Source organism: Enorma sp. (assembly GCF_982429025.1).
This window is the reverse complement of record NZ_CEWCAA010000011.1, coordinates 1-54,377: the sequence shown is the minus strand read 5'-3', so window position 1 is coordinate 54,377 and position 54,377 is coordinate 1. Positions and strand designations below refer to the sequence as shown.

43 protein-coding genes, 2 tRNA genes and 1 pseudogene are annotated in these 54,377 nt (G+C 62.1%); 14 read left to right on the top strand and 32 right to left on the bottom strand.

Annotation, left to right across the window (positions count from 1 at the left end):
• The 7 genes from AC1VS5_RS03450 to AC1VS5_RS03420 form a co-directional block, all read left to right on the top strand.
• Positions 1 to 690 (top strand): hypothetical protein (locus AC1VS5_RS03450; protein ID WP_481217702.1); only part of this gene is annotated, 690 nt, incomplete at its 5' end.
• Positions 687 to 1,799 carry an FhaA domain-containing protein gene (locus AC1VS5_RS03445; protein ID WP_481217701.1) on the top strand — a complete coding sequence of 371 codons (1,113 nt, stop codon included), beginning with the start codon at positions 687 to 689 and terminating at the stop codon, positions 1,797 to 1,799. The genes AC1VS5_RS03450 and AC1VS5_RS03445, both read left to right, overlap by 4 nt.
• Positions 1,800 to 1,804: 5 nt before the next feature.
• Entirely contained in the window at positions 1,805 to 2,218 is a 414-nt protein-coding gene (locus tag AC1VS5_RS03440; RefSeq protein ID WP_019128731.1) for an FHA domain-containing protein, read from the top strand.
• A complete protein-coding gene (locus tag AC1VS5_RS03435; protein WP_481217700.1) occupies positions 2,215 to 3,978 on the top strand; it encodes a Stp1/IreP family PP2C-type Ser/Thr phosphatase in 1,764 nt (587 codons plus the stop codon). The genes AC1VS5_RS03440 and AC1VS5_RS03435 overlap by 4 nt, the downstream gene beginning before the upstream one ends.
• On the top strand, positions 3,978 to 6,893 hold the full coding sequence (locus AC1VS5_RS03430; protein ID WP_481217699.1) for an FtsW/RodA/SpoVE family cell cycle protein: 2,916 nt from the start codon (positions 3,978 to 3,980) through the stop codon (positions 6,891 to 6,893). Before AC1VS5_RS03435 ends, AC1VS5_RS03430 begins: the two co-directional genes overlap by 1 nt.
• Positions 6,894 to 7,070: 177 nt before the next feature.
• Complete coding sequence (pknB, locus tag AC1VS5_RS03425) at positions 7,071 to 8,879, top strand: Stk1 family PASTA domain-containing Ser/Thr kinase (RefSeq protein ID WP_481217698.1); 1,809 nt, start codon at positions 7,071 to 7,073, stop codon at positions 8,877 to 8,879.
• Positions 8,880 to 9,216: 337 nt separating this feature from the next.
• Positions 9,217 to 10,215, top strand: coding sequence for a YitT family protein (locus AC1VS5_RS03420; protein WP_481217697.1), 999 nt, complete (start codon positions 9,217 to 9,219; stop codon positions 10,213 to 10,215).
• A gap of 427 nt (positions 10,216 to 10,642) precedes the next feature.
• Here the strand turns inward: AC1VS5_RS03420 and mfd are convergent, their stop codons facing one another.
• Positions 10,643 to 14,338, bottom strand: coding sequence for a transcription-repair coupling factor (gene mfd / locus AC1VS5_RS03415; RefSeq protein ID WP_481217696.1), 3,696 nt, complete (start codon positions 14,336 to 14,338; stop codon positions 10,643 to 10,645).
• Positions 14,339 to 14,956: 618 nt separating this feature from the next.
• On the opposite strand from mfd, the gene AC1VS5_RS03410 reads away from it, so the two are divergent.
• Entirely contained in the window at positions 14,957 to 16,435 is a 1,479-nt protein-coding gene (locus AC1VS5_RS03410; RefSeq protein WP_481217695.1) for a DNA recombination protein RmuC, read from the top strand.
• A 39-nt stretch (positions 16,436 to 16,474) separates the two neighbouring features.
• Here the strand turns inward: AC1VS5_RS03410 and AC1VS5_RS03405 are convergent, their stop codons facing one another.
• Positions 16,475 to 16,753, bottom strand: a complete 279-nt coding sequence (locus AC1VS5_RS03405) for a hypothetical protein (RefSeq protein WP_204666238.1) — start codon at positions 16,751 to 16,753, stop codon at positions 16,475 to 16,477.
• 454 nt (positions 16,754 to 17,207) lie between these two features.
• Between AC1VS5_RS03405 and nth the strand changes: the two genes are divergently transcribed.
• The gene (nth, locus tag AC1VS5_RS03400) at positions 17,208 to 17,867 is read left to right on the top strand and encodes an endonuclease III (protein ID WP_276766930.1); all 660 of its coding nucleotides are present in this window, start codon (positions 17,208 to 17,210) and stop codon (positions 17,865 to 17,867) included.
• A 64-nt stretch (positions 17,868 to 17,931) separates the two neighbouring features.
• Here nth and AC1VS5_RS03395 read toward each other — a convergent pair whose 3' ends face one another.
• From AC1VS5_RS03395 to AC1VS5_RS03340, 12 genes are all read right to left on the bottom strand, one after another.
• A complete protein-coding gene (locus AC1VS5_RS03395; protein WP_481217694.1) occupies positions 17,932 to 18,492 on the bottom strand; it encodes a hypothetical protein in 561 nt (186 codons plus the stop codon).
• Between the two features lie 375 nt (positions 18,493 to 18,867).
• On the bottom strand, positions 18,868 to 19,407 hold the full coding sequence (rbr, locus tag AC1VS5_RS03390; RefSeq protein WP_019128718.1) for a rubrerythrin: 540 nt from the start codon (positions 19,405 to 19,407) through the stop codon (positions 18,868 to 18,870).
• A gap of 465 nt (positions 19,408 to 19,872) precedes the next feature.
• Positions 19,873 to 20,808 (bottom strand): HhH-GPD family protein, encoded by a 936-nt coding sequence (locus AC1VS5_RS03385; RefSeq protein ID WP_481217693.1) that lies wholly within the window; start codon positions 20,806 to 20,808, stop codon positions 19,873 to 19,875.
• Between the two features lie 8 nt (positions 20,809 to 20,816).
• Positions 20,817 to 21,308, bottom strand: coding sequence for an RrF2 family transcriptional regulator (locus AC1VS5_RS03380; RefSeq protein ID WP_019128716.1), 492 nt, complete (start codon positions 21,306 to 21,308; stop codon positions 20,817 to 20,819).
• 160 nt (positions 21,309 to 21,468) lie between these two features.
• Positions 21,469 to 21,546 (bottom strand) — tRNA-Asp (locus AC1VS5_RS03375).
• 224 nt (positions 21,547 to 21,770) lie between these two features.
• Positions 21,771 to 22,274, bottom strand: a complete 504-nt coding sequence (locus AC1VS5_RS03370) for a metallophosphoesterase family protein (protein WP_481217692.1) — start codon at positions 22,272 to 22,274, stop codon at positions 21,771 to 21,773.
• 9 nt (positions 22,275 to 22,283) lie between these two features.
• Entirely contained in the window at positions 22,284 to 23,000 is a 717-nt protein-coding gene (locus tag AC1VS5_RS03365; protein WP_022349294.1) for a LytR/AlgR family response regulator transcription factor, read from the bottom strand.
• A gap of 74 nt (positions 23,001 to 23,074) precedes the next feature.
• Positions 23,075 to 24,424 carry a histidine kinase gene (locus AC1VS5_RS03360; RefSeq protein ID WP_481217691.1) on the bottom strand — a complete coding sequence of 450 codons (1,350 nt, stop codon included), beginning with the start codon at positions 24,422 to 24,424 and terminating at the stop codon, positions 23,075 to 23,077.
• Entirely contained in the window at positions 24,424 to 25,608 is a 1,185-nt protein-coding gene (locus AC1VS5_RS03355; RefSeq protein ID WP_481217704.1) for a glycosyltransferase, read from the bottom strand. The genes AC1VS5_RS03360 and AC1VS5_RS03355 overlap by 1 nt, the downstream gene beginning before the upstream one ends.
• Before the next feature lie 134 nt (positions 25,609 to 25,742).
• Positions 25,743 to 26,336, bottom strand: coding sequence for a QueT transporter family protein (locus AC1VS5_RS03350; RefSeq protein WP_019128711.1), 594 nt, complete (start codon positions 26,334 to 26,336; stop codon positions 25,743 to 25,745).
• Between the two features lie 197 nt (positions 26,337 to 26,533).
• Positions 26,534 to 27,784: an MFS transporter gene (locus tag AC1VS5_RS03345; protein WP_481217690.1), complete on the bottom strand. Its 1,251-nt coding sequence runs from the start codon at positions 27,782 to 27,784 to the stop codon at positions 26,534 to 26,536.
• 194 nt (positions 27,785 to 27,978) lie between these two features.
• Positions 27,979 to 28,923: a zinc dependent phospholipase C family protein gene (locus AC1VS5_RS03340; RefSeq protein WP_303214764.1), complete on the bottom strand. Its 945-nt coding sequence runs from the start codon at positions 28,921 to 28,923 to the stop codon at positions 27,979 to 27,981.
• A gap of 1,122 nt (positions 28,924 to 30,045) precedes the next feature.
• Here AC1VS5_RS03340 and AC1VS5_RS03335 point away from each other — a divergent pair.
• A complete protein-coding gene (locus AC1VS5_RS03335; RefSeq protein WP_481217689.1) occupies positions 30,046 to 30,669 on the top strand; it encodes a C39 family peptidase in 624 nt (207 codons plus the stop codon).
• 146 nt (positions 30,670 to 30,815) lie between these two features.
• Here the strand turns inward: AC1VS5_RS03335 and AC1VS5_RS03330 are convergent, their stop codons facing one another.
• The 4 genes and pseudogenes from AC1VS5_RS03330 to AC1VS5_RS03315 all read right to left on the bottom strand — a co-directional run bounded on the left by AC1VS5_RS03330 (position 30,816) and on the right by AC1VS5_RS03315 (position 34,203).
• The gene (locus AC1VS5_RS03330; RefSeq protein ID WP_481217703.1) at positions 30,816 to 31,421 is read right to left on the bottom strand and encodes a hypothetical protein; all 606 of its coding nucleotides are present in this window, start codon (positions 31,419 to 31,421) and stop codon (positions 30,816 to 30,818) included.
• Positions 31,422 to 31,622: 201 nt separating this feature from the next.
• Positions 31,623 to 31,688 (bottom strand): annotated as a pseudogene (locus AC1VS5_RS03325) (zinc-ribbon domain-containing protein); the annotation flags it as partial.
• A 184-nt stretch (positions 31,689 to 31,872) separates the two neighbouring features.
• Positions 31,873 to 33,354, bottom strand: a complete 1,482-nt coding sequence (locus AC1VS5_RS03320; protein ID WP_481217688.1) for a basic amino acid/polyamine antiporter — start codon at positions 33,352 to 33,354, stop codon at positions 31,873 to 31,875.
• A gap of 72 nt (positions 33,355 to 33,426) precedes the next feature.
• Positions 33,427 to 34,203 carry a dimethylarginine dimethylaminohydrolase family protein gene (locus AC1VS5_RS03315; RefSeq protein ID WP_019128704.1) on the bottom strand — a complete coding sequence of 259 codons (777 nt, stop codon included), beginning with the start codon at positions 34,201 to 34,203 and terminating at the stop codon, positions 33,427 to 33,429.
• Positions 34,204 to 34,494: 291 nt separating this feature from the next.
• Between AC1VS5_RS03315 and AC1VS5_RS03310 the strand changes: the two genes are divergently transcribed.
• Positions 34,495 to 35,145, top strand: a complete 651-nt coding sequence (locus AC1VS5_RS03310) for a GntR family transcriptional regulator (RefSeq protein ID WP_481217687.1) — start codon at positions 34,495 to 34,497, stop codon at positions 35,143 to 35,145.
• 215 nt (positions 35,146 to 35,360) lie between these two features.
• Here AC1VS5_RS03310 and arcC read toward each other — a convergent pair whose 3' ends face one another.
• From arcC to AC1VS5_RS03290, 4 genes are all read right to left on the bottom strand, one after another.
• Complete coding sequence (arcC, locus tag AC1VS5_RS03305; protein WP_019128702.1) at positions 35,361 to 36,323, bottom strand: carbamate kinase; 963 nt, start codon at positions 36,321 to 36,323, stop codon at positions 35,361 to 35,363.
• A gap of 695 nt (positions 36,324 to 37,018) precedes the next feature.
• Entirely contained in the window at positions 37,019 to 38,026 is a 1,008-nt protein-coding gene (gene argF / locus AC1VS5_RS03300) for an ornithine carbamoyltransferase (RefSeq protein ID WP_481217686.1), read from the bottom strand.
• A gap of 48 nt (positions 38,027 to 38,074) precedes the next feature.
• Positions 38,075 to 39,316: an arginine deiminase gene (locus AC1VS5_RS03295; protein WP_481217685.1), complete on the bottom strand. Its 1,242-nt coding sequence runs from the start codon at positions 39,314 to 39,316 to the stop codon at positions 38,075 to 38,077.
• 44 nt (positions 39,317 to 39,360) lie between these two features.
• Positions 39,361 to 40,800 carry a YfcC family protein gene (locus AC1VS5_RS03290; protein ID WP_276868919.1) on the bottom strand — a complete coding sequence of 480 codons (1,440 nt, stop codon included), beginning with the start codon at positions 40,798 to 40,800 and terminating at the stop codon, positions 39,361 to 39,363.
• Positions 40,801 to 41,043: 243 nt separating this feature from the next.
• Between AC1VS5_RS03290 and AC1VS5_RS03285 the strand changes: the two genes are divergently transcribed.
• Together AC1VS5_RS03285 and AC1VS5_RS03280 are read left to right on the top strand one after the other, a co-directional pair.
• Positions 41,044 to 42,300: an arginine deiminase gene (locus AC1VS5_RS03285; protein WP_481217684.1), complete on the top strand. Its 1,257-nt coding sequence runs from the start codon at positions 41,044 to 41,046 to the stop codon at positions 42,298 to 42,300.
• Positions 42,300 to 42,962, top strand: coding sequence for a helix-turn-helix domain-containing protein (locus AC1VS5_RS03280; protein ID WP_481217683.1), 663 nt, complete (start codon positions 42,300 to 42,302; stop codon positions 42,960 to 42,962). The genes AC1VS5_RS03285 and AC1VS5_RS03280 overlap by 1 nt, the downstream gene beginning before the upstream one ends.
• Before the next feature lie 681 nt (positions 42,963 to 43,643).
• Here the strand turns inward: AC1VS5_RS03280 and purD are convergent.
• From purD to AC1VS5_RS03230, 10 genes are all read right to left on the bottom strand, one after another.
• Positions 43,644 to 44,948 carry a phosphoribosylamine--glycine ligase gene (gene purD, locus AC1VS5_RS03275; RefSeq protein WP_481217682.1) on the bottom strand — a complete coding sequence of 435 codons (1,305 nt, stop codon included), beginning with the start codon at positions 44,946 to 44,948 and terminating at the stop codon, positions 43,644 to 43,646.
• A gap of 99 nt (positions 44,949 to 45,047) precedes the next feature.
• Positions 45,048 to 45,965 (bottom strand): DegV family protein, encoded by a 918-nt coding sequence (locus AC1VS5_RS03270; RefSeq protein WP_204627511.1) that lies wholly within the window; start codon positions 45,963 to 45,965, stop codon positions 45,048 to 45,050.
• Positions 45,966 to 46,020: 55 nt separating this feature from the next.
• A complete protein-coding gene (locus tag AC1VS5_RS03265; protein ID WP_019128691.1) occupies positions 46,021 to 47,307 on the bottom strand; it encodes an adenylosuccinate synthase in 1,287 nt (428 codons plus the stop codon).
• A 146-nt stretch (positions 47,308 to 47,453) separates the two neighbouring features.
• Entirely contained in the window at positions 47,454 to 48,845 is a 1,392-nt protein-coding gene (gene dnaB, locus AC1VS5_RS03260; protein WP_019128690.1) for a replicative DNA helicase, read from the bottom strand.
• Between the two features lie 712 nt (positions 48,846 to 49,557).
• Complete coding sequence (gene rplI / locus AC1VS5_RS03255; protein WP_019128689.1) at positions 49,558 to 50,097, bottom strand: 50S ribosomal protein L9; 540 nt, start codon at positions 50,095 to 50,097, stop codon at positions 49,558 to 49,560.
• A 40-nt stretch (positions 50,098 to 50,137) separates the two neighbouring features.
• A complete protein-coding gene (locus tag AC1VS5_RS03250; protein WP_417057993.1) occupies positions 50,138 to 51,166 on the bottom strand; it encodes a DUF2232 domain-containing protein in 1,029 nt (342 codons plus the stop codon).
• A gap of 18 nt (positions 51,167 to 51,184) precedes the next feature.
• Entirely contained in the window at positions 51,185 to 51,451 is a 267-nt protein-coding gene (gene rpsR, locus AC1VS5_RS03245; RefSeq protein WP_019128687.1) for a 30S ribosomal protein S18, read from the bottom strand.
• Between the two features lie 71 nt (positions 51,452 to 51,522).
• A complete protein-coding gene (locus tag AC1VS5_RS03240; protein WP_019128686.1) occupies positions 51,523 to 51,990 on the bottom strand; it encodes a single-stranded DNA-binding protein in 468 nt (155 codons plus the stop codon).
• A gap of 82 nt (positions 51,991 to 52,072) precedes the next feature.
• Positions 52,073 to 52,366, bottom strand: a complete 294-nt coding sequence (rpsF, locus tag AC1VS5_RS03235) for a 30S ribosomal protein S6 (protein ID WP_019128685.1) — start codon at positions 52,364 to 52,366, stop codon at positions 52,073 to 52,075.
• Positions 52,367 to 52,904: 538 nt separating this feature from the next.
• Positions 52,905 to 53,804: a DUF4013 domain-containing protein gene (locus AC1VS5_RS03230; protein WP_481217681.1), complete on the bottom strand. Its 900-nt coding sequence runs from the start codon at positions 53,802 to 53,804 to the stop codon at positions 52,905 to 52,907.
• 415 nt (positions 53,805 to 54,219) lie between these two features.
• Between AC1VS5_RS03230 and AC1VS5_RS03225 the strand changes: the two genes are divergently transcribed.
• A tRNA-Ser gene (locus tag AC1VS5_RS03225) sits at positions 54,220 to 54,310 on the top strand.
• The last annotated feature ends 67 nt before the right edge of the window (positions 54,311 to 54,377 follow it).

Here is a 54,377-nt window from a genome sequence, read left to right as displayed (position 1 = left end):
GCCGCCGGCGGCATCGCCCCGCAGATTGGCTCGGCACTGGTAGCCACGGGCTTCCTCATGATGATCATGAGCACCACGAACCTCATCGCCGTTTTGCCCGCAGCCGCCGTGCTCTGCGCGATTTTCATTGGATGGTGGTACACGTGGGGCCGCACGCTCGGAGCGGCCTCGGTGGCGCTCGTGTGCATCATGGCGCTCGGCGCCGCCACGGGCGATCCCCTCGTGCTCGCAGGTCCGGTGGCGGCCTTTGCGGGATATTTCCTGCCCGCAGTGCCCGCCGCCATCAGCTGCTCGCTCGGAGTTGCCCTCAGCCGATGGCTCGACCTCGCGATCGAGAACGGCGGGGCGCTCGAGAGCGCCGCCGCCTTCGCTTCGCTCGCTGATGCGCCCTTCCTCGCGGGGCTCGCGCTCATCGCTGCGACCGCTGCGGCAACGAGCGCCGCGCTCTCCCGGCACGCCCGCAACATGCGCGATTCGCGCGGCGGCGGCATGCTCGGCGTTGCCTGCGCGCTCGCGGGAATTATGGTTGTTTTGCTGCTCTGTCTTGCAAACCCTATGGAAATTGCCAGCGTGGACACTGCATCGATTGCCAAGATTCTCGGGGCGGGAGCTCTATCCTCTATAATCATCGGCATATGTGTATATCTGCTTGGCTATCGCAAGGACATCCCGGAGGGTGATCGATCGTGAACTTCCTGAACATCTTCGAGGACCACGTGGCGGGCATCTTCGGTGCCGCGCGCGCCCCGTTCTCGTTTAAGAAGCTCGCCAAGCAGGCGGCTCGCGAGATGGAAGATCAGACCCTCGTGGTCAACGGCGCCAACACCGCGCCGGCGCTCTACACGATCCTCATCTCTGCCGACGACGACTCGCTTATGGCGCCGTTCTACCCGCAGCTCGCACGCGAGGTCACGAGCTTTGTGAAAGCCCAGGCCGACAAGAAGCGCTACGGGTTCGTGGGCGAGCCCCTCGTGCGCTTCATGATCGACCCCGCCCTCAAGCCGGGAAAGTTCTCGGTCTTTGCCGAGAACGTCGACGGCCCCACGCTCGCCCGACTCTATGAGGAGGAGCGCGCCTATCAGAACAGCCTGAGCCAGAACTACGGGCGCTCCGCCGTCAATCGCGCGCAGCAGGCGCCCATGCCGCGCCAGCAGCCCGCGCAGCCGCGCCAGGCCGCTCCCGCGCGCCAACCCCAACCGCGCCAGGCGGCTACCCCCGAGGTTCGAAGCGCAGCGCAGCCTATCTCCCTTGCAGGCAACGCCCCCAGCGCAGCAGGCTTGGGCGCCGCTGCCGGTGCGGGCGCTGCAGCAAGCGCTGCGGCGGGTGTCGCAGCAGGTGTCGCCGCGAGCAACATCCCCGATCCGTTCGCGAGCAACGATGCCGCATCCCCCATCCCCGTGCCCAAGACCGTAGGCCGCGAGGCCCTCGCCGGCATGGGCGGCGCAGCAGCAACCGGCGCATCGCTCGGAATCGGTGCCGCCCCCGCCGTAAGCAACCGCGCTCCCCTGCCCGCGCAGGCGACCGCCCAGCTCGTTGACGTTGTGACGGGAGACGTGTACCAGGTGAACGGCCCGGCCTGCATCGTGGGCCGCGAGCGCGCCGTGGCCGATGTGGCTCTGCGCGACCCCAATGTGAGCCGCCGCCACGCGCAGCTCACCTCTACCGGAAACGACTGGTCCATCGAGGACCTCAACTCCACCAACGGCACGTTGGTGAACAACCGTCGCATCACGCGGTGCCCGCTGCGCAACGGCGACCTGCTCACCTTCGGGCTCAGCACCTTCGAATTTAGGAGCTGATGCGAGTGATCGACGTCATCCTCTTCATCGGACGCATCGTTCTGGTCGTCCTGCTCTATATCTTCCTCTTCGCGGTCATGAAGACCGGCGTGGGGCTCGTGCGCGGCCAACGACGCGATTCCGCCATCTGGACCATCGACGTCGACAAGGGCCCGCGCGGTATCCGCGGCATTCACGTTGATATGCTCGGCCCCGTGATCGTGGGCCGTTCCCCCAGCTCCGATATCTGCATCAACGAACCGTTCGTCTCGGCAAGCCACGCCCGCTTCTCCCTGCAGGGCCCGGCACTCGTGATCGAAGATCTCAACTCACTTAACGGCACCCTCGTCAACGGGCGCCAGCTGCTTGAACCCGCGACGCTCCGCGAAGGCGACGAGGTGCAGATCGGCGACGTCGTCATGAAGGTGAACCGTCGATGACGCCCGAGGAGCAGCATAGCGGGAACATCCCCTCCTTCCTTGAGCAGGCCGAGCACGCCCCTCTTGGCGCGCATATGGCGCCGCCCGAGGGGCTCGATGCCACCCGCGCAAACGCTCCCGCGCATACGGATGAACGCACCCGCGCCCATGCCGCAGAACCCGCGCCGGCACCTGCCCACATGGCAGATCACGGCCATGCCGCAAGCGGCGGCGCAGACGATGCGGTTGACCTTGAGTCGAGCACGCTCTTTGGCAACGCCCCCGCGGCGACCGCCGCGGCATCCGTCTCAGAGCCTGCGGATACCCCTTTCGAGAGGCAGCCAACCCCCTTTGCAGAGCAGCCCGCCCCCCAACATGAACACGTGCATGCCGAAGAAACAGCCAGCGCAGCTCAGCCGGGCCAGGAGGGCTCGTCGGAGCACGCACGGCCAGACACTACGGCGGAAATCGATGTCGCGGCCGTAGAGGCACGCCTCGACGACCCAGGCTCGACCCAGAGCTTCGCCCCCATCACGGAGGACCGCATCAACACCGACTCCACCTACGATGCCGGCACAAGCACCTCGCTCATGTGGGGCGCTCGCTCCGACGTGGGCTGCGTACGCACGCATAACGAGGACTCCTACCTGGTGCAGTCGCCGCTCTTCTGCGTGTGCGACGGCATGGGTGGCCACGCCGCCGGCGAGGTTGCCTCGTCGATCGCGGTCGAGACCATCGCGCGCCTGGCCCCGCAGGAAGCCGACCCCACGCGCCTGGCCGCCGCCGTCGAAGCTGCTAATGCCGCCATCATCGAGGCCGCAGCCAACGGTCTGGGAAAGGCGGGCATGGGCTGCACCGCCACCGCAGCGTACATCGAGGGCAACGTCATCGCCATCGCGCACGTTGGCGATTCTCGCGCCTACCTCCTGCACGAGGGAACGCTCATCCGCATCACACACGACCACTCCTATGTTGAGGAGCTCGTCGATGCGGGCGAGATCACGGCGGACGAGGCCCGCGTGCACCCCAACCGGTCGGTCATCACGCGCGCGCTCGGGTCTGACCCGGCGATGTACGCAGACCACTTCCAGCTCAACATCGAGGAGGGCGACCGGCTCATCCTGTGCTCGGACGGCCTCTCGAGCATGATTTCGGATGGCGAGATCGAGACCATCGCCACCCAATCCCCCACCGCGCAGATTTGCACCGACAACCTTGTTGACGCCGCGCTCAATGCGGGCGGCGCCGACAACGTAACCGTCGTCGTGGTCGACGTGGTAGACGATGGCCGCCTGCGCGACCTCGCCCGCCGCCGCAGACGCAACCTGCTCATCGCCCTCACGGGCCTCATCGCCGCCATCGTGATCGCGTGCGCGGCGGCCGCCATCGTGATCACCAACTCCGTGTTCCTCGGCGTGCACGACGGCTGCGTGGCCATCTACACCGGAGTGCCCGGATCGTTCATGGGAATCGAACTCTCCCACCTGAACGATGAGACGGGCATCGACATAGACGACCTTCCCGAAGACACGCAGAACCGCCTGCGCGCCGGCATCAGCCAGTCGAGCATGGAGCAGGCGCGTCAAACGGTCTCCGAGTACCGTCAGCAAATCTACGAGGAGCAGACCCGAGCCGTCGAGGACGCCGCCGCCATCCACGGCGACGCCAGCGCCGAGAGCGCAGGCTCGTCGGGCGACGCCGCGCCTTCCGATGATACGGCTGCGGCAGATCCCGCCGCAGACGCCGTAGACCCCGCCGATGCCGAAGGAGGCGAAAGCTAATGGGTAGCCGCCGAAACACCGAGCTCATGCTGCTCATCGGAGCGGCCTTCCCGGTCACGCTCCTCTACGCCCTCTATGTGGTCACCACCGGAGCGGCCCTCTCGTTCACCACGCTCGCCGTACCGATCGGCCTCTTCGCCGCCTTCGCCGCGGCGCATATCGGCGTGCGCATCTTCGCGCCCGGCGCCGACCCGGCCATCCTGCCCATCGTCTTCGTGCTTTCCGGCGTGGGCATCACCTTCGTCACGCGCCTTGCGCCAGATTCGGCCCTCAACCAGCTTGTCTTCCTGTTTGTCTCCATCGCGCTCATGGTGGCGACGCTTGCCGTGGTTAAGAACCTCGACATGGTGAAGCGCTACAAATACACGCTCGGGCTCATCGGCATCATCCTGCTGCTCTTGCCCATCTTCATCGGCGAGGATCGCTGGGGCTCCAAGCTGTGGATCAACCTGGGCTTTATCACCATCCAGCCCGGCGAGTTCGCCAAGATTTGCATCGTGCTGTTCCTTGCGGGCTACCTCGCCGAGAACCGAGAGCTGCTCTCCATCGCCAACCACAACGTCATGGGCTTCAAGATTCCGCGCCTGCGCTTGCTCGCCCCGCTGTTCGTCGTATGGGGCGTATGCCTCGCCATCGTCGCCTTCGAACGCGACCTCGGTTCGGCGCTTCTCTTCTACACGCTCTTCCTCATCATGCTCTATGTAGCAACCGGGCGCATATCGTATGTGATCATCGGCATCGTGCTGCTTGGCATCGGCGGATTTGGCATGTACCAGATCATGGCGCACGTGCGCACGCGCTTCGAGATCTGGCTCAATCCGTTCATCGACGCGCAGAACAGCGGCTACCAGCTCGTGCAGTCGCTGTACTCGCTCGCCGACGGCGGGCTCGTGGGCCAGGGCATCGGCCGCGGCATGGCCGATCGCATCCCCGTCGTGGAATCCGACTTCATCTTCTCTGCCATCGGCGAGGAGTGCGGCCTGCTCGGTGGCGCGGCGGTTCTTCTGCTTTTCATGCTGTTCGCGGTACGCGGCCTCACCACCGCCGCGCGCGCCAAGAGCGACCTCGCCGCCTTCAGCGCCACCGGCCTCACTGCGGCCATCAGCTTCCAGGCGTTCCTCATCGTGGGCGGCGTCACCCGCCTTATCCCGCTCACCGGCGTCACCCTGCCCTTCATGAGCCAGGGCGGTTCATCGCTTTTGGCGAGCTTCATCATCGTGGCGCTGCTGATGCGAGCGGGCGACGAGGCGACCGGCCGCGAGACCGAGCTCACCGGCACGGGCATCATGACCGCGCTCGGTGCCGACGCGGCCCCCGCACGTGGCGGCTCCCCGGCGTTGAGCAGCGTGGGCACGCGCATCTTCGGCGGGCGCAGCGCCACCGGCAAGCCGCTGGGTGGCTCGGGCTCCATCGGCGGATCGCACGCACGCCCTGGCTCCCGCATGCGCCGGCGCCTCCTCGACACGCCTGAATCCGGCGTGCTCGGGCGCGTGGCTCTCGCCAAACGCCTCACCCGCACGGTTTTCTTCTTCACGGCGCTCTTTGCGGTACTCATCGGCAACCTTACCTACATCCAGGTCATCATGGCCGATACCTACAAGAGCATGCCGGGCAACAACCACACCATCGCCCGGCAGGCCTACGTGCAGCGCGGGTCCATCATCACCTCGGACGGCGTGACGCTCGCCGAGTCGATCCAGCAGGAAGACGGCACCTACGTGCGCTCCTACCCCAACGGAAACCTCGCGGCGCACACCGTGGGCTACTACTCCACGCGCTACGGCAGCTCGGGCGTGGAGAACTCCATGAACGATACGCTCACCGGCTCGGTCGACTATTCGAGCTGGGAGAATGCCCTGCTCTCCCTTGCGGGGGTCTCCCAGCCCGGCAACTCGGTCATGCTGACCATCGACTCGCGCATCCAACGAGCAGCCGAGCAGGCACTCGACGGGCTCTCGGGCTCGATCGTCGTGCTTGACCCACGCACCGGCGCCGTGCTCGCCAAGGCAAGTGCGCCGACCTTCGACAACACCGATATCGCAAGCGTGCGCGAGAGCGGCAGCGAAGGCAGCGGCGAATACGACCGCGCCACGCAGGCCCTCTACACGCCCGGCTCGACCTTCAAGGTGGTCACGCTCTCTGCGGCGCTCGAGAGTGGTCAGGCCACCCTCGACACCACCTACGACGCGCCCTCCGAGATCGAGATCGGCGGAGCGTCCATCACGAACATGCACGGCAGCTCGTACGGCAGCATCAGCCTGCGCCGCGCCTTCGCATACTCGGCGAACACCGCGTTTGCCCAGCTCGCTAACGACCTCGGCGCCGACACGCTCGTGCAGTACGCGCGCGCTTTCGGCTACGGGCAGTCGCTCGGCCAGGACTTCACAACCACCGCTTCCATCATGCCCGATCCAAGCGAGATGACCGAGTGGGAGCTTGGCTGGGCGGGCGCCGGCCAGCCCGTGGGCCAGGGACACACCCCCGGCCCGCAGACGACCTGCATGCAGAACGCGGTGATCGCCGCCGCCATCGCCAACGACGGCATCGTCATGAACCCGTATGTGGTCTCTCAGGTGCTTTCGCCCGAGGGCACGGTCGTGAGCACCACTCAGCCCCGCTCGCTGGGCCAGGCGGTGAGCTCCACCACGGCATCGCAGGTCAAGGAGGCCATGCTCGAGGTCGTTGAGAACGGCACCGGCTCCGCCGCCCAGGTTTCGGGCGTGCAGGTGGCCGGCAAGACCGGCACCGCCGAGGTCTCGAACAGCAACGTGAACTCGACGTTCATCGGCTTTGCACCGTACGATACCCCGACGGTGGCCATCGCCGTCGTGGTGGAGAACTACAACGAAAACGGCGTCTCGGCCGCCTCGGTCGCCGGCGAGGTCCTCGCCGCTGCGCTCGCGGCGCAAGGGTAAGGGGTGGCCATGGATGCACGAGAACGAGAGGCCGAACGCGGGGGACCCGCCGCGAGCTAATGTGCTCGAGCCGAGGCGCTCGCACAGGCTCGGCTCGCAGGGAACCCGCGTAAGCACGCCCTTCTAGGTAATAATCGCCCGCGTGAGCGGCGTACGTAGATGTGATAGGAGCAAGAAATGCAGCAGCAGGTACTCGGGGGAAGGTACCTCCTCAAGGATAAAGTCGGAACGGGCGGCATGGCCACCGTCTACCGCGCACAAGACCAAGTGCTGAACCGCACGGTCGCAGTGAAAATCATGCTGCCCCAGTATGCGGGCGACGCGACCTTTGCCGCCCGCTTCAAGCAGGAGGCACAGGCGGCGGCCGGCCTCTCGAGCCCGTACATCGTGGGCGTCTACGATTGGGGCAAAGACGGCGACACCTATTACATCGTTATGGAGTACCTGCGCGGCACCGACCTCAAGAGCGGCATCCGCAGTCACGGCGCGCTCGACCCCAAGAAGGTCGCCCAGATTGGCTCGCAGATCTGCGCCGCGCTCTCCGTGGCCCATAAGCACGAGATCATCCACCGCGACATCAAGCCGCAGAACATCATGGTGCTGCCCGACGGCAACATCAAGGTGATGGACTTCGGCATTGCCCGCGCCAAGAACAGCCATCTCACGCAAGACAACAACGTACTCGGCACCGCGCACTATGTCTCGCCCGAGCAGACGCGCGGCCAAGAGCTCGGACCCACGAGCGACATCTACTCGCTCGGCGTGGTCATGTACGAGTGCGCCACGGGCCAGGTGCCCTTCGACGGCGACGACGCAATCTCTGTTGCTTTGAAGCAGGTTAACGAGCTGCCCGTTCCCCCGTCGCAGCTCAACCCCAACCTCGACGCCGACCTTGAGCGCATCATCCTGCGCTGCATGGAGAAGGATCCCGCCAACCGCTTCCAGACGGCCGACGAGCTGCGCCAGACCCTGAATGCGTACCTCGCGGGGCGCCAGGTGGATGTCCCCGAGCCCACGCGCGTGATCGGCGCGGTGCCCGCGGGCGGCGCCGGCACCACCGAGACGCGCGTGATGAGCGACCAGACGCAGGCCATGGCGCGCCCAGCGGGCATCGGCAACACCGCGGTGCGCAGTGGGTCCGGCATGAGCTCGAGCGCCTCGGGCGGAGCCGACCCATACGGTGGAAAGAAAAAGGGCGGCAAAGGCAAGATCGTTGCCGGCGTGGTGACCGCGCTCGCAATCATCGGCATCATCGCCTTCGCCGCCTTCAGCGCCCTCAACAGCGGAGCGAAGACGGCCACCGTGCCGAACGTTCTGGGCTACACGCAGGAGGAGGCAACCGAGGAACTTCGGTCGCTTAACCTTGGCGTTAAAACCTCGTCCGGATATAGCGATGAGTACGAAGAGGGCGAGGTCATGAGCCAGACCCCGAGCGGCGGCCTTCAGGTCGAAGAGGGCTATGAGGTTGAGATTCAGATCTCGCGTGGCCCCGAACCGGTAAAGACCACTACGGTGCCCGATCTAAAGGGCAAAACGCGTGAAGAGGCAGAGAAGCTTCTTGAAGAGGCCGGCTTGGTGGGTGTTGCCTCCGAAGCGTCCAACGACGCTGAAGAAGGCACCGTCTTCGAGCAGAGCCCCGCTGAGGGCGAAGAGGTCGAAGAGGGTTCGACGGTCACCTACACCGTTTCCACCGGCCCCGGCACCGTGAGCATCCCCAATGTGGTTGGCGACGGCGAGAACAGCGCCGCCGGAGCGCTCGAGGATGCGGGCTTCTCGGTGTCTCGCGAATACGAGTACAGCAGCCGCGTCGGTGCCGGCGTAGTCATAAGCCAGAGCCTCACCGGCTCTGCCATGCCTGGCACCACCATCACCATCACCATCTCGCGTGGGCCGGAGCCCGACACCAGCACCCCCGATACCCCCGCAACTTCGCCCGATTCTCCAACGACAGGAGAGGACGAGGAGGAGTCGGCTGGCGCCGCCTAACAGCTGCGCGCATGCGCTACATATGCCGGAAGGGGACGAGCAGGCTCGTCCCCTTTTTTCGTCCGTGTGGGGCGCTAAAGCCAGCGCGTGCCCGCCTCTCGCCCTCCGCTCCCGCGCATCCGACCTCCCGCGCGCCCGCCCACGCGTTCGTCCACCTCTCCCACGCACCCACGCGCGCTCAGTTCTAGCCTGCGCATTTGTATAGATTTATTGCCGTCCTACATACCGGGGCGGCGCATGCGATAATGGCCGCCGCTCAAGGTCAAACGTGCACACGCCCTTGAGGCTGTCCCGGCCACCAAGCCCCTATACCCCTGTTCCAGCAAAGGAGGCCACCATGACCACCGCGCCCGGATCGCTCAGCGATCGCGCCCTCGAACTCGCACGGCTCACCCTCGTTCGCCGCGTCATCACCGCAGGTGCCGTCGTGGCATCCGCACTGCTGCAGGCCTTTCTCATCCAGGCATTCGTGAACCCTGCAAACCTGCTCCCCAGCGGCTTCACCGGCATCGCGGTGCTCATCGACCGCATCACGGCACTCTTCGGCGTGCGCATCTCCACCGACCTCGGCATGCTCGCGCTCAACATCCCGCTCGCCCTCATCTGCTGGAACCGCATCTCCAAGCGCTTCGTCTTCTTCTCTATGATGCAGGTTGCGCTTTCCGCCGCGTTCCTGCGCATCTTCGATTTTCAGCCGTTGCTCGACGATCAGATCATGCTCGTCGTCTTCGGAGGCTTTATCTCAGGGCTTTCCATCGCCATCGCGCTCAAAGCGGGCGCCTCGACGGGCGGCACGGACTTCATCTCGCTGCTCGTGGCAAACCGCACCGGCAAGACCATCTGGGGCTTCATCTTTGCCAGCAACTGCGCCCTGCTCGTAGTGTTCGGCGCGCTCTTTGGCTGGGAGCATGCGGCGTACTCCATCGTGTTCCAGTTCATTGCAACCAAAACTATCGACAGCTTCTACCACCGTTACGACCGCGTGACGCTGCAGATCACCACGCGGCGCGCCGACGCCGTGATGGACGCGTACATCGCGAGCTTCCAACACGGCATCAGCTGCGCCGAGGTGATCGGCGGCTACAGCAGGCAGCGTATGTACCTGCTGCACACCGTTGTCTCGACCTACGAATCCGAGGACATCGTCCGCCTCGTGCGCGAGGTGGACCCCGGCGCCGTCATCAACGTGTTCCGCACGGACAACTTCGTCGGCGGCTGGTGGGGCGGCCACGTGGACGAACCCGTGCCCACCGCTGTGCCCGACCCTGCCAAGCTCCGGGCCCGCGAGGCGGCGCGGCGCTCCCGCCAGGGACTCATGCAGGACGACGGACGGTAGCAGGGCCGAAAGGGCGCTGTTGTTCTGTTCGAGGGCCCACCTCCCCCGTCGCCAAGCGGCCGAATAAGATAAAACGTGCGTCCGATGCTCCCGTTAGCGCATCGCTTTGTATAGGGTTATAGGACCTACTTTATGCGGCGGTGAAAAACCAGTCTTTTCGCAATACTTTTGATCAGGCTATCTACCAGCAGTTTTATACTGTTCTTGCAGGTAGAAAGCCTGAGCTCGATACTCAAAACTCCGCCGTTTTAACCGTTTTTTTCATTGACCCAAAAGTAGCAAGCTCAGGCATGAATACTATTGCCACAAGAATGCATATTCAGCGATGACTTCCGCGCTCCGCGGGCACCGATCGCGTCGAGAGCGCGCAACGATTATCACAGCCGCCACAGCCGCAAAGCATAACTGCGGCATGCCGCCGCCCTCGCTAGTCGTCGTCCCCGCTGGGCCCCAGCTGCTCCAGCACACGGAGTGCCGCGGCGACGGGCCCCGCCGGATCGTTGGCATCGAGCCCCCGCCCCACACCGGTCCCGGCACCCGCGCCAGCCTTATACGGAACCGAAAGCTTGCGGCTCTTGGGGAAATTCACCGCGCCCAATCGGTCGCGCAAATCGAAGGCGACCACCTTTGGCACGTCAACCCCCTGGTACACAAGCCGCCCTGCCGAAAGCGCGATACTCTCGAGCCCCAGGCGCTCCGCACGGATGCGCAGGCGCGCACGATCGAAGAGGTTTCGCGCCGCAAGCGGCAGCTCGCCATAGCGATCTTCGCACTCCCGCTGCGCCTCGTCCACCGCGGCAAGCGTATCGGCCGCGGCGACCTTGCGGTATACGAGCACGCGCCGATCGACCTCGGGCAGGTATTCCTCGTCCAGATAGTAATCCGCCGGCAAATTGATGGCCACGCTCGCCACCTCGACCTCGCCCGAAGTCTCGCCGCGCGCTTCCGCCACGGCCTGCCCGAGCATCTGCGTGAACAGGTCGAAGCCCACGCTCGACAGGTTGCCGTGCTGCTCCGCACCCACAAGCGAGCCGGCGCCGCGAATCTCCAGATCGCGCATGGCGATGCGCATGCCGCTCCCGAGCTCTTGGAACTCGCTCAGCGCCGTCAAGCGCTCCGTAGCCTCTTGGGTGAGCGGAAACTCGCCAGGGAACATGAAGTAGGCGTAGGCCTGCGTGGCGCTGCGGCCCACGCGCCCCTTGAGCTGATAGAGCTGCGCGAGGCCCAGGCGCTGCGAGTCCTCGATGATCAGCGTGTTCGTACGGGGATTGTCAATACCGCTCTCGATGATGGTCGTCGCCACCAGCACATCGATGCGCCCCATCGAGAAGTCGATCATCACGTCTTCAACCTCGCGCGGGCTCATCTTGCCGTGCGCCACGCCCACGCGCGCCTCGGGCACGGCCTCGTGCACACGGTCAACCGCATCGTCGATGGTCTTCACGCGGTTGCTCACGTAGTACACCTGCCCCTTGCGCCCGAGCTCTAGCCGGATGGCCGCGCTCACCACGTCCGGGTCGTACTCGCCCACGTGCACGATGACCGGCCGGCGCCCGGTGGGCGGCGTCGTGATAAGGCTCATGTCGCGCACGCCGCTGATCGCCATCTGCATGGTGCGCGGAATGGGCGTGGCCGAGAGCGTGAGCACGTCGATCTGCTCGCGCAGGTTCTTGAGCTGCTCCTTGTGCTGCACGCCAAAGCGCTGCTCCTCGTCGATGATGACGAGGCCGAGGTTCGCCGGGTTTACATCGCTCGATAGCAGGCGGTGCGTGCCCACGAGCACGTCGAGCTTGCCTTCAGCAAAGGCCGCGAGCGCGCGCTTCTGCTGCCCGGGCGTGCGAAAACGGCTGAGGACCTCGACCTCCACGCCAAACGGGGCGAAGCGCTCGAAGAAGGTTTGGTAGTGCTGCTGGGCCAGAATCGTCGTTGGGCAGAGCACCATGACCTGCCGGCCGCTGTCCACGCATTTGAACGCCGCACGCAAGGCGACCTCGGTCTTTCCGAAGCCCACGTCGCCGCAGAGCAGCCGGTCCATGGGTTTGGGCGCCTCCATATCCGCCTTGATGTCGGAGATGGCATCTAGCTGGTCGTGCGTGGGCTCGTACGGGAAGCTCGCCTCCATCTCGAGCTGCTCGGGCGTATCTGGCGGGCAGGCCACGCCCGTGATCGAGCTGCGACGCGTGTACAGGTCCACAAGGTCGAAGGCGAGCTTCTTCGCCGACTTACGCGCCTTTTTGGTTGCCCGGCTCCAGTCGGCGGTGTTGAGACGCGTGAGCCTGGGGTTCTGCCCGTCTGGTCCAACGTAACGGCTGATGCGGTCGACCTGCTCAAGCGGCACGTAAAGCTTATCGCCGTCCGCATATTCCAGAAGGAAGTAGTCGCGCTCCTTGCCGGCCACCTCTTGACGCACGATCGACGCGAAGTGCGCGATGCCATGCGTGGCATGCACAACGTAATCGCCCGGCTTGAAGGGGAAGGTGACCTCCGTAACGTCAACGCGCCGCGCCGCACGGCGGCCCCGGCGCGCGTCCATGCGCGCATTGAGGTCGCTTATCGAGAACACCGCGAGATGCGCCTCGGGCACCACCACGCCAGAAGGAAGCGGCAGATCGATGAAGGTCACACGGCCGCGCGTAAGCGTGGGAACGGCCACGCCACCCCCACGCTGATCCATTTTGGGACGGGGTCGTTTTGACTCATGCTTTGACTGCTGGGCACCGGGCGTCTGCGTTTCATGCGAACCGCGCGCCTCGCTCGGTGCGGCATGGTGGGTCTGCTTCGGCGCGCTCTCCGAGCGTTCGATGCGCTTAAGGTTGAGACGGTCGGCCACGCGCACAGAGATGGCGGGGCTCACCGCCCCTTCGTTCTCGGGAGCCGTCTGCAGCGACTCCTCGAAGGGGATGCCCTCATCGGTAAACGAGAGCTCGAGCGACTCGCGCGCGCCGCGATCCGGAGCGGCAAACACGCACGCAAAGCGATTCGCCGTGACCTCCTGGATGCGCGAGATGAACCTCGTGTCCGAGCCGGCGATCGCAGGCTGCTCGATCTTGAGCTCGGCCGTAACCGCGCCGCCCGCACGGATGATGGACACATAGTTCAAGCGCTGCTGGCGTCCGAAATCGAGCTGCTGCGGGCGCACGTAGAGCCCGTCGAGATGGCTCACCCCCGCTTCTCCGGCGCGCCGCTCAAGCTCCTCATAGGCGCGCGTGCAATCGTCGAACAGGGAACGCGGCTCGGAAAGCACCACGAGCGCGTCTGGGCTCATGTGCGCAAGCGGGCTCGCGGTTCCCTCGTACATGATGGGCAGGAAGCGATCAAGCTCCGGCGTTACCACCCGCGCGTCAACGAGTTCGAGAAGCGCCGCGATCGCGGTGTCGTCGCGTGAAGCCTGATACAACGCGACATGCATGCGATGCACCGCGTCGTCGGTAAGCGCAAGTTCCCTACAGGGGAAAACCTCGACCTGCTGCTCGTCGCCGATGGTCTGGCCCGTCGAGGTGACCATCCTGCGAATACGATCAATCTCATCGCCGAAGAACTCGATGCGCACCGCCTCTCGCGCTTGCGCAGGAAAGATATCTACGCTGTCGCCGTGAACGCGGAAAAGCCCCGGCACATCAGCCGCGTCGGACGCGGTGTACCCCATGCCCACAAGCACGCGCGGCACATCTTCGAACGGTCGCTCCTCGCCCACGGCAAACGTGGTCGAGGCCCAGTAACGGCTTTCGGCCGGCGGGACGCAGCGCAAAAGAGCGCGCGCGGAAGCAACCATGATGCACGCCTCGCCCCGCGCGATGCGACCGAGCGCAGCGCATCGGGCCGCCACGATCGCGTCGTCGGGCTGCTTGTCCTGCCAGGGATAATCGGTGCGCTCCGGAAACCGCGCCACATGCTCGAGCCCCACGTAGGCCGCGAGCGCCCGGGCGGCGCGGTCGGCGGCCTCCTCGCCAGAAACGATATAGACCACAGGCCGTGGCCGACGAGCGAACTGTGCAGCGAGCATGAGTACTCGGCCGGACTGCGAGACGGCGAGCGTGGCGTCCTTTCCCGCATCGAGCGCGGCCTCGATCACTTGCGGCGCCTCGGCGGTATAGAGCTGTGCGGCAATGCGATGGATGAGCATGGACACCTTCCCCGGCGCGGCGGCGGGCAAGACCGGCTATCAAGCTACCCGGCCCGCTTTTCCACGCCGAAAACCCGTCAGGGCAAGCCCCAACGGGTCTAACGATTATCTGTGAGCTTGTATGGTACCGCAAGTGCGCCAGGGCATCGCGCTCGCCCGCGCTCATACCCCGATAACCGCACGCAACACTCGCTCAAACAACGCTTGCCCATGCCCACCCCACTGCACTTCGCTCATGCGAGCGCCGCCGACGGTACGCTCGTTCCACTTTTGGGAATTTCTTTTTAACCTGCGAGCTATAGCCCAGCCTATGCCCAGAAAAAGCGCAGGATTCCCTTGTTCACGCAAGGGCTATCGAGCGCTAGGCGTAAAACATATTCCCAAAACTGGAACGAACAAAGGGCCCAAGCGCTGGCAACAAGATTCGCGGCCCACGCGCAGCTTCTCGCTCGGGCATTCCATGGCAGTGCGGCAAGACCTGTAACCTCGAACCCTGCCGTTATGCGAGCGCACCCGTTCGCACGAACAAGACTCTGGCAGCAGACACGCCGCAAAGGACAATATCAGCAGCACCGTATAATGATTCACAACACAACTGGTTATGCCGAAAGGACCGCCGTGGACTTCCCACTTATATGCGCCCTCGTTGCCGCCGTCGCCGCTGCCATCGCCGCCGTGGCCGCGCTCGCCTGCCTCGCCACCGTGCGTCGTATCGCCGTACAAGCAGAAAACGATCGCGCCGCAGCCGAGGCCCGCGCGCAGGACGCAGCGAGCCATGCGCAGGAAACGCAGCGCGCGCTCGACAGCGCCCAGCAATCCCTCGGTGCGCTTGTTCAGCATGCAGCTGCCACGACTCCGCTCATGCAGCAGCGCTTCGATACGGTCTCGCAGCAAATCACCCGCACCGGGGACCAGATGGACGCTCTTCGCCGCGAGACCACGCAGCAGCTCGGGCAAAACCGCGAGAACATCGAGGGCCGCCTCGACCAAGTGCGCGAAACCGTGGACCGCCAGCTGGGCCAGATGCGAACGACCGTGGACCGCCAGCTGGGCGATATCCGCACCGACAACGCGCGCCAGCTCGACCAGGTGCGCGCCACGGTAGATGAAAAGCTCTCTCGCACGCTCAACGACCGGCTTTCGGCATCGTTCAAACAGGTGAGCGATCAGCTCGAAGCTGTTTACAAGGGCCTCGGCGATATGCAGAGCATCGCCTCTGGCGTGGGCGACCTCAAGCGCGTGCTGAGCAACGTGAAAACACGCGGCATGCTCGGCGAGGTGCAGCTTGGCGCCATCCTCTCGGACATCCTCGCCCCCGAACAATACCTGGAAAACGTGGCGACGAAACCTGGAAGCTCCGAGCGCGTCGAATTTGCCGTGAAGCTTCCAGTGGAGAGCGGAGACCCCATTCTGCTGCCCATCGACGCCAAATTTCCCGGCGACACCTACGAGCACCTACGCGACGCCCTCGACGACGGCGACGCTGAATCAATCGCCGCGGCGCGGCGCGCGCTCGAGACACGCATTAAGGGCGAGGCGAAAGACATCTCGAGCAAGTATCTCAGCGTGCCCGAAACCACCAACTTCGCCATCATGTTTTTGCCCTTCGAAGGGCTCTATGCCGAGGTAGTCGATCGTCCCGGGCTAGTCGAAGTCCTGCAGCGAGACTACCATGTCAACGTGGCGGGCCCCTCCACCATGGCTGCGCTCTTGAACAGCCTGCAGATGAGCTACCAGACGTTCCGTCTGCAAAAACGCACCGACGACGTGCTTCGCGTGCTCGCCGCTGTTAAGGCGGAACTTCCCAACTACCAAGAAGCGCTTCGCCGCGCCCGCAAGCAGATTGACACAGCGGGCCGCACGGTCGACAGCATCATCACGACGCGCACCAATGTCATTGAACGCAAGCTCAACGACATCAGCGCCCTTGCCGACGACGATGCCGCCGAGGTCCTTGGGATTGAAGCGAGTACCGAGCACGGTGATTCCTACGCCAAGGCCCTGGATGAGAGCGCAATCCTAGAACCCATCCATTCAAACACAGAGACGCTAGACACTACCAATGGGAACGAGCACGGGAACGACGCAACCTCCTAACACCCTATCGATGCCGAATCCTATTCATGCTGCACACGGTTATACCGATGCGCGGCTCTTCGCCTCCACCACGATGCGTCGCAGCTCCTCCGACCGAGTGTGGCCATGTGCCCTTGCCCGATCGTCCACATAGGCCATGAGCGATACGGGAAACCTCACGGTAAAAGGCCTGACCTCTTCGTTGGCAATCGACGGGCGGCCACGACGAGGCTTGCCCAGCTTCGCTGCGTCCCATGAATCTCGCTCAAAATCTTGGGCACGGGCCTCTGCCTCTTCCTCGGTCATACCAATTTGGGCAAGCAGCTCCTTGTCACTCATCGTCTAACCTCCTAAGCCCAGCTCGCGCAGCGCCTTACGCGTTGGCGGCGTGAAAGCATGCCAAATAATCCAGTCGCCATCGGATGTGCGCCGGCCTACCATCTCGATGCTGCGCCCCGTTGCGTCAAAACCGATTGCAATATATTCAAAGGGCCGGGAATCGCTACGCACCGCATATGCAATCGCTCCCTCCCATGCGCTGCGAACATCATCTGGCTCAAGCTCTGGATGTCGCTTATGAATCCTATCCAACACATGTATCACTGAGCCACCTGTCCTTATTATTGTATGACGATAATCAATCGCACACAATAACGTACGGAAGGGAAAGTCAGAGATACGCCCTTTCGCCTACTCGCAACAGGCGAAGCACATTGGTAAGATGGCCATATCATCACAACTTTGCTGAGCACGATGCCTTGCATGTTAGGCAGTGACGCAGAGAGGATTCGCCATGCCCCGTGAAACCAACGCCGCCAAGCGCGAGCGCGCAATTGAGGTCTGTGAACGGCTTGACCGGCGCTACGGCCCCGTCGAGTGCTTTCTCGACCACGAGAACCCCTTCCGCCTCGTCATTTCGGTCCTCCTTTCTGCCCAAACCACCGATGCGCAGGTGAACAAAGTTACGCCGGAGCTTTTCCGCCGTTGGCCTACTCCCGAGGCCATGGCTGGCGCCACACCCGCAGAGATCGCCGAGGTAATCAAGTCGCTCGGCTTCTATAAAACGAAGGCCAAGCACTGCGTTGAGGCTGCCCAGATGATCGTTGCCGATTACGGTGGCCACGTTCCGGCTGATATGAAAGAGCTCGTCAAGCTCCCTGGAGTGGGGCGAAAGACGGCTAACATCGTGCTCAATGTGAGCTTTGGCATCGTTGAGGGAATCGCGGTCGACACGCACGTCAATCGCATCGCCCACCGGCTCAAACTCTCGCCCAAGACCCATGAGAAGGAACCGCTCAAAACGGAACAGGACCTCCTCAAGATCCTTCCCAAAGAGTATTGGCGCAACGTGAATCACCAATGGATCAAGTTCGGACGCGAAATCTGCGATGCACGCAAGCCGCTCTGCAGTGAATGCCCCCTCTCGGATATCTGCCCCAGCGTGCGCTGCTAGCCCCTAGCTCACGCCCTTGGCCCCGAATACGCTGCGAGCCCTTGTTCACGCCCTTAGCCCCTACTCACATCGCCATCACCGAGCGCACAAACGACTCTACGCGCGAGGGCATGGCAGCAAGCACGTCGAGCACCTCTTCCGGCGTGGCCCCGTTGATGATGCAGGTCAAAACATACGACCCGACAAACACCACCGCGAGCCCAAGGGGAATGAGCACGATGAGCGCGAGCACGCGCAGGCAAGCACCGATGCGACGACGACGCGCCCGGCGGCGTTGAAAGGCGAGCTCTTCGCGGTACGCATCCTGCGCGACCGAATAGCCATCGCCCGTTTGAGACGGCGCGTGCGAGGCCTCATGTTCACTCCGCTGCTCGGCATACGCTTTACACGCGTAGCGCCGCTCGGAAGATTCCTCATGCCCGGTCCGCTGCACGGCGGGCGCATCGTGCCCGGCCTGCCGGTCGACGGGCACCCGGTGCTCGGCCTGCTGCACGCCAGGCGCCCCAAGCCCGGCCTGCTGCGCGGCATACTGCTCTTGCATGGCACGCAGCCATGCGTCTTGGGACCGACGCTCGCGCTCCAACCGGTCATTTACTTGTTTGGGAGTCTCGATAAAAAGGTCCATGCAACATCCTCCTCGGAGAGGCATGCATGGAAAGGTAGGCCAAGCATGGCACGGAGCTTGGCCCACGTCAAGCGTGCCCAGCGTCGAAATCGACAAACGGTATGTCCCGAGGCCGCCGAGCGAAAGCTCGCTCCATCAACCACGATTCGATCACGACCGGGGCGGCAACCCCACCAGACCACGCCACACAGCAGATACGTCTCATAGGCAGGCCGCGCCATGCAAGAAACGGCTGTGCGCAAATAGGGCACAACGCAAACGCCATAACGCGAAAGGGCGCCCATGCAAAAGGGCGCCAAGCAAAAGGCCGCCCATGCAACAAACGGCATGGACGGCCCCAGAACCTAGGCGACGCGTTGGAACGCCAAGCCTACACTAGTAGTTGATCGCCTGCTCCTCGAAGTAGCTCTGCGGATGGTTGCAGACGGGGCAAAGCTGCGGAGCCGTGGGGCCAACATGCAGGTGGCCGCAGTTCAGGCACTTCCAAACCTTGACGCCCTCGCGCTCGAAGACCTCGCCCTTCTCAACGCGCTCGGCGAGCTTAAGATAGCGCTCCTCGTGCGCCTTCTCCACCGCGCCAACGCCCTTGAACTTGGCGGCAATCTCCTTGAAGCCCTCCTCCTCGGCGGTCTGCGCAAACTCGGCGTACATCGTGGTCCACTCGTAGTTCTCGCCAGCGGCGGCGTCCTTCAGGTTGTCGAGCGTGCCCGGCACCGCACCGCCGTGCAGATACTTGAACCACAGCTTGGCGTGCTCGGACTCGTTCTTGGCGGTCTCCATGAAGATGTCGGAAATCTGGACGTAGCCGTCCTTCTTGGCCTGCGAAGAGTAGTAACGATACTTGGTGTGCGCCTGCGACTCACCGGCGAACGCGGTCTCGAGGTTCTTCTTAGTCTGCGAGTTCTCGAAATCCATTGGACTCTCTCCCCTCCTGCTGGCATCAGCAGTCGTTCTTCGCGCACTCATGGCGCGCCTATGCTGAGGTTATACCCTCGGCGGCAGATTATACTCTTACTTAATAGGAATTAGTTCTAATAAAATGAAAGAATCGCATTCATTGCGCCAGCCAGATGAAGCTTATTCAACTTTTGGGCACTTCTTTCCTGCCCTATGAGGTATGAGCAACTTTTTTGTCAGAGAAACCGCAGGTACATCGCTCGCAGAACACTTGTCTACTTTACAGGTACCTCGTGAAGTGCCCAAAAGTTGAAAGTGGTCGGTGTCCATGCAACGCTACAGCGCGATAAAACCCAACATACCCCCGCAGCCGAACGTAGATTTCGGATATCTCACAGCAAAAGCGCTAGTAGAGTGCTGACGAGATACTTCCCACTTCAACCGAAGGCATAAACCGGGCTTCAAGCCGGCGAGCAGCAGCCTCTACGCGATCATCCAAACGCGCTCACCATCGCGCTCGACGGCCAAACAGAACCCTTCCTGCTCCAAGGCGGCGAGAATCGAAGCAGCGAGCCCGGAGTCAACCGGGCCGCGCCCCGCCTTGGCCTCAAAGCGGTCGAGTTCGCGCACAACATCTTGCAAGGTAAGGCCCGCTGGCTCTGCATCGCGCGCATCGAGCAGCATCCGGACAACCTCTGCGCGCTTCTGGCGACGCGACCCTTCGAAACGCGACTGTCGCGTATACGCCGCGGAGCGACGCGAAGGGTTGGGCAGCGTCTTTTTGAGATACGCACCATAGTCGAGCAGCGCATAATACCAGGACCGCGGCGTGTCTTCAGCATCCTGGGGAACGGCAAACCGCTCCGCCCCAGAAGTCTCATTCGTCCGCGCCGCAATACCTTCCGGGGCAAGGGGGCAGGTCGCCTCCACCAACGGCGTGAGCTCCCGGTCGGGCACCGCAGGAACATCGGGGAAGAAGTGATGCAGGAACACCGTACGAACGTTGGTCTCGAGGTACACACCGGGCAGGTCGAACGCGAAAGCCCTGATGCCCTGCGCCGTCGCGGGACCTATGCCCGGCAGCGCAACGAGCTCCTTCGTTTCGCGGGGAAATGCGCCGTCATAGCGCTCCATGATTTCCTGCGCCGCCCGCTTGAGCGCCAGCGCGCGGCGGTTGTATCCCATACCCTGCCATGCCTCGAGCACATCGGAGGTGGGGGCATCGGCCAGCGCCTCGACACTCGGGAAGCGCTCGAGCCACGCCGGCATGCGCGTCTCGACGCGTGCCACCTGGGTCTGCTGAAGCATGACCTCCGAGAGCCAGATATGATAGGGGTCGCGCGTGCGGCGCCATGGAAGGTCTCGGTACAACCGCACACCCTCGGCGCGGATGAGCGAGCGAAATTCCTCTGAAACCATGTACCAGCCTATGCGCCGGTATGACGGCGAAGCGACGCGCAATCGGCATACGAGGCAAATGCGCTGCGATCGGTGAACTTCGCGTCAACGGCGGGGAACCGGCTCCACGTCACAACGTCGTGCAGCGTGATGGAGCTGAGGTAATCGCGCATAAGAGCCTCGGCTCCCAGCCAAAGCGGATGAAAACAGCAGGTAGACATTCGCGAGCAGTCGGCGTCAGGCGCGGTGCACTCGTTGATGCAGAATGGTCCTTGCACGGCTTCGACGATATCGCACAGCGTGATCGCGGCAGGATCGGCCTTGAGACGCATGCCGCCATGGACGCCGCGCAGGCTCTCCACGATGCCGGCCTGAGCAAGCCCATGCTGGATAGACCGCGCGAAGGAGTAGGGAACATCCACTTGTTCGGCGGCCACGCGCACAGAAAGCAGGTCGCTCTCGCTCGTAGCCAGAATCGACAGAATGCGCAGCGCGTAGTCCGTCTTCCTCGAGATGTCCATCATAGCCCCTTTTGATGTCGAACGCCTGATAACTTGTCTTACCATGTTATACGACTGCACAGGCGAAAAAGCCGAGCATAGACTATAGCATGTTACCTACATCGCACAGCGGGGCGTATTAAAAGCAAAAGCCCCGCACATGGCGGGGCTCTCTAAGCAATGGCGGGAAGTACGGGGCTCGAACCCGCGACCTCCGACGTGACAGGCCGGCGCTCTAACCAAACTGAGCTAACTCCCCTCAGCAAATGCTGCGTGAGCAAGTGTACCAAGAGCAGACGAGCCGCGCAAGGGTATTTTTGAAGAAAAGTTCGCTGATGTAAAAAAGCCTCCATAAGCGCAGCTCAGAGGAGGGACTGCAACTAAAAACAGTTATTGCGCACGGTGAGGAGAACGCTGTGGCCGCGGCTGCACGGAGAATGGCCGACATACCTGCGAGGCGGACTGCCGGCTGCGCCCACAAACTTACTCCAGATCGATGATCTTAAGCGAAAGGACCTCGCCCGCAGAAACCATCATGCGCGCCATCGTTGCCCCGCGGGACCCGCGCGGAAACGTTGCCGACCCCGGGTTCACCACCAAGCAACCGCCCATCTCGAGCACGCGCGAGCGGTGCGTGTGGCCGCACACGGCAACGTCCACATCGTCAACGGGAAGATCCTCGCGATAATGGGCCACGGCAAACCGAAGCCCCTCATAGGTGAACAGGGCCAGACGCTGCACCTCGGGGCCGTAGTCGCGGTAGTAATCGTTGTTGCCCAGCACGCCGCGAATCGGCGCAATGGTGCAGAGGTGCTCCCAATCCATTTCGGACGTGATGTCCCCTGCATGAATGATGAGGTCGGCACCTTCAAGCTGTTCGAGCAATGCAGGCGACAGGTGCCCATGGGTATCGGAGATGATATCGATCCGCTTTGCCTCGGGTTCTGCCCCAACACGCCCCGACTCGGTCACCGCTGCCCCTTCCACAAGCACTCCCTACAGACTCAGCGCCTTTTTAAGCGGCACCACACGACGACGAGAAACCGGTACGCGCTCCTCCATACCCGTAATGCCCAGCTGGATGGCACCCGAGGGCACTGTCTCGACGTCTTCGACGCACGCAAGGTTCACGATATAGCGACGATGCACGCGGAAGAACCCGAAGTCGCAGAGCTTCGCCTCAAACTGAGCGAGCGACGTCGTGGAAAGGAACCGGTCATCGTCGGTAAAGATGCAAGAATAGTCGTCCTTCGCCATGATATAGCGGATCTGGTCCACCGGGATGAGCACCTTGCGCCCGCCCTTTTCGACCGGGATGCGCTCGATGGAAACCTTGCTCTCGGTCTGTGGCTTCACACGCGTGAGGACCTTTTCGATGGCCTGGTCGAGCCGCGCCTCTTCGACGGGCTTCAGCAGGTAGTCGACCGCGTCGACATCGAACGCCTCCACCGCATGGTCGCTGTACGCGGTCACGAACACGATCGCGGGAGGGTTCTTGAGCTTGTGGAGCGCCTCCGCCAGCTGCAAGCCCGATGCTCCGGGCATCGAGATATCGAGAAACACCACGTCGACGCGGCTCTCCATTAGCATCTCGATGGCAGACCGAACACTCGACGCCTCGGTAATCGAGCTAATCTTGCCCGTCTGCTCGAGCAGAAATTTAAGCTCAGAGCGGGCAGGAGCCTCGTCATCGACGATCATCGCACGTAGCATACGTTGTATTCCCTTCGTCCGCGCAAACCGCTAGGCATGAACCGTGCGCCCAAACGGAACCGGATGTTCTCATTCTACCCATCAACGAAGATACTCCCCAGCAAATCCAGATGCAAGGTAATCGTCGTCCCCTCCCCTGGGTGCGATTCAACGTGCGCAAAGGAGTTGGGGCCGTAGAATCGCTGGATTCGCTCGAAGATGTTGTGCATGGCCACGCCAGCGCCGCCGCCTTGGGGAGCGTTTACATCGACCGGCCGCTCCGTTACCTCGAAAAGGTGCGCCGCAGTCTGCTCGCTCATGCCCACGCCGTCGTCGGATACCTCGATTGAAATCGCCCCCTCGCCGCACGAACGCACCGCAACGCGAATATGCAGCGTGCCCTCGTCCTTCATACCATGACGCACTGCGTTTTCTACGAGCGGCTGAATAACGAAGGAGGGCACCGGCGACTCCTCGACGCCGTCTTCCACAATGAATTCGGCTGCGATGCGGTCGTCGCCAAACCGCGCGTACTCGAACATGAGATACCGCTTGGTCTGCGCGATCTCGCGCGATACGGGAATGAGCGAGCCGGAATTATCGAGCGTCGAGCGGTAGAACGAAGAGAACTCGCGCAGCAACTCGCGCGCGCGGGCCGGATCGGTGCGCGTGAAGGAAGCGATGGTGTTGAGCGTGTTGAAGAGAAAGTGCGGGTTGATCTGCGCTTGGAGGGCGCGCACCTCGGCGCGTGCGGTGAGCTCCTCCTGGAGCTCGAGCTCGTGGATGGCGAGCTGCGTCGAAATGAGGTCGGCAAAGCCCGACACAAGCGCGTACTGCGTGCGGTTGACCGCGTGCGGGCTGCGGAAATAGAACTTGAGCGCGCCCACGGTGTGATCGCTCACCTTGAGCGGAGCCACGATGCCCGCGGGGATCAGCCGGGATCGCCCGTTCTCGGCACGCACCTCCACCGCCTGGGTGAACGACTGGATGATGCCGTGCTCAATCACGTAATGCGTTGCAGGCGTATGGATGGCAGAGCCGGAAGGAAAATCCTCCGCCATGTCGCCCACGCAGGCGAGAACGCGGCTCTCGTCGGTCACAGCGATGGTGCTCGCATGCGTCTCGGGCAGCAGGTGTCTGCAGATGGCCTCCGCGCTTTCGGGAGTAAGGCCGCCGCGCATGTCTTCGAGCATGTCCGAAGCGAGCGAGAGCGTCTCCTCGGTGTATTGGGAACGCAGGCGGTCCGGGTTGAGCAGGCGATAGGCGAATACCACCAGAAAGATGGCGAGCAGCACGCACACGATGGTCACCGGCACCGACTCCGCTCCCGCAATGACCAACCAGAGCAGGTAGAACGCCACCACGGACGCACCGATCACGGCAAGCATCCAGAGCAGCGAGAGGATATCGGTATGCCCTCCCTCCACACGGGACCGAAGGTTCATCAAGCCTCCTTGAAGAGTTCCGCGAGCTGCGCGTCGCGCCACAAGCCCTCCATGATGGCGGGCCAGAAGCTTTGGAAGCGCAGGTACTTTCCAGTGTTCTCGCGTGCATACCGCAGCGCGTTGCTGCGTCCATGGCGCCAGATGCCCCAGTAGGCGCGATGCTCCCGCGTGAAGAACGTGCGCACGATGGCGGTCTTGCGCACGCGCGAGTCGAGTTCCGACGAGATCCACGGACCGGGATACGGCATGAGCGAGGCGGGCGTCACCGAGTTGAGGTCGTTCTGACGGTTCGCATCGGCGAGCTTCGCCCGTTCATAATACCAGCGGTACACGTCCTGCATAAAGCGCGGCGCGCGCTGTTCGATCGCAGGGGGAAGATGGCGCACCGACCACCGGTTGTCGAACCAGACATCGAGACCGTGCAGCCGAAGATTGAAGAGGTAGTCGAGGTCCTCGCCGCGCGTGATGAACGGGTCGAACGCCACGCGCATGTATGCGCGGGCATGCACGGCAAAGCATCCGCCGCACACATAGTTGGAACGCGAGATGCGCGTCCCGCCGAGCGCCCGACGCATCCACTGGTTGAATTCCACGCGCTTGGTCCACCAGCGGTTCGTGATGCCCGCTTTTGAGGTGTTGGCGAAAGGAGAGTTTTCCTCATTGAAGAAATATCCGCTCTTAGCGAGAATGGGAAGGCCCTGGCGCGTCTCGTGCCCAAGAGCGTATACCGCGCGCTTCATGAAATCCGCGGTGGTGATGACCTCGTCGTCGTCCAAGAACACCACGATGTCGTGGCCCAGCACCGCTGCGACCGCGAGCCCCATGTTCCGGATGGCCCCATAGCCGCGCAGCGATACGCATTCCCCCAGCCCGCGGGGAGCGAGCTCGCCTACGCGGTCGATGACCTGCATTGCCTCGACGTTGGTCACAACGGTAATGGCGAGCGATGGGTGGTCCTGAGCGATGCGCCGCACGCGCATGCTAACGTCGGAGGTGGCGGATAGCGGGCACACCACGAGCAGGACGATGGGCGCGACATCGTCCACGTTCTCGAGCGATGCAAGGCAGCGATCGAGCTCGGTGTCTTCGCGGTTAAGGTCGGTCGAATGATCATAGGCGCCGGGGGCCTGCTGTTCGGCCCGCATATCTGCCCAGTACGTTGGGATCACGATAACCGGTCCCACGTCCATCACGACCTCTCGTCTCTGGCTCTGCACCTGCCCCAGGCACAGAGCCTCGTCGAGCACGCCGGCTTTCCGCACGCGCGCGAGATATCGCCGCGAGAAGCGGTTGGCCGCCCCGAGCGATCCCCCAATCGCTAATGCGAGGCGCCCCGCGCTTCCGCAAAGGGCGAATCCGCCTTGAAGTACGGCGTGCGAGCAAGCGACTTACTCAACGGATATCCCAGCACATACATGATAACCGCTTCGCCAGCGCCCGTGGTCACCAGTCCAAAGAGATACATGAGAGGCCAGGCTCCATCGAGGGATATGGACGTGAAGGGAATCGTGTAGAAGCCGGTTGCCTGCAAAAGAATGGGCAGATAGGCAGGGACGATGAGGGCGTTGGCAATCACCGGGCCGGCGAGCGCCACGAGAGGGTGCTTTCTCATCTTCCAGGTAAAGCAGGCGCCCGCAAACGTGGCGAGCGAGCCGAAGACCACATCGAGCAAGCCGAGCATGCCCGTGCCGGAAAGCGCGATGTTGGCGACGTTGGCGATAGCGCACCCGAGCGTAAGACCCGGAATGGCAGCCGGGGTGAAGAGCGCGAGCGCGCAGAGCGCCTCGGACACGCGGAATTGGATGGGGCCCCAGGCCAGGCTGCCAAGGAAGAGCAGCGCGATGAGCGTGCATGCCGCGTACACGGCAGCGATGACCCCTATACGGGCGACTTCATTCGATTTCATGAGCATTCACCTTCTATGTTGGAGGGCTTTACTTGAATGCTCATCAGACGCGCTGGCGGGTGGTCTCTTTTGGGACGGGTCTGTTTTGATCCATTTGACCCGCCACCGCCGCGGTGGGTCAAAACGGACCCGTCCCAAAACGACTCAAATGGGTCAAAACGGACCCGTCCCAAAAGAGACCACCAGGGCCGTCGCGCCCGGCCCTACGCCAGGCCCTTGATTCGAGAGAGCCTGATGAGCATGACAAAGCCCACGACCAACAGGATCCCGATGGAAAGCACTCCTAAAGAAGCATCCCCCGTGAGCGATGTCACGACAGATACTAGCAGAGTTCCCATGACGCTCGCATAGCGCCCGAAGATATCAAAGAAGCCGTAGTACTCGTTCGAACGCTCCTTGGGGATGAGCTTGCCGAAATAGCTGCGCGAGAGCGCCTGGATACCGCCCTGGAACATACCCACCACCACAGCGAGGATCCAGAACTCCACCTCGCTCTTGAGGAAGAACGCCGCGAAGAGCACGATGCCCACGTAGGCAGCCACCGCGATGAGAATCATGCGCAGGGTTCCATACTTCTTGGCAAGCGATCCATACGCAATCGCGGAGGGGAACGCCACAAACTGCGTGACGAGCAGGGCCAGGATGAGCGCGGTCGAATCGAGGCCGAGCGACGTGCCGTAGGTTGTCGCCATCGAGATGACCGTATGCACGCCGTCGATGTAGAAGAAGAAGGCGATCATGTAGATGAGAATCGCCCGGTCCTGAGCGATGCGGCGCATCGTGGTGCCGAGGCCGCGGATGGTCTTGACCACCTCTCCGCCGAACGTCTCGCCAGGTGCGAGCTCCTTGGCGTAGCGCTGCTTATACGTGCGCACGAGCGGCACGGTGAACGCAAGCCACCAAATGCCCGTGATGATAAACGAAGCCTGCACGCAGAACAGCATGTCGAGGCCGAGGGCCGAGGGCCCAACCAAAATGAGCAGGATGCACACGATGAACGGCACGCACGACCCGATGTAGCCCCACGCGTACCCGGAGGAAGACACGGTGTCCATGCGATCGTCGGTGGTGATATCGGGGAGCATGGCGTCGTAGAACGTCATCGACGAGTTGAGCCCGATGGTGCACAACACGTACACCACGAGGAACGGCATGGCACCCATGGGGATAGCCTGCGCGAAGCAGAGCACGAGACCCGTGAGGAAGAAGCCGAGGAAAAACTTGATCTTGTTGCCCGCATAATCGGCGAGCGACCCCAACACGGGCATGAGCAGCGCCACCACGAGCGACGCCACCGTCTGGGCGTTTGCCCATGCGGTCACGAGCTCCGCAGAGGAGGCCCCCGTGTTGATCGCGTCGAAGTAGATGGGCACGACCGACGTGTTGAAGAGGACGAGGGCAGAATTGCCCACGTCGTACATGACCCAGTTGCGTTCCTGCTTGGTGTATTTCATGACTGCTTCCTTCCCCATGCGCACGCGCGAGACGCATGCAAAACAGCCTTATATGGTACGGCACCAGCAGCGATTACGCGGTCAAGATTTGGTAAAGGAGAGATTGCAAAAACAGGACAGAGGGAATTTTGCATAGATGGCCATCTATGCAAAATTCCCTCTGTCCTGTTTTTGCAAACCAGCGCCTAACCGCCCTAATCGTCCTGGTCAAGCTCCTCGTCGTCGGCAAGGGGACGCCCGGAGTAGTTCACGCGGTTCGTGACCTCTTCCATGGGAACCCCGTCCACGAAGGCGCGCGCTGCACCTTCGTAATCGTCCAGCGCCCGGTCGAACACCTCGGGGAAGCTCTCGAACGAGACCGCCCTGGTGAATGGATTCTCCCACTCCAAGTGCCCCATGTTACCCGCACGAAGCGGAGGCTCGGTAGTCACCCGGTGCGCGAGCGAAGCCAGCAGCGAATGGCCGCGCACGGCTCCCTCGATGAGCCCGAGAACCTGCGAGATCGGTGCGTTCGCCGGCTCGACGAGCTGGTAGACGAGCTTCATGTCGGCCACGGCGCCGCCGTACTCGGGAGCTCCCACCGAAAGACCGAATACGCTGAGGGCTGTATGGCTCATAAGCGTTCCGGCGACCTTGTTGATACGATCGGTCGTCACGAGCTCACATGCAGGCGGGCAGTCTTCCGTAGTTGCGCCCCCGCGCTTAATCTGGAGCATGAGGACGTCCAGGTCGCTTTCGATGATGGCATGCACCTGGCTTCCCGCATCTTCGAGCGTCTCATCGACTTCCTGCACGCCCCATTGCTGGGCGTAGACGAACGGATGGGCATTACGGTCGAGCACGTAATGAGAGAGCATGCCCAAAGCGAAGGCGCGGCCAATCTGGGCATCGTGCTGGCGCAGATGCGACACCCCGTCGCGCAGCGCCGCGAACTGCTGGGAGATGCGGCAGCGATGCATGGCCTGGGCGAGCCCCATGCACTCGGCGATATGCGGCGTGCGCACGCGGAAGAAGAATGGATCAGGGCCTTGGTTTGCCAGCAGAAACGCCATGCGTTCATCATCGCTTCCGATGATTCCCGCTGGTAGCCTATCGATACTTTCCTCGCCAAAGAGGTGATGGGTGATGAGTGCAGGCATGTCGCCCCTTCCCGCGCACCGCGGCAGCGGGCGTGTTCCCATGCTGCCATGCGCCTCCGAGTCGTTCTGTTCCATTATGCCCAACGCGACCCGCAAGATACCCGCCAATGCCCGGGGAAACATACCGCTCATACGATGCCCGCCGGAATTGCCGGGAAACCCTGCGACGATGCGATACCATGGTGCGTAAACATGCAGATGTTGGGAGGGAGGTGCGTCGCCGTGCCACAGGGACAACGCGACGAAGCGGATAACCATCCGCAGGGCCAGGCACCCCGCGGCTCGGACACGGGCGTTGGGATGCCCACGCCCCGATCGGCACGCCTCGCCTCCTATCGCCCGCCGCACCAACATGCGGCCTTCCCTCACGAACAGGAGCCGGTGGGGGTGCCCGCCCCTAGAGAGCGTCAAGCCGAACGCCAGCCAGGCGCTCCCGGCCATCGCAGCGGGCATAGCGCCATGCCGCACGGCCGCTCCACCCAAGGCAGCGAGGCAGCATCCCGCCACGAACGCAGGGGCCGTCCCTCCCCCAACGATGCCATGCCTCGCCGCATCCAACGAGGCGAAGCCGGAAGCCCGCGCCAGGAATCGCGCGGCGATGCCGGATCTCTCCGCCGCCGGGAGCAGCGCGACAATGCCGGAAGCCCTCGCAGCCCGGAATGGCGCGGCGGGAACATCCCGGTACGCGAAAGCAACCTTGTTCCCGGGCGCAACGGGCGCGCGCCCATGCGCAATGCCGGGCGGGTTGCTGGACGGGCAGTAGACTCCCGAAGAGGCCCCACCGGGCCCTATCCCCCTACCGCCAACAGGGCCGCGCGCATCTTAGGCACCATCGCCATGGTCGCGGCCGCCCTCGTAGGCGCGCTGGGAAGCGCCGTAAGCAAGCTGTTCGACCGCTTGTTTGGCCGGCGAAACCCTCACGCCGTATTCTCTTCCCGCTCATCGCGCCGCCGCCGGTCGGGCGGTGCGCCGCGCTCTGGGCGCAGCACGTTCGCACGGGGCTCCTATCGGGGCAGCACGTTCGCACGGGGCTCCTATCGGGGCAGCTCGTGGAGCAGACGGGGGCGCCGCCAACCCGTTCGGCTGCGCGCCGTGCTCGCGCCATCCTGCATAGGTGCCCTGGTGCTCACACTCGCCTCAACCGTTTTCTTCGTGCCTTCGGCCGGCGCGGACGCCGCTACCGAGGCGAGGCTTCTCGACCTCACCCCCATGAGCATAGGGCAGCTTCCCGCGTCCACGCAGCGCTCATCGTGGCAACAGGGCAGCATGCCCTACCTTTTCCAGACCGACCCGCTCTGGGCACAGAAGCCCTACGCAGGAGCCACCGTGGCGCTCAACGGCTGCGGCCCCACCTGCCTCACCATGGTCTACATTTACCTAACAGGCAACACCGACCTCACGCCCGCCGACATGTGCGCACGCGCCGACGCAGGCAGTTACGCGCCCACCGGCGCAACGGAATGGCGTTTCATGACCGAGATGCCAAGTAAGCTTGGGTTCTCCAGCCGAGAACTCAAACTCACGCCAAACGCGATATCTACGGCGCTCGAGGCAGGGCAGCCGGTCATCTGCGCCGTGGCTCCTGGCGACTTCACCTCGGTGGGCCACTTCATCGTACTTTCCGGCATCGACGATGCAGGCATGCTCACGGTCCACGACCCCAACAGCAGCCTGCGGAGCGCGCAGAAGTGGAGCGTCGACCGCATTTTGGGCCAGACCACCGCATGCTGGTCCTTCACCGCATAGCAAGCGGCCCCGAGATGCGCCGAGACCTCTTTGCGGGGCTTTGAGAGGCTCGCGCTCGCCAACGCGAAGCGGGCGGCCCCGATATGAACCGGAGCCACCCGCCTAATCGTTATGTAGAACCAGCTCAACAGCCGGTGCGCGGCGCGCTAGTACACGCCGGGCCAGAGGTACCAGGAATTGCCGATCTTGATCGCGCACAAGCCGATATTCCCCATATCCTCGCTCTCGGTTTCACCGGCGCTATAGCCTTCATAACCCTCGTTAAAGGTAACGGAGACCTCGCCAGTAAGATAGTAGCCCTCGGTAACGACGTCGTCGCATCCGCTTGACGCAAGGGTATCGTTGATGCTCTCTATGTCGTAGCTATCGAGCCTATCACCCAGCCCCACATCGATCGAGATGGCGAACATGTCCGTATAGCTTGAAAGCGTTGACCCATAGTATTCCATGCTGCCGCCGAGCGAGCTGCCCATGTACTGGATCAACTCTTCACGCGTGTGGCCGCTCTCCTCGAGCGATGCGTCTACGAACTCGGGCGGAAAAAGGTCGATGATGCCGCCGCCGAACTTCTCGAACGCAGCAGAATCGAAGTCGCTCTGCATAAGGTCGTCGAAGAGGGCGTCTGTCTGGTCGGCGATACCCTGCGCGCTCTTGTGCACCCCGCCGCCAAATACGCCGGAGACCGCAAGCACGATGGCCACTACGGCAACCACGGCGACCGCCAAGATGCCGATGGTCATGCCACGGGTCACACGGAACGGCTTTTTAGGCGGCTTGACATCGAAGGGGCTTTGGCCCGCTGGCGCCGGCGGAACACCCGGCGGGACGGAACCGGGAGCTGCGGCGAACGGAGGCGCAGATTGCGGCCCCGAAACTGGCGAGGGCGCCGCAGCAGGCTGGGGCGCGCTCGCGTTGGGCTGGGCTGCGTCCGCAACAGGCTGGGGCGCTACCGGCTTGCCGCAATGCCCGCAAAATGCAGCGCCATCTGGCAATTGAGAACCACAGTGAGGACAGTACATGTCAACCTCCCCTTCCCGCGCTCGATAGACCCCGTAGCCCCGAGGCGCGTTGCGCGAATCCAAGGCGACGCGCCACCCAGGGCGCGCCGCTTTCTTGGACTAAAGTGTAGCCTCACCATCGCCCCCATAGGAGCAGGCAATCGCCAAACAGCTGGTTTTCTGGCGCCCACCGGACGCCGCTCGCCTACACAATCGGGGCAATCCCAGAAAAATGCAGGTACAGCGATATAAGAGCAACGATGACGACCACCAAGGCTATGACCTTGTCATGCACAGCGGGAAGCACCGGCTTGCCGCGCCCCTTCTCTCCTGCCGCATACACCAAGATGCCCGGGGCAAACAGGATCGTCGTGATCATCACACCTTGAAGACCCGTAGACCACACAAGGAAAATCGTATAGATGAAGCCGAGCGTGCCGAAGAACCGCGCAGTCGCGAGCTTAGGCGCACGAGGGCCGTCCAGGTGCTCGTTCTTCCAGCCGATCACCATGTAATAGGCTGCGGAGCACACGTAGGGGATGAGGATGGTGTTGACTGCGCACGAATAGAAGAACTGGTACGTACTTGCCGCAACCGCAGATAGCACGAGGAACAGTTGGGTGATGCTCGAGCTTACAAGCACCGTCACGATCGGGGCGCCGCGATCGTTGGTTTTGGCGAACGACTTGGGGAACGATCCCTGCCGCGCGGCCTCGAAGGGCGTCTCGGAAGCGATGATCACATACCCGAGCATGGCGCCCACAAGCGAAAGGACCACGCCGAGATTTACGACCGCTGCCCCCACCGGGCCGATGGCATGCTCGAGAATGCCCGCCATGGAGGGCGTTGCGAGCTGGGCCATCTCTTCACGCGGCATGATGCCGAGGGAGAGCAGCGAGATGATGAGGTAGAGCACGAAGACGGCGATGAAGCCGAAAGCCGTCGCTCGTCCTACGTCTTTCACGTATTTTGCACGGCCCGAGATAACGACGGCGCCCTCGATGCCCGTGAACACCCAGACGAGCGCGATCATGGTCGAGACGACCTGTTCACCAAAACTCGGGCCTCCGGGCTCGCCCCAGAAGTTATCCATGAAGATGTCCGGGTTGAATTTGCCCAGAAGCACGATGGACAACACGAACATGCCGAGCGGAACGAGTTTCGCCAGCGTAACGATTGTGTTGATGCCAGCGGCCTCCTTGACCCCGCGCGTCACCAAGAACGTGAGGAACCACAGGAACACGCTCGCGCAGATGATTGAAATCATGTTGTTGCCCTCGCCGAACACCGGGAAGAAATACCCCAGCGCGCTGAAGAGCAGCAATGCGAAGCTCACGTTCGAGAGGCAAGCGCTGATCCAATAGCCCCAAGCGGAATTAAAGCCTACGTAATCGCCAAATCCTGCAGCGGCATACGCATAGATGCCGCCCGTAAGATCAGGGCGCGCTTGCGACAGGCCGTTGAACACCATCATGAGTGCGAACACGCCAATGAAACAGATGGCCCACGAGACGATGACGGCGCCGGAGTTCGCACCGCCAGCAGCCATATCGCCCGCGAGCGAGAAGATGCCGCCGCAGATACTCGCGGTAATGACCATCATCGTGAGGCGGAAAAGATCGAGACCGTTAGGATCGATGATACCGTCGTCGCCAACGCGCTCGACGACCTCATGGTCCTGTGCCATACGAGCTCCCTTCCCTACTTGCGTAGACGTAAAAAGGGGCCGACACGCAGGCCGGCCCCCGAAAAGAACACCTTAGAAACGCAGCGACAGGCAGGAGAGGCCGCCGTCGACCTTGCGGTACTCGGAGGTATCGACCACGAGCGTCTTGTAGCCCAGGTCCTGGACCGCCTTGAGCACGGTCGGGTAGCCCTCGGCAACGATGACGGTGTCGTTCACCCAGATGCAGTTGGCACCGTAGGCCTCTTCCTCGGGCACAACGATCTTGTTGTACTGGGCAAAGTCCGGCTTGTCGATGAACTCGCCCGAAACCAGCATGTTGTTGTTCTCGATGTAGTTCACGCCGGTCTTGAGGTGCAGAACCTCCTCCAGCGGAACCTCGGAGCCCTCGAGCCCCCAGCCCTCGAGGATCTCGATGAACTGGCGGATGCCCTCCTCGTTGGTGCGCGCGGAGCGGCCCACGTAGAAGTGGTCGCCCACCATCATGACGTCGCCGCCATCGAGGGTGCCGGGGCTCACGATGTGCTTCACATGCTCGTCGTCGAAGAACCGACGAACGACCGGCTCAATCTCGTCCTTCTCGCCGTTGCGGGAGTCGGCGCCCGGATTGGTGATGATGGCGCCGCAACGGGTGATGACCGCGGGATCCTCGACGAAGCAGCTGTCGGGGTACTGCTCGAGAGCGGGAAGCACCGTGACGTCAACGCCGCACTGCTCGAGAGCGTGCTCGTAGTCGTAGTGCTCCTCGATGGCGCGCTCGTAAATGGGCTGGCCGAGCTCCGGCGCGCTCGTGATGCCGTTGCTAAGCGACTTGCCGGGACGACGGATGATGACGTGGCTGAACTTGGTCATGATGAGGTCCTCCTTGAGAAGGTTTGCGGGGTTTCCTTCACCCCGTCTCGCTGGCTTCATTCTATGGGTGTTCCCCTGCTTTGTATATTGTATACAATTCCGAGCGGTATCTATTGTTCGGTGAATGGCTTATTCTATTTACTGGCTTTTATATTTCTGTCTCTGTTAGTCGACAATATATATTTAAGAATGCTTGGCATGCTCACGCTATCCATCTAGCAATGGTCTGTTGTATGCTGTTGCAGGCGCATCAACTTGCCACAATCGCCCATCCACCGAAGGGAGGCGACCGTGGACACCCCACGTAGCTCGCTCAAGGATAATGTATACAGCTACATTGCCGGGCGCATCGACAGCGGTGAGCTCTCCGCCGGAGACCGTGTGAGCGAACAAGCCATCTGCGATGCGATGGGGGTTTCGCGCACGCCGGTTCGAGAAGCGCTCATCCAGCTCGCAAGCGATGGCTACCTCGACAACCAGCCCAGGCGCGGCTTCCGCGTGCGCGGCTTCGATCGCCAACGAGCACTCGAGGTGTTCGAGGTCATCGGGCCCCTCGACGGGCAGGCTGCCTTCTTGGCATGTCCCCAGCTCACCGAGCAAGACCTCGCACAGATGCAGTTCCTTGTGGGCTCCATGGACCTCGCCATATCGAGTGGCCTCATCCTCAAATACGACGACCTGCAGCGCGAATTCCATTACAGCTATGTCCAGAAATGCGGAAACCAGCGCCTCATGGACCTCATGACGCAGCTCGAGCGCTGCTTCATCAAGCGCGACTACAGCACTGTTGACCGAGAGATGACCACCGAGCTGCTGCTCAAGGCCAACGATGAGCATCGGCACATCCTCGACCTTCTCAAGGCCCGCGATGCCGCCGCCGTTCGAGACTATGTCCGCGACGTGCACTGGGATACCGATAACGCCGAGTTCACCGTGTGGTAGGCGCCAAGATCTCGAAAAAGCCTACGATGAGCGCATGCCCAACCCCATAGTACCTGCGAGAGCATCAGCTGGCGCAAGAATAAGGCGGACCGCACCGCCGTGGCCCAACGGGCACAGCGCCCAATCATTGGAGAAGAAGGGCTTCTAAACAAAACGGAGGCCCCAACCAGGTTGGAGCCTCCAAGAGACACGCGATGTAGGGTAATCGCAAGCGCTTACGCGTAGATACGGGTACCGGAGAGACCAGCCATGGTCTCGGCGGCCTTGTCGAGCGCGCCGATGATGCACACGCGGCCCTTGCGGCTGCGGGCGAACTTGATGGCGGCGCGAACCTTCGGCTCCATGGAGCCCTTGCCGAACTGGCCCTCGTCGGCAAGCTTCTCTGCCTCGTCGGCGCTGATCTCGGTCAGGTCCTGCTGGTCGGGCTTGCCAAAGTTGATGGCCACGTGCTCGACGGCGGTGAGCAGGAAGAGCACCTGGGCGTCACAATCCTCGGCGAGGAGCTCGCCGCCCATGTCCTTGTCGATAACGGCGGCCACACCCTTGTAGCAGCCCTTGTTGTTGTAATCGCGCACCACGGGGATGCCGCCGCCACCGCAGGCGATGACGATGAACTCGTTGTCAAGAAGGTTGAGGATGGAATCGGCCTCAACGATCTTCTTGGGCTCGGGGCTCGCCACGACGCGGCGCCAGCCGCGGCCGGAGTCCTCGACGAAGGTCATCTCGGGGTTCTCCTCCATGAGCGCCTTGGCCTGCTCCTCGGTGTAGAACGGGCCGATGGGCTTGGTGGGGTTCTGGAACGCCGGATCGTCCGGGTCGCACTCGATCTGGGTCACGACCGTGGCGGCGTGCCAGCGCTTGTAGCGGCGATGCATCTCGCGGCCGATGCCCTGCTGCAGGTGGTAGCCGATGTAGCCCTGGCTCATGGCGCCGCACTCGGGCAGGTCCATGGAGGGGGTGCCGATGGCGTCGTGCGCGGCGGCGAAGGCGTTCTGGATCATGCCGACCTGCGGGCCGTTGCCGTGGGTGATGATGATCTCGTTGCCCTGCTCGATGAGGCCGAGCAGCGCGTGGGCGGCGTGGCCGACCTTCTCGATCTGCTCCTGGGGGGTGTCGCCGAGGGCGTTGCCGCCGAGCGCGACGACGATACGATCGGGCTTGCCGATGGGCTTAGACATGGTCATTCCTTTCCGCCGAAAGTTTGTAATAACGTTCATGCAATTCCACCCAAGTCACTCGGGTAGGCTTGCATTATATTCTCGAGATGCCCTTTTTTATTCATATTTAGAGTTTAGAGGGGATAGATAACGGATGAGCGGTAGGTATTTGCCGCTCAGCGTATCGCTGTGTCGTGGTTTCGTGATGCTCCACTTTTTCGAGGTAAAGCGACGGTAAAGAAGGACCTTGCGCATCAAACGAAGCGCTTTTCTCCCCTCCGCGCATCCCCTCATTGCTGAACGCGGTTTTATGCATAACATGCGTTGTTTTATATTTGACCCCACGGCACGCTGGGCCGCCTTCCGGCGCCCCCGCCGGCAGCCTGGATGCACCGCGACCCCCGCCCGGCCGGGAAAAGCGCCGACGGGCCCGAAAAAAGCCGCTCTGGGGGCGTTAGCGCGCGATGCCATGCAAAAGTCCCGCCAAAGGATCGGATTTTTGGGTGCACGCGCAGTAGCCGGCATGGGGACGGCGCCCTGACCTGCGGCTCCCCTGAGCCCGCGGCGCGGCCTATCCGGCCCCTCGATGAAAATCCGATCCTTTGGCGGGACTTTTGCTCCGGGGCGGGCCGACCGCGGCACATCCCACGGCAAAAGGCGAAGGCGGGCTAGCAGCCAAACTGCCACCAGCCCACCATCGCCCTTTAACCCTGTCCCTATTTCAGCGTCGCGTACATCACGGCCTTGATGGTGTGCATACGATTCTCGGCTTCTTGGAAGACACGCGACTGCTTGGACTCGAAGACCTCATCGGAAACCTCCATCTCCGTCACGCCGAACTTCTCGGCGATCTCGGCCCCGATGGTGGTGTTGGTGTCATGGAAGCTCGGCAGGCAGTGCATGAAGATGGCGCCGGGGTTGGCCTTGGCCATGACCTCGGGGGTTACGCGATACGGCGAAAGCAGCTCGATGCGGCTCTTCCACAAATCCTCGGACTGGCCCATGCCAACCCATACATCGGTATAGATGACGTCGGCATCGCGCACGCCCTCGTCAATGTCTTCGGTGAGCTGAATGGTGCAGCCGTTCTCCGCGGCGATGCGCTGGCACTCGGCGAGCACCTCGGGGTCGAAGTGGGTCGCGCCCTCCACGTCGCCCTTGGGACCACACGAGCAGAAGTTAATACCGAGCTTGGCGCAGATCACCATGAGCGAATCACTCACGTTGCCCTGCTCCTTGCCTAGGTAGGTGATCTTCATGCCCTTGGTGTCGCCGAACTCCTCGCGCATAGTCAAGATGTCGGCGAGCGCCTGGGTGGGATGGAACTCGTTCGTGAGGCCGTTCCACACGGGAACACCGGCCTTCTCCGCCAGCTCCTCGACGATCGCCTGGTCGGAGCCGCGATATTCGATGCCATCGTACATGCGGCCGAGCACGCGGGCGGTGTCCTCGATGGACTCCTTCTTGCCCATCTGCGAGCTGCCCGGATCGAGGTAGGTCACGCCCATGCCGAGGTCCATGGCGCCGACCTCGAAGGCGCAGCGGGTGCGCGTGGAAGTCTTCTCAAAGAGAAGGACGATGTTCTTGCCCTCGAGGTAGCGGTGCGGGGTACCCGTGCGCTTCAGAGCCTTGAAATCGGCAGAGAGCTGCAGCAGGTACTCGATTTCTTCGGTAGTGAAGTCAAGAAGCTTGAGAAAATGACGGCCAGAAAGATTCAGTCCCATGATTTCTCCTATCAATGCGTTATATCAAGCGGACAAGCGCAACGAAACCTAGATATCTTCGCGCCAGAACGGCATTGTCATGCAGCGAGGGCCGCCACGACCGCGGGACAGCTCCTCAGAAGGCGCTGCAAGAACCTCGACACCCGCCTTGTATAGAGCGTCGTTCGTAACCACGTTGCGCTCGTATACGCACACCTTACCGGGTGCAACGGCAAGCGTGTTGGAACCATCGTTCCACTGTTCGCGCGAAGCCTCAATCGGATCTCCGCCACCGCACTCGATGAGCTGAATGTGATCGACACCGGTCGCCTTCTCGAGAATGTGCTGCAGCGTATCGTCGATTTCCTCAATTGCAATCTCGCCTGGCGCAGCACCCCTGGTGAGTCGATATACGCGCAGAGTCTGATAGATGCCGGGGTACACCGTGAACTTATCGTAGTCAACCTGCGTGCATACCGTATCGAGATGCATATATGCGTATCCATTAGGAATCCTAATGGCATAAATTGTCTCGATCTCGGACTCCTCAGGACCCCAGAACAGGTTCTTGGCAAGCTGATCGATAGCAGCGGCCTCAGTTCGCTGGGAGATTCCAATCGCAAGCGTCTTGGCATTGATGTTCAGGACATCGCCGCCTTCAATGTGCCATGCACTGTTATGGTCGTACCAAATCGGAGCACCCGCGTAGTCGGGGTGGTGCTTCAAAATAGTCTCGTAGAAGAGCACTTCGCGATTGCGCTGCGGCCAATACATGCGATTAAGCAGCGCGCCATGGCCTACGGATGCCAGCGGATCGCGCGAAAAATACGAACTCGGCATTGGGAAGAGCAGGGGCTCGTCCGGAGCGATGGCGTCGCTGTCCATGATGGCAAGAGAGCCGCCACGCGGGAGGTCGAGATCCTTGAGATACAGGCCCCCCATTGCAGTTAAAACGAACTCGTAGTTATCGTTCACCGCATCCAAGCGCTCACGCACCGCTTGGGCAATCGCCGGATTCGTAATATTGCTCTCCGCAAGGAAAGCATCAGTAAACGCAGGCCTAACAGTCGAGTCGGCATCCATGGCTTCAGCCACGAGCTTCTCCATATAGAGGACCTCGGCCCCTTGGCTGCGAAGAATATCAGTGAACGCATCGTGCTCCTTCTGAGCGTACTCAAGATAGAAGCAGTCGTGAATCCAGACGCGCTCGAAGTCCTCTGCTTTCAGGTTCACCAAATCCTTGCCGGGGCGATGAACAACAACCTTCTTCAGCGCACCAATTTCGCTGTGAACGCATATCCCCTTGCTCATGCTTTACCTTCCTTTCTCAGGCACCGTTCTTTGAACTCATCTATTTACATGGGAAGCAGGCCAGAAATTGCAACGAATACGATGTTGACCACAGAAACGACCAGGAAGAACTTCCACGCGGTCTTCCACCACTGACCGAGTGAGATCTTGCAGACGCCCAGGCCGGCGACGAGAATCGCGCTCGTGGGGCACAGCAACGACATCGACGTTCCGCCCATGGTCAGAGCCGTGACCGCCGCCTCGGGATTGAGGCCCATGAGCTCCGTAAGCGGCCCGAAGATGGGCATGGTCAGCGCCGAGATGCCCGAAGAGCTGGGGACAAGGATGGCGAGCAGGTTGTCGACAACATACAGGATCGTCGTGAAGAGCACCGGAGGGATGCCCGCAAGCGCGCCGGCGAGGGCGTTGAGCACGGTATCGATGATCATGCCGCCCTCGGCAACGACCAAGATGCCGCGCGCCAGGCCGACAACGACCGCAGAGAAGGCGAAGTCCGCAAGGCCATTCACGAACTCGGTTGCGATCTCTTTCTCGGACATGCCGGCGATGACGCCCGAAAGAAGACCCATCGCAAGGAAGATGCCCGAGATCTCGTTCATATACCAGCCCTGGACCACAAGCCCCCAGATTATGAGCGCCATGCCGGCGACGAACATGATGAGGATCGCCTTCTGGCGGTTGGTGAACTCAGAATCAAGGGCCTTCTCGTCAGCGGCAAACTCTTTACGCTTCTCGATATCATCCTGATAGGTAATGGACAGCTCCGGGCTGCGCTTCACCTTGCGGGCGTACATGACCACCCACACGATGGCGATAACCGTGAGGACAACCAGAGCGATGACGCGGAGCCAAAGCTGAGGGTTGCCCTGGATGCCGATGATTCCCTGAGAGATCAAAACGCTGAACGGATTCACCGTGGAAGCGATATATCCGATACGAGCGCCCACGAACACAATCATGAAGGCAGTCATCGAGTCGAACCCCATCGCCATCACGATCGGCATGAGCACCGCATAGAACGGCAGGGTCTCTTCCGCCATACCGAAGGTCGACCCACCCAGTGCAAACAGGGCCATCATGATCGGGATAATCAGAATGTCCTTGTCCTTGAGCCGCCTCACGACCCTGCTCATGCCGCTGGTAATCGCGCCGGTCTTCGTGATGATCTGGAATGATCCGCCCACGATGAGAATGAACGCCACGACCTCGACGGCACCCTGGATGCCCTGGGTCGGCGCCTGCAGCACATCAAAGACGCCCTGGCGAAGATCGGTCTCCTCGCCCGTCTCCGAATCGACGTAGACCTTGTCAATCTCCTGATACGTCCCCGCTATGGTCACTTCACGACCGTCCACCTCTTGGCGCTCGAATGCGCCAGACGGGACGATCCACGTAAGGACCGCAAAGACCACCATCAGCAAGAAGATGATGGTGTACGCATGCGGGACCCGGAATCTAAACCCTTTCTCCGACGGCAAGCCCATATGATCCTCCTCACGTCTTGCTCTTGCCGCAGTCATGGCAACGGCACCATCACGGCGGCAGCACTACAGCTTGTATTTGAAACTGTATGGCAGCGGATCAAAGCGAGGGGTTGCGCTCGGGCAAGCGCATCGATCGCCCCTCTAGGCGGTACAACGATTGATGTTAAACATCAATCAGTATCTTTATGTTGATGTTTAAGGTAAACTCAGCATGTCAATGACCACTGCATCATCGGAAGATATATGAGCAGCATCAATATTCGAAGCGATATCGGGAAACTGAAGAGCGTCCTCGTTCATCGTCCGGGGCACGAAACCCAAAACTATCTTTCAGGTGAGTTTGCCCAGGTGTTTACCCTGAGACCTTGGAGCAGCTCGTTTGACACCGACAAGGCCCAGCACGAACACGACCGCTTTACTGCCATGCTGAAGGCTGAAGGGGTCGAGTGCCTGTACCTAGAAACCTTGCTCCGCGAGGCGCTCGATGCCACCCCTCAAGCGCGCCCACACCTCATCAAGAGCTTTCTCGCAGAAAGCGGGGCCACGGGAGATGAACTCCAAGGAGCTATGCGGGAACTCCTTGAAGGCGCTTCCACGGAAACGCTCGTCCGCCTCGTGCTCGACGGCATGCGCGCGGGCGAGGTGCTGCCCCCGATTTCAGCGAAATCCTCGCTCGCCAGCGCAACGGGAGAGGCGTTTGACGAGCATATGTTTCTTGCCAATCCGCTCAACACGATATTCTTCACCCGCGACCCCGTCACCGCCGTCGGCAACGGGGTCTTGCTCAACCACATGTACTGGCCTGAGCGCAATCGAGAAGTCCTCCTGTACGAAATCATCTTTACGTACCACCCCCGCTTCCGCGATACCCCGAAGTGGTTCAAGCACACAAGCTCCTATCACATCGAGGGCGGCGATGTGCTCAACCTAAGCAACGACGCGCTGCTCGTCGGTCTCTCTCAACGAACCGAGGCGGCCGCCGTCGATACCTTGGCTCGCAACCTCCTCTGGAGCGAAAGCGCGTCGCCCATCACGTCGCTGTATGCCGTCGAGATCCCATCAACCGGAACGAGGCTTCACCTCGATACCTACCTGAACCGCATCGACTATGATGCTTTCATCGTCGACCCGCACATCTTGGATACGGCGCGCCTCTATCTCATAACCAAAGGGCGCCGGGCTGGGGAAATCCGCGTGTACGCGCTTGATGGGGGCCTCCCGAGCATGCTTGCCCAAGCACTGCATCTAGCGGCTGTTACCTGCATAAACTGTGCGGGTGGCAATTCGCAGATGAAGGAGCGCGAGCTTGAGAACAACGCCTGCGCGGTACTCTGCCTTGCGCCGGGCCGTCTCTGCACGTTCGAGGAGAATGTGCAGACGAATACCCTCCTCGAAAAAGCAGGGATGGAGCTGCTCCCTCTGCGAGCCGAGGAGCTGACGGCGGGCTACGGCGGTGCCAACTGTTTGTGCCTACCGCTTTGGCGCGAGGACCTCGTCTGATGACGCTCGCGGATAACATACGGGAGCTCAGGAGGCGCGAAGGCTTGACGCAAGCCGATCTAGGGCGGGCCTTGGGCGTCACAAAAGAAAGCGTCTGTCGCTGGGAACGAGGGCGCAGCTCCGTGCGCGCATGCCATATCGAGCGCATGGTCGAACTGTTCCATGTGCGACGCGACGACCTGCTGAGCGAAGATCGGGGGCTTGCAGCACAAGCCTCGGCTGCGAACGTGGGCGTTCCCGCAGCGCGCGAAAGGCAAGCGGACGAACGCCCCGTTTTTCGTGTGACGCGCTCAGCAAATGGCACGTCGCTGCAGACCCGCTCAAGGGCCTATGCCCCCGCAGATGTCGCGCAGCACCATCCGAAAAGCTTCTTCGTCCAGATGGACGGGCAGGAAATGTCCAAAATATACCCTGAAGGCTGTTGCCTTCTCGTCGACCCTACCGCGGCTCCTTGGAACGGATGCAGCGTCGTGGCGCTTGTCGATGGTAGAAATATAGTCATTCGAAGATACATCTGCGGCAACGATACGGCTATCCTTTCGTCTCACTCCTTTCAAACAGCATCGCCCGACCTGATGCTCAATCGAAGACGCGTGCGGGTTATTGGCGTCGTTGTTTGGTTCCAAGCTTCACATAGCATCAAGGTGCAGAAGGCCCTCTAGAACGCGGCTTTGTCGAAGGGAGCAATGCTGCCAGCGAAGAAACCGCCCAAGACACAGCATGCTAGCTGGTGCAGAAATCGACGAATCTATGCCCGACCTATAGATGAGCCAACGAGCGCCCTCTATAGATTCGCGAACATTTCCTGCAAGCGACAGTGCAATGGGGAGCAAAGCCTAACCGTCCCGCTGTTACGCTTTCTAATGTAGCATGCATTGTTTTATATTTGGCCCCGCGGCACGCCGGGCCGCCTTCCGGCGCCCCCGCCGGCAGCCCGGATGCACCGCGACCCCCGCCCGGCCGGGAAAAGCGCCGACGGGACCCGAAGAAAGCCGCTCGGGGGGCGTAAGCGCGCGATGCCATGCAAAAGTCCCGCCAAAGGATCGGATTTTTGGGTGCACGCGCAGTAGCCACCGAGAGGCCAACGCTTTGACCTGCGGCTCCCCTGAGCTCGCGACGCGGTGTATCCGGCCGACCGGTGAAAATCCGATCCTTTGGCGGGACTTTTGCTCCTGGGCGGGCAGACCGCGGCGCATCCCGCAGCGCATTCGGGCGGGTGGACCAGCCAATCGTTCACAAAAGTGCCGAGTGCGGCCAAATGGTCACACTCGGCAAGATAGTGAACGGTTTTGCTAAGTCGGACAGAGCAACTGAGCAGAGCGCAGCCGCCGCGTTCGCCTCGCCTAGCTCCACGCCTCGCGACCGCGGAGCGCCTTGAGGCCGATGTCATGACGGAGCGTCTTGCCCTCGAAATCAATCTTCTCGCAGGCAGCATAGGCCAAATCGCGAGCCGCCTCGAAGGTATCCCCAAGCGCCGTCACGGCCAGCACGCGGCCACCGCTCGTCACGAGCTCGCCCGTGTCGGTCACCGCGGTACCCGCATGGTAGACGGTCACCCCGTCCAAAGCATCGGCATCTTCAACGCCGGTGATAACCTTGCCCTTCTCGTAGCTGCCCGGATAGCCCGCACTCGTGAGAACCACGGCCACGGCCCACTCATCGCGCCAAGACAGCTCAACCTCGTCCAAGCGCTGCTCGGCGCAAGCGAGCATGACATCTACCAGATCGTTCTTCAGGCGCGGCAGAATCACCTGCGTCTCCGGGTCGCCGAAGCGCGCGTTGAACTCGAGCACCTTGGGCCCTTCCGGCGTAAGCATGAACCCGCCGTACAGGCAGCCGCGGTAGTCAATCCCCTCCGCAGCGAGCTCGGCCACAGTATCGGCCATGACCTGCTTCATGACGGCGAGCTCCTCGTCGGTCACGATGGGCACCGGGCTATACACGCCCATGCCGCCCGTGTTGGGACCACGGTCACCCTCAAGGGCGCGCTTATGGTCCTGGGCGGTAGCCATGGGCCGCACGGTCTTGCCGTCGGTGAAGGCCAGAAGCGAGCACTCGGGGCCGGTCAGGCACTCCTCGATGACCACGGTGGAACCAGCATCGCCGAAGGCTCCAGCAAAGCACTCGCGGACCGCCTCCTCGGCCTGGCCCTGCTCGGTAGCCACGACCACGCCCTTACCAGCTGCCAGGCCATCTGCCTTCACCACGAGCGGGGCACCTTGCTCGCGAACATAGGCGAGCGCCGCCTCCTCGTCGGTAAAAGAGCCGTATGCTGCCGTGGGAATGCCGGCGCGCTCCATGAGCTCCTTCGAAAAGCGCTTGGAGCCCTCCATCTGCGCACCCTCGGCGTCAGGCCCAAAGCACGCGACACCAGCCGCGCGCACGGCGTCGGCAACACCGGCAACGAGCGGGGCCTCGGGACCGATCACCACAAGCCCGATGCCCTCCTCGCGGGCAAAGGCAGCCACCGTCTCCGGGTCGTCCTCCGCAAGCGCCACGTTCACACCCTCCTGCAGCGTGCCTCCGTTACCCGGCGCGATGTAGAGCGTTCCGCAGCGCGGAGACTCGGCAAGCTTCTTCGCGAGCGCATGCTCGCGGCCGCCGCTTCCCAAAAGCAGGATGTCGATGGTCTTGGTGGTCTCGGTCATGGTTCCTCCTTGTAACGGCGAGGCCTGGCGCATGTCAGCGGGGCGAATAAGCAACATGGTCCATTTTGACCCCGTCCCAAAATGGACCCTGTCTCGCCCTTAGAACGACGGCGTTAGGTACTCGGCGATATCGTCGAGCTCAGGATTATGGAACTCCTCCGGGTACGCAAAGAGCCCCACGGCACGAAGCCCCACGTGCGTGGCGATGGTTGGGCCAATGGTCCCCATGGTAAGGAAGCGCAGCGAGGCATCGGTCTTATCGAGCGCCCGATCCATGAATTCAAGCGCTTTATAGGCCTTGGTATGAAGCTTGTAGTACACAAGCGGGCCCATCTCGCGGGATTGCTCGGCCATGAGGTCCACGATGTAGCTCACCGCGTTCTTCATGCCCTTGGCCTTGTGGAGCACCTCGATCGCGCCGGTCTCGGTGAGCGTTACCACGATCTTGAGGTTCAGAAGCGAGGTGGCCATGCCTTGGAATTTGCTGGCGCGCCCGCCCTTCACCAGGTTTGCGAGCGAATCGGGAATGAAGTAGATGCGGTGCGTGCGCCGCACGTTTGCAATGCGCTCGAGCGCCTCGTCGAGTGTGCCGCCGGCACGGGCGATGCAAGCAGCCTCGAGCACCATTGCCCCTTGGCCAACCGTAGCGGAACAGGAATCGAACGCTTCGATGCGAATGCCCCGCTGCTTCGCAACATGGGCAGCAGCGGCGCGCGCAGTCTCGTAGGTACCCGAAAGCGCCGCAGAGAGGTGGATGGAGAGGATCTCCGTATAGCCCTCGTCGGCAAGGGCGTTGTACGCGTCGAGGAAATCTGCCGGCGCCGGCTGCGAGGTGATGGGCAGGTTCTCCGCCGCCTCAAGTTTATCGAGGAACTCCTCGATCTTGATATCAACCCCGTCAGCGTACTCCGTCGTCCCGAAAGCGACGTGCAGCGGCACCACGCGCAGGTCGTACTTCTCCACCAATGCAGCAGGCAGATCGGCGGCACTATCCAAAACGATGGCGAACTTGTTCACGGTCCCTCCCCCGGCGACCATATTCGTGTTTTCAAGCACTCGCGACGCGGCGCCCCTACTTCCAGGAACGGTTGATGGTCTGCTCGCGGTCGGGGCCAACCGACACGAACGCAACCTCGGCATGAGCAAGCTCCTCGATGCGCGCAACGTAATCGCGCGCCTCCTGCGGCAACTCGTCAAAGGAACGGCATGCCGTGATGTCGCACTTCCAGCCGGGCAGCTCCTCATAAACCGGCACGGCGTTGGCAAACGCCGCCTCGTGCTCCGGAACCGTGGTGTAGCGCTCGCCATCGCAGTCGTAGGCAACGCAGACCTTGATGGTATCGAACGCGGAAAGCACATCGAGCTTGGTGAGCGCGATATGGGTGAGCCCGTTCACACGAGCCGAGTAGTTGGCGATCACGCCGTCGAACCAGCCACAGCGACGACGACGGCCGGTGGTCACGCCGTACTCGTACCCCTCCTCGGTGAGGGTGTGGCCGGCATCGGTTTCGTATGCCAGCTCGGTGGGCATGGGGCCAGAGCCCACGCGGGTGATGTAGGCCTTCATGATGCCGAGTACGCGCTCGATGTTGCCGGGGCCCACGCCAGAACCGGTCACGGCACCGCCAGCGGTGCAGTTAGACGACGTAACGTACGGATAGGTGCCGTGGTCGATATCGAGGAGCGTCGCCTGAGCACCCTCGAAGAGCACCGACTTGCCCTCCTCGATAAGATCGTTGAGCAGGCGGGAACTCTCGCAGATATACGGGCGCAGGCGCTCGGCCATGGGCAGATACTCATCGCAGATCTGGTCTACCGTGTAGGTGGGCAGGCCGAAGATCTTCTCCAGCTGCGGGTTCACGCGGTCAAGGACGCGTGCGAGCTTGTCGCGGAAGGTGGCCTCGTCGAGCATGTCCTGCATGCGCAGGCCAATGCGCGCCATCTTGTCCTGATAGCACGGGCCAATGCCGCGCTTCGTGGTGCCGATGTTGTGAGACCCGAGGAGCTCCTCGTAGGCGCCGTCGAGGTCCATGTGGTAGGGCATGATGACGTGCGCGTTGCCCGAGACCTTGAGGTTGGCCGTGGAGATGCCATCGGCCTCGAACATATCGATCTCTTCGAGCAGCACCTTGGGGTTGACCACGCAGCCATTGCCGATCACCGAGATGCACTCCGGATACATGATGCCCGAGGGAACCTGGTGCAGGCCGTACTTGCGATCACCCACCACGATGGTGTGCCCCGCGTTGTTGCCGCCCTGATACCGCACGACGCAGTCGAAGTCCCGAGCAATCAGGTCGCAGATCTTGCCCTTGCCCTCATCGCCCCACTGGGTTCCAACCAGCACTGTCGAGCTCATGAATTACTCCTCACCGATCAGGCTACTCAACCCGTACCGTGTCGAGCGCCCTCGCACCCAGCCCGCTCGCCAGCCCATAGGCCAACGCAGGAGCCCGGCGCACTATACAACAGGCACTATTATATCCACCGGAACAGGCGTTCAGACTAGCCCTCGCCATGTATCCCATCAAGCTCATAGAACTTCGTGGATGCAGGCACGAACGCCAGGTCCACATCGCCGATAGGGCCGGAACGGTTCTTCGCCACGATGACGCGCGTCACGCCCTCGTCCGGGCGGTCGTCGCGCGATGCCTCCTGCTCGTCGGCCGAGCGGTCGAGGAACATGACGATGTCGGCGTCCTGCTCGATCGAGCCCGATTCGCGCAGGTCAGAAAGCTGGGGGCGCTTCCCGGTACGGCTCTCGACCGCACGGGAGAGCTGCGAGAGCGAGATGACGGGCACGCCGAGGTCCTTCGCCATAATCTTGAGGGCACGGCTCATCTCCGAGACCTCGACCGCGCGGTTCTCGGCACGACGGCCCGCCGGGGGGCTCACCAGCTGCAGATAGTCGAGGATGATGACAGCCCGCTCCTTGTTGTGGAGCATGCGGCGCGCCTTGGCGCGAATCTCGGTGATGGTGGTGCCCGGCGTATCGTCGATAAGGATATCGAGCTTCGAAAGCTCCTGCGTGGCCTCGTTGATGTTCGCCCATTGCTCGGGCGAGATGCGGCCCGTGCGAAAATCGGAGATGGAGAGCGCTGCATGCGCGCAGATAAGGCGCTGCGCGATTTCTTTTCCGCTCATCTCGAGCGAGAAGAAGCCCACGGTGCAACCGTCGGCAGCCGCATTGAGCGCAAGGTTGAGGGCGAAGGACGTCTTACCAACGGCAGGACGGGCGCCCAAGATGATGAGCTGGCCCTCGCGCATGCCGAGCAGCAAGCGATCAAGGCTTGGAAAACCGGTGGCAACGCCGTGTGCCTGCCCGCCGGCCGCCGCAATCTCGGCCGCCTCGTTGTAGGCTTCGATCATGAAGTCCGTAAGAGAGCGATACGCGCTCGATACCTCGCGGTCCGTAATCTTGAGCACGAGGCTCTCGGCTTGGTCGACAGCCTCTTTCGCATCGAGCGGCGCATCGTAGGCAAGCTCGCTGATCTGTCCGGCGGCTTTGATGAGCTCTCGGAGGAGCGAGTCGCGACGCACGATCTCGGCATGGTGCTGCCAGTTGGCAAGCGAGATGGTGTTGCCCACAAGCTCGAGAATGTACGCCTCGCCGCCCACCGCAGACAGCTTATCTTCAGAAGCGAGGAAGTCCACCACCGAAATGGAATCGATGGGAATGGCCCGCTCGTTCATGGAAACCATCGCAACGAAGAGCTCGCGGTGCGCAGGGCGATAGAAGTCGTCGATCCGGAGCTCGGAGATGGCATCGTCCACCACGTCTGGCGAAAGCAGCATGGCGGAGAGCACGTTGGCCTCGGCCTCGGTGTTATTGGGAAGGCCTTGATGGGCCCCACGGTCTACGGCAAGGGGGGCGTAATCATTCGGCGACACGCTCATGCCTTTCTCGAACACGAGGCGACGTGCAAAACGCCGCCCAGCAGATAACCTACGAGCACCCATGGTAGAGTATTCCGCTGCCGAGCAGAGGGCTCGTTCCCCTGCTCTCTGCACCTTTTTCTTTCCACATCCAGATGTGGATAACCCTGCCCCGGCTTTCAGCGGGAATACCAGTTTTCAACGTTTTCCACAATTCGACAGGCCCATCATACCGAGTTTTCAACAGCTATACTCTTTACCTGCTGTTATTCACTTCTTACTGTCTTTTTGCCGTTCTATTACACACAGATATTTGTACATTTAGTGAACATGCAGGTAACTAGTATTGTTTTATACATTGCGCAGGATAACCACCGTACGCGATACCGTCTGCTCTTGATAAAGGCTTGTGAAAAACTTGCTATCGAATCTGGCTCATATTGAGTTTTCAACCGTTGACCTGTTGATTTCTTACTCTCTCGATTTGTCAAGAGAAACTTTCAACCTTTTCTTGAATGTTGAATGTTTCGTAAGCGAGTTTTTAAGGACCCGCCCGGACCATCCGAGCTCCACGCGAACGGCAGCTTCGCGGGCGCTCGAACCGGCGAAGCTGCAGCCGCCGAGATGCGCGCCTCCGATGCGCCCGGCTCACCGCCTCGTGGCATAACGCAAAACGCCCGCCGCCGAGAATCCCCGGCAGCGGGCGTGGTGAGCGCTGTTGCTGTAGCGTCTGCTACTCAGCAGCTTCCTCGGTAGCCTCCTCAACCACCTCGGCCTCGGCCTCAGCCTCGGTCTCAGCAGTCTCGGACTCCGCGGCGAGCTCCTCGGCGGTCACGCCAACGAGCACGACGACCTCGGCGCGAATCTCGCGGTAGAGCGAGATGGCCACGGTGTGGGCGCCGGCAACCTTGATGGGCTTGCCGAGCTCAACGCGCTTGCGGTCAATCTCGACGCCGAGCTGGTCCTTGACGGCGTCGGCAACCATGGCGGCGGTAACCGAACCGAAGAGGATGCCCTCGTCGCCGACCTTGACGTCAACAGTAACCTGCTTGCCGTCGAGGTTCGCCTTGAGCGCGTTGGCGTCGGCAAGACGCTTCTCCTCGCGCTTGGCGATGTTGTTGCGGCGCTGCTCGAGCTGCTTCAGCTCGCCCTTCGTCGCCGCAACGGCGAGCTTCTTCGGGAAAAGGTAGTTCTCGGCGTAGCCCTGAGCGACGTCTACGATGTCGCCCTCGCCACCCTTGCCCTTGATCTCACCAAGAAGAATGACTTTCATGAGATCTCCTATCCTGCGCGTCGCACGCGCGACGCATTTCTTACGTGTGTGCCTCGTCGTGCGAACCATCCCGCGGAAGCTTGCGGAAGTTGGCCCACACATCGATGAGGCCGATGATGCTCACAACGAACATCACCTCAAGCCAAGTTGCAACCATGATGACGGCGAACCGCCCGAAGCACCCTATGCGCCAGCGGCCGAGCAATCCCAAGATCACGCCAAGGCCTTGGATCAAGAAGATGATCCTTACCGCCAAAAAGAGCGTGACGGAGACGGTCCGGAGTACCTGCGACTCGGGCACAGCGGCAAATGAGGCGCCCATCCCTAGGACAGAGAGGGCCAGCACCCCAACCGCCCAGAGCGGCGCGTCGAAGAGACTGATCTGCGGAACCCGAAGGCGCTGCCCCGGCGCAGGCATCTCGCCCCACGAGGCCGGACGCTGGACCGAGCCAAGGAACGACCCGAATCCGGCGACGAGCGCATCGAGAGCGGCAGAGAGCACGTACACCATCGGCCAGATGACCGAAATCAGGGGCTCAATCGAGACGAGCGCAAGCTCAGCCTCGACGCCGCGACCAACCGAAGCGCGGGCAACCTCCATAAGCATCGCCGACGTCACCTCGGCAAGGTTCGTGCCAGCGTTGAAGGCGGTGAAGCCATCGACTGCCATGCACAACGCGATAGCCGCGGTGACCACAAGCGATACCTCGGTAACGCCCGCACGCCTCTTCCACATGAGCGCGGAGATGGCTGCCGCGATGCCAACGAGCGGAACTGCGAACAGCACGTTGGAAACACCATCGAGCACCATCCACGCAACGAGGACGGCACCCGATATGCCCAAGCCCGCAACCAAGCCCTTCGCGCCGAAGCGCTCAGACTGGGTCCTGAGACCCATCGCAAGGCACGCCACCCCAAGCATGGGGTACCGCGCCATCACGGCCACGGACAGCCCGATCCCTACGAACCACAGCCATCCGCCGTTTGGTCGCGAAGCGCGCTGCCGGGCGGGAACGATCTCGGTCCCATCTGATCCGGCTGCGCTATGCTGCCCGTCGAACATCATCATGAACGAGCAAACGGCCTGCTAGTCGCGGTTGCGGCCACCGCGGGAGGAAACCACGGGGACAGCGTACGGCAGAAGAGCCATCTCGCGGGCGCGCTTGATCGCGTTCGCGATGTCATGCTGGTGCTGCGTGCAAGCGCCAGTGACGCGGCGCGGCTTGATCTTGCCGCGGTCGGTCATGTACTTGCGAAGGAGCTGAGTATCCTTGTAGTCGATGTACTCAGTGTGCTCCTTGCAGAACTGGCAGTACTTACGACGCGGCTGACGTGTTGAATAATCATTAGCCATGTCAAAATACCTTTCGTTTGGCGCATCCGGCATAGCCGGAGCGCACTCGTGCAAACCAGGCGTCTACGCCTCTAGAACGGAATATCCTCGTCGTAGATATCCGCCGTCGGCGGAGCCTGGACAGGCGCCTGCGGGCGCGCCTGGGGCTGCTGGGCATAGCCTCCGCGCGGGGCCTGGGGCGCGTTGGAATACCCTCCGTCACCCTGCTGGGAACCCCTGCTCATGAACTCGATTTCATCGACGATGACCTCGAGCTTGCTGCGGCGCTGGCCGTCACGCTCCCAAGAGCTGTAACGGAGCTTCCCCTCAATCGCGACCTTGGAGCCTTTGCTGAGGTAGCGGCTCACCGCCTCCGCGCGCGCACCGAACATGGTGCAGTCCACGAAGTTGGGATAGTCTTCCCACTCGCCGGACTGGGGGTTGCGCCTGCGATCGTTCACCGCGACACCGAACGAGAGCACCTGGGTGCCGCCGCTCGTCATGCGAAGCTCCGGATCGCGGGTGAGGTTGCCGGAAATGTTAACTCGGTTAATGCTCATGCGTGCTCACTACCTCTCATGTACGGGCCGCGCCGAGCCGGCACGCGCCCGCTGGGCGCATCGCGCCCCTTCCATAGGCGATTTACTCCTGGTCGTCACGGCGCACGATCATGTGACGCTCCACCGCATCGGTAATGCGGAGAACGCGATCGAGCTCGGCGATCGACGCGGGATCTGCATGGAAGTTGATGAGGGTGTAGTCACCTTCGGTGAGATCGTTGATCTCGTAGGCGAGCTTGCGCTTGCCCCACTCGTCAACGTTGTCAACCTTGCCGTTACCGGCAGCAATCGTCACGTCGATACGCTTCATAACAGCAGCGCGAGTCTCGACATCAAGAGACGGGTTGACGAAGAACAGCAGTTCATAAGCCTTCATGTGGTCACCTCCTCTGGGCATAAGGCTCCGGGTCGTGAAGGTGCGCCCGGAGCAGGAAAGGACTCAGCTACTATAGCCGCTTCCTGCCGAAATCTCAAGAAGTCCGTGCTACACCCTCATGAGCTCCACATACACCCCGCGTCCGCCGCACGGCCGCCAGAAGCAACGTCGTGGGTTGCCGGAGGCCGCGCGGCACAGGGGCCGAGCTGGCGAGGCGAACGCTGCCCGCCCATCCATGCAAGCCAAGGTTCTCACGCGCATCTAAACAAATGCTGGCCGCGTTCGTTCAATAAGCAGAACATGCGCTGAGGCCCGGCCCGAAGGCATGCTGTTTTCCCAGCTAAACACGCTTAATCTATGCGCCACACACCGCAGCGAGCGCTCGCGCGGCACGGCAAAGCCCATTGTTTTCCCAAAAGTGATGCGCGGCCCGCATGGATGACGGACGGCGTGCGGCCTCGATTTGCGCTTGGTCCTTGCTGCGGACACGGGCCTCGATGGAGCCCCTCGATTGAACCCGAGCCTCAATCTGGAGCGGCTAGACCTCGTGCGGAACCCCGTCGGGCAGAGGATCGGACGAGAGCCCCCAGCGCCCCACGTCGAAGCGGCGAAACCACATTCCCGCTGCATGCGTTGCCACAAGTTGCATCGCGACCGAAAGCGCCGAGCCTATGAACGAGAAAGCCGTAGACAGCAGGAACCCGCCCGAGGCGTTCGTCGGGCTGAGCGTGAACAGGTGGCGCAGGAGATGCTCAGAATTAAAGACGAAGTAAAGTGCGCCATTATAGAACTCGAAATACGAGATGCCCACCGATGCGATGGCACCCATGATCGCCGCAGAAGCCCACGAATACATGAGCCCCGCTGCGCACCCAATGGCGGAAACCCCCACCAACCTCATGAAGCCGCCCGGGTCGCAAACGATCATCTGGGCCAAGCGGTCGAGCCGCCATCCAGCGGCGAAGCCATCGTATACGACTCCGCGCATCATCGCGGCAAGAATGAATCCGCCAAGGACGACCTGCCCCACGAGACTCGCCAGCGCACGCGGCGAGAACATGAAAAGATAGCGCCCCTCGCCCTGCCAGACGCCCCACGTGCCCGCCCCATCGAAACTGAGGGGAAGAAACGCCACGTGGTCAACGCCGAATAGCACCGAGAGAACCACCCCGCACGCAAGAGACATGCTCAAGAGGATAAGGTACGCCCATCCACCCGTCTTGAGCAGCTTGAGATAATCGATTCCCTGCCTGCGCGGGGCGCAGTCGACTCCCCATGCAGCAAGGCGCGCCCATTCGTACGCGTAGCCCAAAAGCGCGATGGTGCCAAGAAACGGCACCCACGACAAGAGCGCCAGAACCACGATCGGCTTATACCATCCGCGCTCTCCGGTGAGCATATTCCATGAAGCCACAAACCCCAGCCGACGATTCTGCATCCCCGATCTCTCCTACCGCCTATCGTCTCTGCGCCATGCGCACCGCGGTGAGTGCACCACGAAACCGCGCAGCACGATCCATTCATATACATCATGCATATAAAGTGTATCGGCTTCAGGGCAACACATGCAGGCACCCCGCGCGATTTGGTGTCAAACGGCAAAGATATAAGTGTTTGTTAAGCAAGATGGCAGTGCACAGCGTACCGGGCCCGTATGGCCGCCCACGCTTGAATGAGCCGGGCCAGCCTATCAGCAGAATCGGCTCGCCCTCGCACTGCGCTGCCACCGATCAGCTCGAGGTCGAGCGCCCACTAGCCTGCAACGGCGCCCTCTTCCCCGCGCTTGCACGAGCTGCACAAAATCCCCGTTTGCATTGTCGGAAAGATACGGTACAATTTCCTGTGCTGAACACGGAGAGTTGTCCGAGTGGCCGAAGGAGCACGATTGGAAATCGTGTAGGCGCCAAAAGCGTCTCCAGGGTTCAAATCCCTGACTCTCCGCCAGTTGCTTTCTCGCGGCGCGCCCTCTTCCTCGATGGCGCGCCGTTCACCCCATGCGGAGGGGTGGCAG

Excerpts from the sequence above, each read along its gene's own strand:
- AC1VS5_RS03435 (WP_481217700.1), top strand. The coding sequence starts at position 2,215 with ATGACGCCCGAGGAGCAGCATAGCGGGAACATCCCCTCCTTCCTTGAG.
- AC1VS5_RS03430 (WP_481217699.1), top strand. The coding sequence starts at position 3,978 with ATGGGTAGCCGCCGAAACACCGAGCTCATGCTGCTCATCGGAGCGGCC.
- pknB (WP_481217698.1), top strand. The coding sequence starts at position 7,071 with ATGCAGCAGCAGGTACTCGGGGGAAGGTACCTCCTCAAGGATAAAGTC.
- AC1VS5_RS03420 (WP_481217697.1), top strand. The coding sequence starts at position 9,217 with ATGACCACCGCGCCCGGATCGCTCAGCGATCGCGCCCTCGAACTCGCA.
- mfd (WP_481217696.1), bottom strand. The coding sequence starts at position 14,338 with ATGCTCATCCATCGCATTGCCGCACAGCTCTATACCGCCGAGGCGCCG.
- AC1VS5_RS03405 (WP_204666238.1), bottom strand. The coding sequence starts at position 16,753 with ATGAGTGACAAGGAGCTGCTTGCCCAAATTGGTATGACCGAGGAAGAG.
- nth (WP_276766930.1), top strand. The coding sequence starts at position 17,208 with ATGCCCCGTGAAACCAACGCCGCCAAGCGCGAGCGCGCAATTGAGGTC.
- AC1VS5_RS03395 (WP_481217694.1), bottom strand. The coding sequence starts at position 18,492 with ATGGACCTTTTTATCGAGACTCCCAAACAAGTAAATGACCGGTTGGAG.
- rbr (WP_019128718.1), bottom strand. The coding sequence starts at position 19,407 with ATGGATTTCGAGAACTCGCAGACTAAGAAGAACCTCGAGACCGCGTTC.
- AC1VS5_RS03385 (WP_481217693.1), bottom strand. The coding sequence starts at position 20,808 with ATGGTTTCAGAGGAATTTCGCTCGCTCATCCGCGCCGAGGGTGTGCGG.
- AC1VS5_RS03380 (WP_019128716.1), bottom strand. The coding sequence starts at position 21,308 with ATGGACATCTCGAGGAAGACGGACTACGCGCTGCGCATTCTGTCGATT.
- AC1VS5_RS03365 (WP_022349294.1), bottom strand. The coding sequence starts at position 23,000 with ATGCTACGTGCGATGATCGTCGATGACGAGGCTCCTGCCCGCTCTGAG.
- AC1VS5_RS03360 (WP_481217691.1), bottom strand. The coding sequence starts at position 24,424 with ATGAACCTTCGGTCCCGTGTGGAGGGAGGGCATACCGATATCCTCTCG.
- AC1VS5_RS03350 (WP_019128711.1), bottom strand. The coding sequence starts at position 26,336 with ATGCTCATGAAATCGAATGAAGTCGCCCGTATAGGGGTCATCGCTGCC.
- AC1VS5_RS03345 (WP_481217690.1), bottom strand. The coding sequence starts at position 27,784 with ATGAAATACACCAAGCAGGAACGCAACTGGGTCATGTACGACGTGGGC.
- AC1VS5_RS03340 (WP_303214764.1), bottom strand. The coding sequence starts at position 28,923 with ATGCCTGCACTCATCACCCATCACCTCTTTGGCGAGGAAAGTATCGAT.
- AC1VS5_RS03320 (WP_481217688.1), bottom strand. The coding sequence starts at position 33,354 with ATGGCACAGGACCATGAGGTCGTCGAGCGCGTTGGCGACGACGGTATC.
- AC1VS5_RS03315 (WP_019128704.1), bottom strand. The coding sequence starts at position 34,203 with ATGACCAAGTTCAGCCACGTCATCATCCGTCGTCCCGGCAAGTCGCTT.
- arcC (WP_019128702.1), bottom strand. The coding sequence starts at position 36,323 with ATGTCTAAGCCCATCGGCAAGCCCGATCGTATCGTCGTCGCGCTCGGC.
- argF (WP_481217686.1), bottom strand. The coding sequence starts at position 38,026 with ATGGGACTGAATCTTTCTGGCCGTCATTTTCTCAAGCTTCTTGACTTC.
- AC1VS5_RS03295 (WP_481217685.1), bottom strand. The coding sequence starts at position 39,316 with ATGAGCAAGGGGATATGCGTTCACAGCGAAATTGGTGCGCTGAAGAAG.
- AC1VS5_RS03290 (WP_276868919.1), bottom strand. The coding sequence starts at position 40,800 with ATGGGCTTGCCGTCGGAGAAAGGGTTTAGATTCCGGGTCCCGCATGCG.
- AC1VS5_RS03285 (WP_481217684.1), top strand. The coding sequence starts at position 41,044 with ATGAGCAGCATCAATATTCGAAGCGATATCGGGAAACTGAAGAGCGTC.
- AC1VS5_RS03280 (WP_481217683.1), top strand. The coding sequence starts at position 42,300 with ATGACGCTCGCGGATAACATACGGGAGCTCAGGAGGCGCGAAGGCTTG.
- purD (WP_481217682.1), bottom strand. The coding sequence starts at position 44,948 with ATGACCGAGACCACCAAGACCATCGACATCCTGCTTTTGGGAAGCGGC.
- AC1VS5_RS03265 (WP_019128691.1), bottom strand. The coding sequence starts at position 47,307 with ATGAGCTCGACAGTGCTGGTTGGAACCCAGTGGGGCGATGAGGGCAAG.
- dnaB (WP_019128690.1), bottom strand. The coding sequence starts at position 48,845 with ATGAGCGTGTCGCCGAATGATTACGCCCCCCTTGCCGTAGACCGTGGG.
- rplI (WP_019128689.1), bottom strand. The coding sequence starts at position 50,097 with ATGAAAGTCATTCTTCTTGGTGAGATCAAGGGCAAGGGTGGCGAGGGC.
- AC1VS5_RS03250 (WP_417057993.1), bottom strand. The coding sequence starts at position 51,166 with ATGATGATGTTCGACGGGCAGCATAGCGCAGCCGGATCAGATGGGACC.
- rpsR (WP_019128687.1), bottom strand. The coding sequence starts at position 51,451 with ATGGCTAATGATTATTCAACACGTCAGCCGCGTCGTAAGTACTGCCAG.
- AC1VS5_RS03240 (WP_019128686.1), bottom strand. The coding sequence starts at position 51,990 with ATGAGCATTAACCGAGTTAACATTTCCGGCAACCTCACCCGCGATCCG.
- rpsF (WP_019128685.1), bottom strand. The coding sequence starts at position 52,366 with ATGAAGGCTTATGAACTGCTGTTCTTCGTCAACCCGTCTCTTGATGTC.
- AC1VS5_RS03230 (WP_481217681.1), bottom strand. The coding sequence starts at position 53,804 with ATGCAGAATCGTCGGCTGGGGTTTGTGGCTTCATGGAATATGCTCACC.